The 57,671-nt window shown below is 31.4% G+C and carries 58 protein-coding genes and 3 pseudogenes (1 of these 61 only partly in view); 42 read left to right on the top strand and 19 right to left on the bottom strand.

Going from position 1 to position 57,671, the window contains the following annotated elements:
- The first annotated feature begins 71 nt into the window (after nt 1-71).
- The 4 genes from CF386_RS12275 (at nt 72) to CF386_RS12290 (ending at nt 3,215) form a co-directional block, all read left to right on the top strand.
- Entirely contained in the window at nt 72-404 is a 333-nt protein-coding gene (locus tag CF386_RS12275) for a DUF3392 domain-containing protein (RefSeq protein ID WP_089074717.1), read from the top strand.
- A 55-nt stretch (nt 405-459) separates the two neighbouring features.
- A complete protein-coding gene (lepB, locus tag CF386_RS12280) occupies nt 460-1,365 on the top strand; it encodes a signal peptidase I (protein ID WP_089074718.1) in 906 nt (301 codons plus the stop codon).
- A gap of 41 nt (nt 1,366-1,406) precedes the next feature.
- A complete protein-coding gene (gene lepB / locus CF386_RS12285; protein ID WP_089074719.1) occupies nt 1,407-2,288 on the top strand; it encodes a signal peptidase I in 882 nt (293 codons plus the stop codon).
- 459 nt (nt 2,289-2,747) lie between these two features.
- On the top strand, nt 2,748-3,215 hold the full coding sequence (locus tag CF386_RS12290) for an outer membrane lipoprotein (protein ID WP_089074720.1): 468 nt from the start codon (nt 2,748-2,750) through the stop codon (nt 3,213-3,215).
- A 302-nt stretch (nt 3,216-3,517) separates the two neighbouring features.
- Here the strand turns inward: CF386_RS12290 and CF386_RS12295 are convergent, their stop codons facing one another.
- The 3 genes from CF386_RS12295 to CF386_RS12305 all read right to left on the bottom strand — a co-directional run bounded on the left by CF386_RS12295 (nt 3,518) and on the right by CF386_RS12305 (nt 6,189).
- Nucleotides 3,518-4,399 (bottom strand): LysR family transcriptional regulator, encoded by an 882-nt coding sequence (locus CF386_RS12295; protein ID WP_089074721.1) that lies wholly within the window; start codon nt 4,397-4,399, stop codon nt 3,518-3,520.
- A 128-nt stretch (nt 4,400-4,527) separates the two neighbouring features.
- The gene (locus CF386_RS12300) at nt 4,528-5,058 is read right to left on the bottom strand and encodes an outer membrane protein (protein WP_089074722.1); all 531 of its coding nucleotides are present in this window, start codon (nt 5,056-5,058) and stop codon (nt 4,528-4,530) included.
- Nucleotides 5,059-5,241: 183 nt separating this feature from the next.
- On the bottom strand, nt 5,242-6,189 hold the full coding sequence (locus tag CF386_RS12305; RefSeq protein ID WP_089074723.1) for a lipid A biosynthesis (KDO)2-(lauroyl)-lipid IVA acyltransferase: 948 nt from the start codon (nt 6,187-6,189) through the stop codon (nt 5,242-5,244).
- A gap of 151 nt (nt 6,190-6,340) precedes the next feature.
- On the opposite strand from CF386_RS12305, the gene CF386_RS12310 reads away from it, so the two are divergent.
- The 8 genes and pseudogenes from CF386_RS12310 to CF386_RS12895 all read left to right on the top strand — a co-directional run bounded on the left by CF386_RS12310 (nt 6,341) and on the right by CF386_RS12895 (nt 12,006).
- A complete protein-coding gene (locus CF386_RS12310) occupies nt 6,341-6,838 on the top strand; it encodes a chorismate--pyruvate lyase family protein (protein ID WP_089074724.1) in 498 nt (165 codons plus the stop codon).
- 197 nt (nt 6,839-7,035) lie between these two features.
- Nucleotides 7,036-7,770: a 3-oxoacyl-ACP reductase FabG gene (gene fabG / locus CF386_RS12315; RefSeq protein ID WP_089074725.1), complete on the top strand. Its 735-nt coding sequence runs from the start codon at nt 7,036-7,038 to the stop codon at nt 7,768-7,770.
- An 83-nt stretch (nt 7,771-7,853) separates the two neighbouring features.
- Nucleotides 7,854-8,110 (top strand): annotated as a pseudogene (locus CF386_RS13770) (SgrR family transcriptional regulator); the annotation flags it as partial.
- 219 nt (nt 8,111-8,329) lie between these two features.
- Entirely contained in the window at nt 8,330-9,472 is a 1,143-nt protein-coding gene (locus CF386_RS12330; protein WP_225971808.1) for an ABC transporter substrate-binding protein, read from the top strand.
- Between the two features lie 89 nt (nt 9,473-9,561).
- Nucleotides 9,562-10,992 carry a sodium:proton antiporter NhaD gene (gene nhaD / locus CF386_RS12335; protein ID WP_089074728.1) on the top strand — a complete coding sequence of 477 codons (1,431 nt, stop codon included), beginning with the start codon at nt 9,562-9,564 and terminating at the stop codon, nt 10,990-10,992.
- A gap of 137 nt (nt 10,993-11,129) precedes the next feature.
- Nucleotides 11,130-11,417 carry a hypothetical protein gene (locus CF386_RS12340; RefSeq protein ID WP_089074729.1) on the top strand — a complete coding sequence of 96 codons (288 nt, stop codon included), beginning with the start codon at nt 11,130-11,132 and terminating at the stop codon, nt 11,415-11,417.
- A gap of 70 nt (nt 11,418-11,487) precedes the next feature.
- Complete coding sequence (locus CF386_RS12345) at nt 11,488-11,793, top strand: hypothetical protein (RefSeq protein ID WP_089074730.1); 306 nt, start codon at nt 11,488-11,490, stop codon at nt 11,791-11,793.
- A 72-nt stretch (nt 11,794-11,865) separates the two neighbouring features.
- A complete protein-coding gene (locus CF386_RS12895; RefSeq protein ID WP_158522421.1) occupies nt 11,866-12,006 on the top strand; it encodes a hypothetical protein in 141 nt (46 codons plus the stop codon).
- A gap of 96 nt (nt 12,007-12,102) precedes the next feature.
- Here CF386_RS12895 and CF386_RS12350 read toward each other — a convergent pair whose 3' ends face one another.
- The 3 genes from CF386_RS12350 to CF386_RS12360 form a co-directional block, all read right to left on the bottom strand.
- Complete coding sequence (locus CF386_RS12350; RefSeq protein ID WP_089074731.1) at nt 12,103-12,750, bottom strand: outer membrane protein; 648 nt, start codon at nt 12,748-12,750, stop codon at nt 12,103-12,105.
- 327 nt (nt 12,751-13,077) lie between these two features.
- Entirely contained in the window at nt 13,078-13,641 is a 564-nt protein-coding gene (locus CF386_RS12355; RefSeq protein ID WP_089074732.1) for a porin family protein, read from the bottom strand.
- A 197-nt stretch (nt 13,642-13,838) separates the two neighbouring features.
- Nucleotides 13,839-14,678, bottom strand: a complete 840-nt coding sequence (locus CF386_RS12360; protein WP_089074733.1) for an isopenicillin N synthase family dioxygenase — start codon at nt 14,676-14,678, stop codon at nt 13,839-13,841.
- 90 nt (nt 14,679-14,768) lie between these two features.
- On the opposite strand from CF386_RS12360, the gene CF386_RS12365 reads away from it, so the two are divergent.
- The 12 genes from CF386_RS12365 to proS all read left to right on the top strand — a co-directional run bounded on the left by CF386_RS12365 (nt 14,769) and on the right by proS (nt 27,634).
- On the top strand, nt 14,769-15,962 hold the full coding sequence (locus tag CF386_RS12365) for an MFS transporter (protein WP_158522422.1): 1,194 nt from the start codon (nt 14,769-14,771) through the stop codon (nt 15,960-15,962).
- Nucleotides 15,963-16,738: 776 nt separating this feature from the next.
- The gene (locus tag CF386_RS12370) at nt 16,739-17,095 is read left to right on the top strand and encodes a TrbC/VirB2 family protein (RefSeq protein ID WP_089074735.1); all 357 of its coding nucleotides are present in this window, start codon (nt 16,739-16,741) and stop codon (nt 17,093-17,095) included.
- 15 nt (nt 17,096-17,110) lie between these two features.
- Nucleotides 17,111-17,368, top strand: a complete 258-nt coding sequence (locus CF386_RS12375) for a VirB3 family type IV secretion system protein (RefSeq protein WP_089074736.1) — start codon at nt 17,111-17,113, stop codon at nt 17,366-17,368.
- Nucleotides 17,369-17,372: 4 nt separating this feature from the next.
- Nucleotides 17,373-19,796, top strand: coding sequence for a conjugal transfer protein TrbE (trbE, locus tag CF386_RS12380; protein WP_089074737.1), 2,424 nt, complete (start codon nt 17,373-17,375; stop codon nt 19,794-19,796).
- Nucleotides 19,789-20,427: a hypothetical protein gene (locus CF386_RS12385; RefSeq protein ID WP_089074738.1), complete on the top strand. Its 639-nt coding sequence runs from the start codon at nt 19,789-19,791 to the stop codon at nt 20,425-20,427. Before trbE ends, CF386_RS12385 begins: the two co-directional genes overlap by 8 nt.
- Nucleotides 20,420-21,064: a type IV secretion system protein gene (locus tag CF386_RS12390; RefSeq protein WP_089074739.1), complete on the top strand. Its 645-nt coding sequence runs from the start codon at nt 20,420-20,422 to the stop codon at nt 21,062-21,064. Before CF386_RS12385 ends, CF386_RS12390 begins: the two co-directional genes overlap by 8 nt.
- Before the next feature lie 3 nt (nt 21,065-21,067).
- A complete protein-coding gene (locus tag CF386_RS12395; RefSeq protein WP_089074740.1) occupies nt 21,068-22,102 on the top strand; it encodes a TrbG/VirB9 family P-type conjugative transfer protein in 1,035 nt (344 codons plus the stop codon).
- Complete coding sequence (locus CF386_RS12400; RefSeq protein ID WP_089074741.1) at nt 22,095-23,381, top strand: TrbI/VirB10 family protein; 1,287 nt, start codon at nt 22,095-22,097, stop codon at nt 23,379-23,381. The genes CF386_RS12395 and CF386_RS12400 overlap by 8 nt, the downstream gene beginning before the upstream one ends.
- A gap of 50 nt (nt 23,382-23,431) precedes the next feature.
- Entirely contained in the window at nt 23,432-24,583 is a 1,152-nt protein-coding gene (locus tag CF386_RS12405; RefSeq protein ID WP_089074742.1) for a type IV secretion system protein, read from the top strand.
- 7 nt (nt 24,584-24,590) lie between these two features.
- Nucleotides 24,591-25,094 carry a signal peptidase I gene (gene lepB, locus CF386_RS12410; RefSeq protein ID WP_225971773.1) on the top strand — a complete coding sequence of 168 codons (504 nt, stop codon included), beginning with the start codon at nt 24,591-24,593 and terminating at the stop codon, nt 25,092-25,094.
- 22 nt (nt 25,095-25,116) lie between these two features.
- Nucleotides 25,117-26,055 (top strand): P-type conjugative transfer ATPase TrbB, encoded by a 939-nt coding sequence (gene trbB / locus CF386_RS12415; RefSeq protein ID WP_089074744.1) that lies wholly within the window; start codon nt 25,117-25,119, stop codon nt 26,053-26,055.
- Between the two features lie 82 nt (nt 26,056-26,137).
- Complete coding sequence (gene proS / locus CF386_RS12420; RefSeq protein ID WP_089074745.1) at nt 26,138-27,634, top strand: proline--tRNA ligase; 1,497 nt, start codon at nt 26,138-26,140, stop codon at nt 27,632-27,634.
- Nucleotides 27,635-27,697: 63 nt separating this feature from the next.
- On the opposite strand, the gene fucP is transcribed toward proS, so the two are convergent.
- From fucP to CF386_RS12440, 4 genes are all read right to left on the bottom strand, one after another.
- Entirely contained in the window at nt 27,698-29,011 is a 1,314-nt protein-coding gene (gene fucP, locus CF386_RS12425; RefSeq protein ID WP_089074746.1) for an L-fucose:H+ symporter permease, read from the bottom strand.
- A gap of 70 nt (nt 29,012-29,081) precedes the next feature.
- Nucleotides 29,082-30,065: an aldo/keto reductase gene (locus CF386_RS12430; RefSeq protein WP_225971774.1), complete on the bottom strand. Its 984-nt coding sequence runs from the start codon at nt 30,063-30,065 to the stop codon at nt 29,082-29,084.
- A 777-nt stretch (nt 30,066-30,842) separates the two neighbouring features.
- On the bottom strand, nt 30,843-31,259 hold the full coding sequence (locus tag CF386_RS12435; RefSeq protein ID WP_089074748.1) for a hypothetical protein: 417 nt from the start codon (nt 31,257-31,259) through the stop codon (nt 30,843-30,845).
- Nucleotides 31,260-31,441: 182 nt separating this feature from the next.
- Nucleotides 31,442-33,214 carry a hypothetical protein gene (locus tag CF386_RS12440; RefSeq protein ID WP_089074749.1) on the bottom strand — a complete coding sequence of 591 codons (1,773 nt, stop codon included), beginning with the start codon at nt 33,212-33,214 and terminating at the stop codon, nt 31,442-31,444.
- Between the two features lie 675 nt (nt 33,215-33,889).
- Here CF386_RS12440 and CF386_RS12445 point away from each other — a divergent pair.
- On the top strand, nt 33,890-34,627 hold the full coding sequence (locus tag CF386_RS12445; RefSeq protein WP_158522423.1) for a lysine exporter LysO family protein: 738 nt from the start codon (nt 33,890-33,892) through the stop codon (nt 34,625-34,627).
- 38 nt (nt 34,628-34,665) lie between these two features.
- Here CF386_RS12445 and CF386_RS12450 read toward each other — a convergent pair whose 3' ends face one another.
- Together CF386_RS12450 and CF386_RS12455 are read right to left on the bottom strand one after the other, a co-directional pair.
- A complete protein-coding gene (locus CF386_RS12450; protein ID WP_089074751.1) occupies nt 34,666-35,322 on the bottom strand; it encodes a DedA family protein in 657 nt (218 codons plus the stop codon).
- A gap of 103 nt (nt 35,323-35,425) precedes the next feature.
- Nucleotides 35,426-36,549, bottom strand: a pseudogene (locus CF386_RS12455) (M14 family metallopeptidase).
- Between the two features lie 189 nt (nt 36,550-36,738).
- On the opposite strand from CF386_RS12455, the gene CF386_RS12460 reads away from it, so the two are divergent.
- The 4 genes from CF386_RS12460 (at nt 36,739) to CF386_RS12475 (ending at nt 40,207) form a co-directional block, all read left to right on the top strand.
- Nucleotides 36,739-37,503 (top strand): acetolactate decarboxylase, encoded by a 765-nt coding sequence (locus CF386_RS12460; RefSeq protein ID WP_089074752.1) that lies wholly within the window; start codon nt 36,739-36,741, stop codon nt 37,501-37,503.
- Nucleotides 37,504-37,641: 138 nt separating this feature from the next.
- Nucleotides 37,642-38,685, top strand: coding sequence for a GMP reductase (locus CF386_RS12465; protein ID WP_089074753.1), 1,044 nt, complete (start codon nt 37,642-37,644; stop codon nt 38,683-38,685).
- Between the two features lie 137 nt (nt 38,686-38,822).
- Nucleotides 38,823-39,740, top strand: coding sequence for an SPFH domain-containing protein (locus tag CF386_RS12470; RefSeq protein ID WP_404824979.1), 918 nt, complete (start codon nt 38,823-38,825; stop codon nt 39,738-39,740).
- A gap of 26 nt (nt 39,741-39,766) precedes the next feature.
- Nucleotides 39,767-40,207 (top strand): NfeD family protein, encoded by a 441-nt coding sequence (locus tag CF386_RS12475; protein ID WP_089074754.1) that lies wholly within the window; start codon nt 39,767-39,769, stop codon nt 40,205-40,207.
- A gap of 31 nt (nt 40,208-40,238) precedes the next feature.
- On the opposite strand, the gene CF386_RS12480 is transcribed toward CF386_RS12475, so the two are convergent.
- Genes CF386_RS12480 through CF386_RS12490 form a run of 3 tightly spaced genes read right to left on the bottom strand, consistent with a single transcriptional unit; the run spans nt 40,239 to nt 43,848 of the window.
- Complete coding sequence (locus CF386_RS12480) at nt 40,239-40,853, bottom strand: RraA family protein (protein WP_089074755.1); 615 nt, start codon at nt 40,851-40,853, stop codon at nt 40,239-40,241.
- Nucleotides 40,854-40,867: 14 nt separating this feature from the next.
- Nucleotides 40,868-42,826, bottom strand: coding sequence for an aconitase family protein (locus CF386_RS12485; protein ID WP_225971775.1), 1,959 nt, complete (start codon nt 42,824-42,826; stop codon nt 40,868-40,870).
- A gap of 17 nt (nt 42,827-42,843) precedes the next feature.
- Entirely contained in the window at nt 42,844-43,848 is a 1,005-nt protein-coding gene (locus CF386_RS12490; RefSeq protein WP_089074757.1) for a TauD/TfdA family dioxygenase, read from the bottom strand.
- A 146-nt stretch (nt 43,849-43,994) separates the two neighbouring features.
- Here CF386_RS12490 and CF386_RS12495 point away from each other — a divergent pair, with 146 nt between their 5' ends.
- A complete protein-coding gene (locus tag CF386_RS12495) occupies nt 43,995-44,894 on the top strand; it encodes a LysR family transcriptional regulator (protein ID WP_158522424.1) in 900 nt (299 codons plus the stop codon).
- 6 nt (nt 44,895-44,900) lie between these two features.
- Here CF386_RS12495 and CF386_RS12500 read toward each other — a convergent pair whose 3' ends face one another.
- Entirely contained in the window at nt 44,901-45,566 is a 666-nt protein-coding gene (locus CF386_RS12500) for an alpha/beta hydrolase (protein ID WP_089074759.1), read from the bottom strand.
- A gap of 149 nt (nt 45,567-45,715) precedes the next feature.
- Between CF386_RS12500 and CF386_RS12505 the strand changes: the two genes are divergently transcribed.
- The 11 genes and pseudogenes from CF386_RS12505 to CF386_RS12555 all read left to right on the top strand — a co-directional run bounded on the left by CF386_RS12505 (nt 45,716) and on the right by CF386_RS12555 (nt 55,878).
- Entirely contained in the window at nt 45,716-46,603 is an 888-nt protein-coding gene (locus CF386_RS12505; RefSeq protein ID WP_089074760.1) for a LysR family transcriptional regulator, read from the top strand.
- A gap of 156 nt (nt 46,604-46,759) precedes the next feature.
- The gene (locus tag CF386_RS12510) at nt 46,760-47,215 is read left to right on the top strand and encodes an HIT domain-containing protein (RefSeq protein WP_089074761.1); all 456 of its coding nucleotides are present in this window, start codon (nt 46,760-46,762) and stop codon (nt 47,213-47,215) included.
- A 389-nt stretch (nt 47,216-47,604) separates the two neighbouring features.
- Complete coding sequence (locus CF386_RS12515; RefSeq protein WP_089074762.1) at nt 47,605-47,955, top strand: hypothetical protein; 351 nt, start codon at nt 47,605-47,607, stop codon at nt 47,953-47,955.
- A 3-nt stretch (nt 47,956-47,958) separates the two neighbouring features.
- On the top strand, nt 47,959-48,837 hold the full coding sequence (locus CF386_RS12520) for a zinc metalloprotease (protein WP_089074763.1): 879 nt from the start codon (nt 47,959-47,961) through the stop codon (nt 48,835-48,837).
- 491 nt (nt 48,838-49,328) lie between these two features.
- Nucleotides 49,329-50,069, top strand: coding sequence for a hypothetical protein (locus CF386_RS12525; protein WP_089074764.1), 741 nt, complete (start codon nt 49,329-49,331; stop codon nt 50,067-50,069).
- A gap of 1,096 nt (nt 50,070-51,165) precedes the next feature.
- Nucleotides 51,166-51,888: a glutathione peroxidase gene (locus CF386_RS12530; RefSeq protein ID WP_089074765.1), complete on the top strand. Its 723-nt coding sequence runs from the start codon at nt 51,166-51,168 to the stop codon at nt 51,886-51,888.
- Nucleotides 51,889-51,921: 33 nt separating this feature from the next.
- A pseudogene (locus tag CF386_RS12535) lies at nt 51,922-53,375 on the top strand (dihydrolipoyl dehydrogenase).
- A 53-nt stretch (nt 53,376-53,428) separates the two neighbouring features.
- Nucleotides 53,429-54,316 (top strand): DNA-binding transcriptional regulator OxyR, encoded by an 888-nt coding sequence (oxyR, locus tag CF386_RS12540; protein WP_089074796.1) that lies wholly within the window; start codon nt 53,429-53,431, stop codon nt 54,314-54,316.
- Between the two features lie 20 nt (nt 54,317-54,336).
- Entirely contained in the window at nt 54,337-55,239 is a 903-nt protein-coding gene (locus CF386_RS12545) for a histone deacetylase family protein (RefSeq protein ID WP_089074766.1), read from the top strand.
- Nucleotides 55,240-55,414: 175 nt separating this feature from the next.
- Nucleotides 55,415-55,624 carry a hypothetical protein gene (locus tag CF386_RS12550; RefSeq protein WP_089074767.1) on the top strand — a complete coding sequence of 70 codons (210 nt, stop codon included), beginning with the start codon at nt 55,415-55,417 and terminating at the stop codon, nt 55,622-55,624.
- Between the two features lie 50 nt (nt 55,625-55,674).
- Nucleotides 55,675-55,878 carry a hypothetical protein gene (locus CF386_RS12555; protein ID WP_089074768.1) on the top strand — a complete coding sequence of 68 codons (204 nt, stop codon included), beginning with the start codon at nt 55,675-55,677 and terminating at the stop codon, nt 55,876-55,878.
- 78 nt (nt 55,879-55,956) lie between these two features.
- On the opposite strand, the gene CF386_RS12560 is transcribed toward CF386_RS12555, so the two are convergent.
- Nucleotides 55,957-56,433 carry a YaiI/YqxD family protein gene (locus CF386_RS12560; protein WP_089074769.1) on the bottom strand — a complete coding sequence of 159 codons (477 nt, stop codon included), beginning with the start codon at nt 56,431-56,433 and terminating at the stop codon, nt 55,957-55,959.
- A 6-nt stretch (nt 56,434-56,439) separates the two neighbouring features.
- Nucleotides 56,440-56,883 (bottom strand): hypothetical protein, encoded by a 444-nt coding sequence (locus tag CF386_RS12565; RefSeq protein ID WP_089074770.1) that lies wholly within the window; start codon nt 56,881-56,883, stop codon nt 56,440-56,442.
- An 83-nt stretch (nt 56,884-56,966) separates the two neighbouring features.
- On the opposite strand from CF386_RS12565, the gene CF386_RS12570 reads away from it, so the two are divergent.
- A complete protein-coding gene (locus CF386_RS12570) occupies nt 56,967-57,395 on the top strand; it encodes a DUF3429 domain-containing protein (RefSeq protein ID WP_089074771.1) in 429 nt (142 codons plus the stop codon).
- Nucleotides 57,396-57,457: 62 nt separating this feature from the next.
- On the opposite strand, the gene CF386_RS12575 is transcribed toward CF386_RS12570, so the two are convergent.
- On the bottom strand, nt 57,458-57,671 hold the end of the coding sequence (locus CF386_RS12575; RefSeq protein WP_089074772.1) for a methyltransferase. The gene runs 695 nt beyond the window's last position; the window shows 214 of its 909 coding nt (coding positions 696-909); the start codon falls outside the window, past its right edge — the gene reads right to left on this strand; the stop codon is at nt 57,458-57,460.

Genomic DNA, 57,671 nt, shown 5'->3' on the forward strand with positions numbered 1-57,671 from the left:
TTATTTATATTACACTTTAGAAAATTATTAATATAGTTTTATTTTAGCTTACAATTCAACAAGGATGTTATATGAATACAATAATATCATTTTTATCTAATATGGGCTCCTATTTAACTCCGTGGCTTCATGATATATCCGCAGGTATGGTTGCATGCCTCTTAGTTATTTTTGGTGCTGATATTAATAAATTCATTAAGAAAAAACTGGGCGCTCAAAACTTTATTTTAAGAACATTCGTTTTTATTATTGTGAATGCCTTTGTTTTTGGTCTTGTCATCATAAAACTCTCACCTTGGGTTGAATATCAATTGGGAAGTATCCCAACAGAATGGATGTTTTTAGTTGTCGTTGGTGTTTTCGTTTTCTTTGGTGTTTGGGCACAAAAAAATGGTCAAGCTTAGGTAAAACCAATCTCTTAAATCAACTCAATTTTGAAAAACCTGGAGAATAAATTTTATGTTAAACTTTAATACGGCAGATTTGTTTTCTGCTGGGTTAACAATACTTACTTTTGTCTGTTTTGTTTTTTGGCTTCGTGAGCGTAAAAAGAAAAAAATGGCTGTATTAGCTGAATCTAACGTATCGGAAGCAAAGCCTCAAAAAAAGAAACAAACAACCAGTGAGTTTTTAGCATCTCTTTTTACAGTCTTGTTCATTGTCTGGTTCATTCGAAGTTTTGTATTTGAGCCTTTCCAAATTCCCTCACGTTCTATGATGCCAACGTTACTTCCTGGTGACTTCATTCTCGTGCAAAAGTTTTCTTATGGCATATATGATCCCGTTTTTCATCATAAAATCATTCCAACTGGAGAGCCTCATCGAGGGGATATCGCTGTATTTACCGATCCAAGTAATCCTAAAATTAATCTGATTAAAAGAATTATTGGTTTGCCTGGCGACACCATTGTTTATAAAGATCATCAACTTTACATTAAAAAAGCGTGTCACTCAGCAGATAAAACCTGTAATAATAAACTTGAAGCAGTACCGAAAACATTCTTGAAGCAAAGTTCTTATATTAGTGAAATTAACAATCAACCTATGGATGAATACAAAGAGCAACTGGGTCAAGTTGCTCATCATATTTTAATTACACCCAATTTACCTCCAAATATTGCAGAGTATTACCCACCTATTTATCATCAAAAAAATGAGCCTTATGATACTTGGGTCGTTCCAAAGGGACACTATTTTGCGATGGGAGATAATCGAGACAATAGCAAAGATAGCCGATATTGGGGCTTTTTGTCTGAGCAAGATCTAATTGGTAAAGCGACCTTTATATGGATTAGCTTTGATTTCAAAAAGGACTCATGGATACCCTCTGATGTTAGATTTAACCGCATAGGGCTTTTAGACTAATATTATATATAGCCAAGGGTGCTTTAGATGAAGATTTATACATGAATATATTTCTCGTTGTTTTAACTTTAATTTCTTTAATGTGCTATATATTTACGCATATTTCCTACAGTAGATTTTATGCATTAATAAAGCGAGATAATAACGTATCACGCTTTATTTATATTCTTTATCACTCAAGGGTACTTGCTGAGTTCTCAAAATGGCTACCTTTCCTATTAGTTTTCACATTTGTAAAATTATTTATCATTGAACCCTTTATAATTGTTACCAATAGTATGAGCAAAACTTTAAATTCTGGTGACGTGACTTTAGTGAATAAAATGGCATATCGAATTAATATTCCTTTAACATCAATAAAATTAGTTTCACTGTCTAGCCCTAAACGAGGTGATGTGATTGCGTTTAAAGGGAATACTAATAATCCTATAAACCAAGTAAACCGTATTATTGGGTTGCCCGGAGATACATTAAAATATCAAGATAAAGAGCTATATATAAAGAAAAAATGTTATGAAGGCTTATGCCCAAACTGGGAAAAAATAGAGAAAAATTATACTTCAATGACTAAACAAAAAGCAGAATATATGGAAAATAACTTAATTGAGTATAAACAAAAATTAGATGGTAAAAGTTTTAAGATTCTTAACAATGATATGTTAACGAGCAATCTTGTGGGAGATACTTTCCAGCAAAAAAACACACCAGAAAATGTATGGGTTATTCCTGAAAAGCATTATTTTGTAATGGGTGATAATAGAGATAATAGTTACGATAGTCGGTTTTTTGGATTTGTACCGGAAAAAAATATTATAGGTAATGTAGCATACAACATTTTAAATATTCAATTGAATCACAATAAAAGTTGGTTGTTTTGGTTACCCCAAAGAATATCCTTTAATAATTCAGGTACTATACAGTAGATCGAATTTATTATAATGTTTTTTGATAAATGAAAAACGATGAAAATTTCGTCACATTATTAGTGCATTTAGCAATTTTAGAAACAATAAAATTATGAACCATACCAAAAATAAGACTCTTTATTTTTTTATTACAAAAAAAGAACTAGTTATACATTAATCATTTTGTAGAAAAGCTATTCAGTTATACTTTTAGTCAAGAGCATATTAACTGTGGCATTTTATTACTAAGATTGATTTTATAGTGTGAATATGTTTTTTTTTGATGCAGGTTTTAATAATATTATTTTTTTTATTTAAATGTTCTTTTTGATTTACATTACCCTTGTTGAAATTGTATATTTTATGTGTGGGACTGATTATTATTTTTTTAAGTAAAAAATTTATGTTAATAATGAAATAAGAATTTTTAAATTCTTATTTAAAGTTTTAATTTTTAATAAAGATGAAAGGATTATTATGAAAAAAGTAGGTATAGCTGTTTTAGTATGTTTGTCATTAGGAGTTACAGCTTGTGCACAAAACCCATATGGTGATGCTTATACGACATCAAGTGCTAGAAAAGTTCAAAATGTACAGTATGGTACAGTTGTTAATTTAGAGCCTGTTACAATTGATGATAAAACGGGAAATGTTATCGGTACTGTAAGTGGAGCTGTGTTAGGTGGTATTGCAGGTAGTGCGATAGGTGGCGGCACAGGAAACCTTCTTGCAACTGCAGGTGGAGCTATTCTAGGGGGCGCTGCTGGTAATGCTGTTGGTGGTGCTATTGGTAAGAGTAATGGTGTTAATATCACAATAAGATTAGATAACGGTAGAACAATTTCTGTAGTTCAAGCTGTTAATAAGAGAGTTTTATTTAAGAAAGGCGATAGAGTTCAAGTTAACAGACAAGGACAAACTGCGAGAGTTTCTTTAGCTAATTAAAAATATAGTAAATAATTAGAAAGTAAAAATAAAATAAAAAATACAGTGGCGAATGTAAGGTATTCAATTCTTTTCTCCCATTGTATTTTTTTATGATAATGTGGAACGTGAATAAAGATCATAATCACTGAAGTGACGCAAATTAGAAAAAAAAGATTTCCAAAAATAAAGATAATGGATGTAAAAAATCATTCATCTCAAAAACCAAACAAAACGACATATAATAAATTTAAATAAGAAATTTAAAAAAGCATGAATAAGATTAATTTTTTGAGAAGTATATATCTAATAGCTTTCAACTTTTAATTAGGTAAGGAATATTTACTTACGAAATCAATAAATATTTTTAGTTTTTCTGGCTGGTACTCTCTGTGGTTATATATGAGGTATTTATCCCTGATATTGGATGACCAATCTGGGAGAATATGAATTAACTCTCCATTTTTTATATAATTTCTGACAAGGATGTCTGGTATTAATGTTATACCCAGCCCAGATAAACAGGCTTTTTTGACGAGATCGATTTCATTGACCTCAAAACGAGCTTTGTCACTTATTGTCACAACCTCATTAAGTGAATTTTTAAGACTCCACCTGAGCAAAGGTTTGCCTTTTAAAAGGGCATGTTGATGGAGATCATTTGCATGTTTTGGCATAGGGTTATGTTTTAAATATTCGGGTGAAGCAACAAGAATATCTGCCAAAGTTCCCAGCTTTCTTGCAATTAAGGTTGAGTCACGAAGGCGTCCAGCTCTAAATATCACATCCCAATCCGTAGGATCCAATGTTTCTGGCTCGTTACTTGTTTCCAGTAAGACATCAATTTGAGGATATTGCTGCATGAAATCATTTAAAAGTGGTTGTAGACCATATTTAATAAAATTTGCAGGAGAAGCAATTTTCAATTGACCAGCTGCACCCATACATTCTTCTGTAATACTTTCAGCACTATTAACTATTTTTTGTAATAAAGGGCCGCATTCGTTGTAAAACTTTTCACCAGCTTCAGTTAAAGATAATTTTCTAGCATGTCTGTTGAGTAATCGAATGTTTAAAGAATCTTCTAATGCTTGTATTCGTCTTGTCATTGTCGCTACAGGCACAGTTGATTTTCTTGATGCTGCAGTATAACTTCCATTTTCTACAACTAACCTAAAAAGGTTTAAGTCATCTAGTAACTTCATATATTTTACCTTCCCAGTTTCTTCAAAATTCCATGTTAAATGAAATGGTTATATTTAAGGTAGTATTATAACGTGATTTAACTCAAAAAAAAAGCACTTGAAGTGCTTTTTTTCAGAAGTGCTCTTTATTAGAATGTATATGTTGCGCCAACTGTGAATAGATCCATACTATTCGTGTTGCTATTTGGACCGAAGCCACCATCACCAAATGTATGTGTCCAAGCAGCATTTAAAGCTATATTTTGATTTAAAGCATACTGACCACCAGCAGAGATAATTGGTTGCCAATTAGTTTTTCTTGGACCTGGATCATAGTCGTTTGTGACATAAGACATACCAGCTTTACCGATTAAGCTCCATTGTTGATCTAAATTGAACTTAGCTACACCTAATAGATTTATTTGATCAATGCTATTGTCAGTACCGCGTTTTGAAGCATCGGCTAACAGATCTGTATAACCAATTTCAGGACCAAAAGCTGCTCTATCAGAAGTTTGGAATAGATAACCACCTTTAATACCGAATGTTAATGGTGTGTTATGAGCACCACTTACACTTGCAAGACCTAGATCAGCTCCAACATATGGACCAGTTTTCGCAAATGCACTTGTTGAAACACAAACTGCGCCAATTACGAGTGGTAATAGTAGTTTTTTCATTATTTTTCCTTAAGTTTATTTTGTTAGCAAATTATAAAACATCTATTGTTCATAATGTCAGCTAATTGTAAAAAAATATTTATAATTTCCTTAATTGAATACTGTATTAAATTCTAATTATGAAGTCAATATATCTTAAGTTTAATATTAAGTTATTCAGCAAATATTAATGTAAAATTATATTTATAAATACGGATCTGGTTCACCCTCTGGCCTAGTTTTCAAAAATCTTAAAATCCACATATATTGTTCGGGATGCTCTTTTATGTATTCCTCTATACATACATTCATTTTTCTTGCATCACTGATATCAGAGGAAGGGAAATTATCAAAGATAGGAGAGAAATTGATTTCAAAAACATTTTCAGATGTATTATACCCAACCAATAAAGGTAAGACGATCGAATCTGTAATGCGTGCTAAACGACCAAGACCTGTTAATGTGGCTTTGGTTGTATCAAAAAAATCAACAAATACACTTGATTCTGGGCCTAAATCTTCATCAGGTAGGTAGTACCCTATATACTTGTCTTTTTTTATTGATTTAATAAAGGGTTTTATTCCACCACTTCTGAGATAAACTCTTCCGCCAAATTGAACTCTTTGTTTATGCATTAAGTATTCAAATACGGGATTTCTTTGTTTTTTAGCCATCGCTGATACAGGAAAACCTAAAGAAGCTAAATAAATGGCGGGAATGTCAATTGCCCAAGTATGTGGAACAAGCAAAATGATATTCTTCTTCGAAGAAAGAGCCAAATCTAGATATTTTTGGTTATGAACTTTTACATGTCGATGGAGCCAATTTTTTCCTTTAAAAGAAACGGAAGAAATAGTAAGAAAAAAGCATACTGCTGTAACATATTGTTCAAACAAGATAGATTCAATTTCTTCAGAGCTTTTTTGTGTAAAACACAATTTTAAGTTTGCTCTGGCTCTCTTATTTACCTTGTTTTTTAATTTTACCAGTCTTTTTGAAATAAATTTTGCAAACTTTAACTGTATTGAGTGAGGTAACCAAGAAATTATATTACAAAGCACTAAACTGAACCAAGTTAACCAGTGTTTAGGATACAAGAATTTAAAACTAAATTTAGGGTTATACGCATTTGGATCAAAGTGACTATTCATGAGAATTCTTATTGTTATATTTGTATTGATTATAAATGAGAAACTTTCTCTTGACTATCCGCAAAATTGTAAATTTGTTTTTAAAAGATGTTAGATTGACATCTTAGCTGTTCGGGTTTAGTATTTCAGCCAAATATTAATTTGTTTTTAGATGATGAAATACTTAGAGTTACTAGATAATGGTCATTGGACACCGATAGAATTAAATAATGTAAGCTTGTCATTGAAAACTAAAAATATATTGATAGCAAACTCCTCCTTGTCACATATTCTAAAAATGTACTGTAATGTTTTTAGCGTACAATTATTAAATTTACCTGAATCGAACATTTTTGGTATTGAAAAAGAATCAATGCTTAAACGTTCTGTTGTTTTAAAAGGTGATGGTGTTGATTGGGTTGTAGCTCAATCTTTTTTTAGAAAAGATGTTAAAGATCTTCAATACCTTCAGTTAACAAAAAGTAAAGAACCCATCGGTTTTAATATTTTTAAATCTCAAAAAACAAAACGCCAAGATTTGAGGATTTATTCTTTTAAATATCAAGAACAACATTTATTAGCTCGTAAATCAACAATAATCTTCCATGAAAATCCTATATATCTCCAAGAAATTTTTTTGAAAGAATGCCCTATATATAATTTAAGTTAAATAATTTGATATAGATCCTTGAAAATATTTGAATTTTTGATCTTTTAGTCTTGAATTTTTATTAATTTGATGAAAATATACACATATTGTTAATTTAATAAGCCGTAAATTTTTAAACAATTTACAACCCGATTAACAACAATAAAATCAGTAGTCTTAATTTATTTCAAGGATGTTTTAATTTTAAGAGGTGTTTTATGTTAAATGGTAAAGTATGTATTGTAACAGGCGGTGCTCAGGGTATTGGGAAATGTATTGCTGAAACTTTTTTAAAAAATCATGCTAAAGCAGTATATGTTTGCGATATGAATATCAGTGAATTATCTGATATGAAAGCAAAATATTCGAATCTATATCCTGTAGAGCTTAATGTAACCGATAGAAATGGAGTAGCTCAGTTTGTTCATGGCGTGATGCAAGAGCAAGGACATATTGATGTTTTGATAAATAATGCAGGTATTACAAGAGATAATCTTTTGGATAAGATGTCTGAACAAGAATGGGATTTAGTTTTAGACGTTAATCTTAAAGGTATTTTTAATATGACACAACTTGTTGCGCCAATTATGGTTGAACAAAACGCAGGCTCGATTGTTTCTATGTCTTCAATTGTGGGTACAGATGGTAACATAGGTCAAACGAATTATGCTGCTTCTAAGGGTGGGTTAATTGCAATGAGTAAAAGTTGGGCGAAGGAGTTTGCTAGAAAAGGAGCGCAGGTCAGGGTTAATTGTATTGCACCAGGATTTGTAGAAACACCAATGACAGTTAATTTGCCAGAAAAAGTAATAAGCTACATGAAAGGGAAAACCCCTTTGGGTAGAATGGGGAAACCTGAAGATATCGCAAATGGCGTCCTATTTTTGTCATCTGAACAATCAGCATTCATAACGGGACAAGTTTTAAAAATTGATGGTGGTTTAGTTATTTAAAGCAAATATTTACTGAAAAAATGCATTTTTTTTACATAAATATTAAACTAGATAATAAATAACATTTGATTAATGTGTGAGTGATGCAACTTTTAAAACAATTTGAAGTATTATTCCTAAATTATAAAGGGTTACATACTCGCACTAATGTCCATGAAATTTCTAATTTATTAAATTGCTCTTTGAGAAATGCTAGAAATGTTCTTAAAAATTAGATAATGCTGGCTGGATCAAATGGAGTCCCGCGATTGGAAGAACGCATGTTTCTGAATTAGAGTTTTTAGAAACACTTATTTCACTTCAACGCAAACAAGTACTGGATCTTCTGATTAGAAATGACTATCGTCAAATTGATAAGAGTTTTATTCTAAAAAATAAATTTAACTTTGATGAGGTTTGGTTAGAACAATATCTAGGTCAAGTTTCAATTTATCGTCTACCAATTAAATTTTCGCAGTTTCATATAACTCAATTTAAAACTAAAAGTTTATCAGATCAAAATCTCCTTGATAAATTTGTATTTAATAATTTAGTTTCTTTAGATCTAAAAAGCGGTAATATTAAGCCTCATTTATGTGATAAGTTTGAGCTTTTATCAGATCAAGTTACTTGGCGATTTTATTTAAGGAAAAATATTTTCTGTCATGATGGACGCATTCTTAATACCTTGAGTGTTTTGAAAGCATTACAACACAATCTTCATAATAATATGATTTATAAACATATTGTTGATATGAATGCCAAAAAAAACTGGATTGATTTTACTTTAAAGCACAAAGATTTAATGTTCCCTTTTCTAATGACACGTCCTGAAGCAACTATTAGAATGATAGGATTAGATGGCGAGCTAATTGGAACAGGCCCCTATGTTTATAAAGAAAGTACGAATCAAGTCATTTCTTTTCAATTATTTGAACATTTTTATAATTTATCTCCGTCTTATGATGAAATAGAATTAATTAATTTAGATAATAAGTTTTTTAATATGTTAGAAACACTTAATCATGATAGGGTTGGATTTATTCGGAAGAACTATTCTCAGTTAAATGGAAGTGGGATAATTTATATGTTTATTAATCAAAACAATCCAAATATACAATGTTTGCATGAGTTGTTAAGCCCAGAATGCTTAATTCAAACAAATCCAAACTTAATTTCGAAATACAAGCTTCAAAACTCCTTTTTCTTTGATAAAAACGATGATTTACATTCAGATATGATTGAAGTAAATGAACCTACTCTAATAAATAACAAACAAGTTATTAAAATTGGATTTTTTAAAGATCGTCTTGTTGATCATGACATTGCTGAAACTTGTCAAAAATACTTACGTTCAATGGGTTTTCATGTATCTTTAGTTAAATTAGATTATATCAAATTTTTAAATCAAAATTCTGCAGATGCCTTTGATGTTTTAATTACAAGCAGCTATTACTGTAAATTAATCGATTTAATGTATGAAATTAACCTAATATTAAGAGCACTGGATGCATCTAATAATATGGAAAATACCAAATTATTAAATGATTTTTTGCAGAATAATTCACGAGCAGAAGTAACTGCCAAACAATTAAATGATTGTTTTTATCAATTAATGGAACAAAAAATTTGTAAGCCTCTATTTCATCAGAAGAAGTTAAATTACATTTTAATTCCTGAAATAAACTTAACTTTAAGGGAAATAGATCCAACTTTTGTCTAAAAATTCTAACATTAACAACTAAAATCAATATATTTCTTATTTTAATTTCTTTATAATTAAAAAACATTAAAATTCTTGCACATCCCTTTATGAAATCAATTCTAACAATATGTTTTAGTTTACTCTTTTTACCATTTTATTCTTATGCTAGTACTCAGAACCTAAGTTATAACTTTACAAACAGTTGGGTAGGTTACATTTGTGTTGGTATTTTTGTTATCGCTTATATTTTTGTGATGTTTGAAGAAAAACTTCAATTAAAAAAATCGAAACCAGTATTGTTAGCTGCGGGGTTAATTTGGCTCATTATTGGATTTTATTTTTCATCGAAAGGATTAAGTGAAGTTGCACGTGATGTTTTAAAGCATAATTTAGAAGAATATGCAGAGCTATTACTTTTTCTGTTGGTGGCTATGACTTACATAAGTGCAATGGAAGAACGCAGGGTCTTTGATAAATTAAAAGCTTGGCTCATTGAGAAAGAATTTTCTTACACAAAACTTTTTTGGATCACTGGGATCTTATCTTTTTGTATCTCACCCATTGCTGATAACCTAACAACTGCACTCTTAATGTGTGCAGTTGTTTTGAAAGTTGGAAAAGGTAACTTAAAGTTTATTAATTTAGCTTGCATTAATATAGTATTAGCTGCTAATGCTGGTGGTGCATTTAGCCCATTTGGTGATATTACCACTCTAATGGTTTGGCAAGATAGACATGCAACCTTTTTCCAATTCTTTTATTTGTTTATTCCTGCAGTTGTAAATTATATGATTCCTGCATTAATCATGTCCTTTTTCATATCCAAAGAAACTCCATTAAAAACAATAGAAAATGTTGAGTTAAAAAGAGGTGCTAAACGCATTATTGCTTTATTTTTAGTAACTGTTTGTACATCAGTCTTTTTTCACGCAGCGCTTGATTTGCCGCCAGCAATCGGCATGATGATGGGCTTGGCATATCTTCAATTATTTGGATTTTTCTTACAGAAAACGTTACCAAAATCATTAGAAAAAAAGAAGAATTTAGCTAGATTAAATAATGATATGGATAAATTAGAAAGATTAGGATCAGTGGTTCCTTTTGATGTCTTTAAAAGGATTTCATTGGCTGAATGGGATACTTTACTCTTTTTTTATGGAGTCGTATTAAGTGTTGGCGGTTTGAGCCTTCTTGGTTATTTAAGCGTCTTATCTAATGTTATGTATACTCATTGGAATCCAATCTATGCAAATTCTTTAGTTGGGATTATTTCGGCCATAATTGATAATATCCCGGTTATGTTCGCAGTACTTTCAATGGAACCACATATGAGCTTGGGTAATTGGTTATTAATCACTTTAACAGCAGGTGTAGGGGGTAGTTTATTGTCCATTGGATCGGCAGCAGGTGTGGCCTTAATGGGAGCGGCTCATGGCAAATATACCTTCATGGGACATTTAAAGTGGACGCCCGTTATTTTCTTAGGATATGTTGCCAGCATTATTACCCATCTATTTATAAACGCCAATTTATTTTAAAATGGATCAATTTTGGAGCAGTGCCTTATTTTAGGGCATTTTTTTATTTATAATCAATTGATTTTATTGGTTTTTTTTTGGCATCAAGTTTGCATAATAATTTATGAGCTTTATTCATTTTTCTGGAGGGTTCAATTATGTTTGAAAGAAGCCAACAATATAAACTATTAAAAAATGCCAGAAGAAAAAACGTACACATTAAGATTAATCCATTAGGTTATTTAACACTTGAATTAAAAAATGGTAACAAAAGATATTTAAAAGCAAAATTTGAAGATATTCATTTCACACATGGCAAGCAGTCGACCAAGGTAAGAGTCAAGCCTCAATCTGATAAAAAAGATTGGCTCATTCATTTAGAGCATCAAGATGCACAAGATTTAAAAATAAAATCAAAGAAGCTGAAGATGACTTTGAAAGTTTGATGGATCAGTTATAAACTTATAAGTCTAGGGAAATATTGTTTGTATTTGATAAGTAGTTTTCGAGGTTTATATGATTATTAAATCACGTCGATATGTTATTCAGGGAAAAATAAAATTGCCTTCACAAGTTATGGTTAACCCAACAGGCGAGATTACCGTACTAATTCAAGATCAAAATAGAAGACTAGAAGCGAGTTTTGAAGATGTTATTTTTCAACGTAAAAAACATACCACTGCACTGAAATGTAAAAATTGCAATTCTACCTCGAAACGTTGTAAATGGGTCTTAGAGCTTAATCATGAAGATGCATACGAATTAAAATGTTTAATGGATGAAGCTGAAGAAGAGCTTGAAACGTTAATGTGTGACCTATAATTATAATGGATTTGTTTTTAAGTACTTATGGTCTAATCTTAAAAGATAATTTGTTTTATTAGAGAAATAAATATGAATATTTTTAATTTAGATGCAGATTTCAGAATTGATGAGCTTTTACATGATCCAGAGCATAAACATATTTTTGGTGTTGAAATGAAAGATAGTGAACTAGTTGACTACAATCAAAATGAACTTGTGGATAGAAAATAGTTTATTAAATGAATGTAACTAAAGATAATATTTAAAATTAACTCTTGTCTTGTAAAATAAGCACCATGTTAATTGTTAGGCATGGTGCTATAAAGTTTAAAATTTATAATTTACACCGACGAATATATTGTTTGTTTGCAATACAAGGTCTCCGTCATCAAAATCATTACCGATGTCCTTACCAGATGTGTCTCCATCTATGTAAGTATAAGTAGCTTCCAAAGAAAATTGCTCGGTTAGGTTAAAGCCAGCACCCAGACTACCGGTAAATTTCCAAGCATCCTGATTTTGTTTGAAAGATTTACCTTGAATGTTCTCTTTAGTCTCCCCATTGACATAAGCTACACCAGCTTTAGCAAATAAATAGAAATCATCATTTATGGGAAATTGAGCTCTTGCGACTAGAGGAATATAGTAATCATTTTCATATTTAACACTAGCATTAATACCAAGAGCATTAAGACTATATTTAGGTGAGTACCCAAACATACCAATACCAATTTCAGGACCAAGTAAAAAATAATCTGTTATCGGAAATAATACTCCACCATTAATTTCACCGACAAATCCATCATCATCTTTTTTGTTAAAACCATAGCTTTGCCCAGCCGCAGTAGTAATATCGGCGTCTGGTAAGTCAGTAAAAGAGTAACCCACTTGAGCACCTATATATGGTACTGGATCAGCATAAGCTACTCCGGCCATTCCAGTGCATAATGCAATGCCTAATAACGTTTTTTTCATAATGTATACCTTGTTTATTTGTGAATTTATTTCAAAAAATCAATAACAAAAAATTATCGATTTATAAAATTAAAATTAGCAAATAAAAAATAATGTGCAAATAGAAAAATTTTATTTATGCGATTTATATCGCGTAAGCTTAGATGTTTGAAATATGTCTTATGAAGATAACTAATTGAAAATAATATTTATTTTAAAGAATGAATTTCTATTCAAATATCAGTATCAACTTTGAGATTTTAAAAGAAAAAAGGCTTGTGGTATGAACTTTATTAAAGCTAACTGGAGGTGAGTATTGACTCCAGTCATAAGAAATTTCAAATATTATTAGAAGCTGTAATTTACACCAACTGAAACATTTTGGAAACGAGATGTATTATTTTTTCGTGTGTTTGAATTATCTATGTCATCACCATCTACATAATTATAAGAGGCTTCAAGCGCTAAGTTTTGAGATAGGTTATATCCAGCACCTAAACCAAAAGATGCATGCCAATCGCTATTATCATAACTCAGACCAGAATCCTTTTGAGTTTGGCTGACATACGTGATACCAGCTTTACCAAAAAAATACAGTTCATTACTAACTTGCCATTGTAGTTTAGCCATAACTGGAACATAGTAATTTGTATCTAGCTTCCAACCAGCTTCTTTAGGGCTATAAAAGTTAGTTCCTAATCCCATTTCAGGACCTAAAGATAAGCTACTTGTTAAAGGAAATAAATAGCCAGCATGGATGTCGCCACTTAAACCATTATCATGACTACTCTTATTACCTAAGTTCATCCAGGAATATCCGCCTTGAACACCGACATAAGGGCCTACTCCACTTGCAGATGCAGTTCCAACAAAGCCAGCTATCAATGCTGTAGCTAATAGAATTTTTTTCATAAAAATATCCTTGATTATTTTGTACGTTGTTTTTTATCTGTGTTTATATTAACTAAAATTAAGTAAATTTCAACGAATAAGTATAATTTATACTTCCAAAATAAGTTTGGTTAAGGAGTTATTAAGTTAAGTGTCGAATATGTTAAAGATGGGGAAAGGAATCCCGAAGGGACTTCGGGATTTTAAAAGAAATTGGATTATTTCACACCCAATTGTTGTAATCGTTCTTGTAAATATGATTGGGCGGTGTATCTTTCGGATAAAATAACATCTGGTCTTGGGTGTAAAAACAAGGGTAAAGAAATTCTAGATTTATCAGAGCCTTTACCAGTAGGATTAATGACGCGATGAGAAGTTGAAGGATAATAGCCTTGAGTTGTCTCTTGGAGCATATCGCCTATATTAACGATTAGCGTACCAAAATCAGAGGGCACGTCAATCCATTCGCCTGACTTTGTTTTGACCTGAAGTCCCGGCTCATTTGAGGCTGGGAGTATTGTAATTAAATTGATATCTTCATGTGCCGCAGCACGAATTGCACCAGGCTCTTCGTCTCCCTTCATTGGAGGGTAGTGAAGTACCCTTAAAAGAGACTGACTACTGTTTTCTATCATTTCTGTTAGAGGTTGAGAAAAATGCTGCTTGATATTTTCAGGCGTATTATCTTCAATTTTTTGAAGTAAATCTTTAGCAAATAGAATTGTTGTGTCGTAGTAATCTAAAATTTCATGTCGCAATTGATTTGGAATTTGACCCCACGGATAGATGTGAAAATATTCTTTAATATCCTTTACAGTATGATTTTTAGCAACTTCTGAAATAGAAGACGGAAAAAAACCATCTTGAGTGTCTTTATTAAAAATAAAGTTATTTTTCTCATCAGTGTTAAAAAAATTGGCCCAGTTTTGATAAATCGTTTGTACTTTATTTTTAGAAATGGGATGATTTTTAATTACACCAAAACCTGTTTCTTTTAAAGACTCAGCAAAATCTTTGCCGAAATTTTCAGAATTATAATCTATTGCTTGTAGTATCATTTTAAAATTGTATGTGTTATAAAGATGTCTTAAATGATATCACAAATAATAAAAAAACGCTTTCTTAAAATAAAAATACAAGATTTGAAAATGAAAAAAAAATTAAATTTGGTTTTAACATTACTACCAGCATTTTTCTTGATAGGTTCATTTAGTACTTTTATTGAAATATTTCTGCCTATTCTTAAGCATCATTTTAACATCAATTATGCAACATTATCCCTATTTGATACCGCTTTCTTCATTACTTATGCCTTTATGTCGGTAATTATTGCATTTGTCGTAGATAAAGTCGGCTTAAAAAAAGGGTTTCTTATGGCTCTTGGTATTTTAATTTTAAGTTGTGTGAATTGGGGTATATTATTTAGATTGAACAATGCCAGTATATATTACTTTTTAATAAATACTTTCATCATGGCAGTCGGTGTGGTGGTTTTATTTATAATTTGTGAGTATGTAGGACTCTTTTATTCTGATAAAAAAGATACTGGAAAATTATCTATGTTTCAGTCAATGCATTCTCTGGGTGCATTTCTCACGCCTTTTGTGATCAGTACAATTATCTATTCGAAAAGTGAAATTAATCATAAATCTTTTGAAAACTTATCAAATCTATCTTTTATTTTCATCATATTTATAATATTAAGTATTGTTTTAATGACCCGTGTAAAGTATATCAATGCACCTCACCTAAGCAGCAAATTTGATAAGAGTTCAAGTTCCAACTGGAATGCAGAGCGATTTTATAAATGGTTGGCATTATTTCTTTATGTAGGAGTAGAGGTAACACTTGCTACATTTTTAATGAACCAAGCAATTTCTAAGTTTGAGGTTTCGCCTTCCTTTGGTGCTAAGTTATTTACCACTTATTGGCTTTTAATGATTGTAGGTAGATTTATCGGTGGTTTCTTGATTGCTCCTAACAATGAAAAGAAACTAGTTTTTATAATGTGCAGCATCAATATTATATTGGTTGGATTTTCTGTATTTTCGTATTCAATCTGGGGATTGTTAGCATTAACTGCAACTGGCTTATTGAATGCTATTTTATTTCCATTGTTATTTAGTTTAGGTTTCCAAAACAAGGAATCTTTGAACATCAAGCAGTCAGGTGTTATGGCAACGGCTATTTCTGGAGGCGCTATTGTTCCTTTATTTACTGGCCTTTTAGCAGATACATTTAGTTTAAATTCTAGTTTATTTTTGAGTATTATTTGCTATCTATTAATTATATTCTTACAACGTTCATTACCTAAGAAAGTTAATTCAGTTACCAATTGTTAATGAATAGCCCAGAGATAATATTTACAGAATAGACTTAATATATTTCTATATGCGCACATTTAATTGATGAGAATCAAGTGTTTTTAGATAAAACTTTGTTATTAATTTATGTGATTTTTCTTTTAATTGGTGTCTTCAAAGAGTTTTATATAAAATTTTTCTTTTAAAATATATTTATTTTGGAAGGGATGAAAAAATTAGAAAGTATTATTTTTATCATAGAGTTACAAAAAAATTGTGATGAATTTTGGCATATATTTTGTGTTTAAATCAAGATTAAATTTCATCAAATCCATGCATATACATTTCGTTTACTCAACACATTTTAGGTACATTAATCCCAAAGTTATCGACTTTTTTATCTATTTAAGAAAAAATAAAAATTTGAAAAACTTAAAAGTAAAGATATAAATTACTGTTTTTAATTTAAATTTGGAATATCTTTATTCTATTTATAAATTCGATTCTAACAATACAATTTAACTAATAAGATAGATAAAATAATAAGTTTATATCCTGGAAGGTATTTAAATTTGTATTTAAATAAGTTAATTTATGTAAGATTTTGTCATCTTTAATATTTTTGAAATAAAAGTGACATAAACTCTTAGGGAATAATTCAAAACTTTTGATATGGACATTTAAAGGTAATTAAAATCCTAGTAAGTTTCAGTTCTAAATGTCTTTATTCTTTTTGTTTTAGGACAATTGTCCTATTCATGTTGTTTTGAGTTTGTTATTCTCATTTTAAATTATTTGAACAGGAAATACTTTTCATGAAAAAATTGAAATTTATAAAAAATATTTTTACATATGGACAAAATAAAATTTTAAGTTTTAGTATTTTATTTTTTTTAGGTTGTAACCAAGCTTTTGCAATGGGTATGGATCAAGGTGGAGACATGCCATGGGAAGGACCTTTACAAAAAATTATGGACTCATTAACTGGACCTGTCGCAAGAATATTAGCTGTATTAGTCATTGTTATGGCTGGATTTGGTATTGCTTTTGGTGAGTCAGGCTCTGGAGTAAGAAGATTACTACAAATTGTAATGGGCTTAGCTATCGTATTTGGAGCAGCAAGTATTGTTGCAAGTTTATTTGGCGGCGATTCAAGCGGAATAGCTATCTAATTTACGAGGTTTATCATGAACTCAGTTCCAGGGTTTCAGATTTCGGTTCACAGTGCACTTACGAAACCTATTTTGATGATGGGAGCTTCAAGAAGTTTTACGCTTCTTAATGCTTTTACATGTCTTGCATTATTATTTGGCTTTCATTCTTTGATAGTCATTCCAGTATCCATTTTAATCCAAATAATTGCAGGACAAATCACCAAAAAAGATCCAAATGGGTTTGAGATTTTATTAAGGCATATCAAACAAAAAAATTATTATAAAGTGTGAGTTTATGTTTAATTTAACTGAATTTAGAAAAAAAGCGGATCGAATGACGGATCTTTTACCTTGGGCAGCACTTGTTCATCCTGGGGTAATGCTGAATAAAGATGGTTCTTTAATGCAAGTCATGCAATATAGAGGACCAGATATTGAGTCTTCGACCCCATCACAGTTGGTTTCAGCTACAGCTAGACTTAATAATGCATTGAAAAGATTAAATGCTGGATGGGCATTATTTATAGAAGCTAGAAGAGAGCAGGCGGTAGCCTACCCTAAAGAACAACATTTTCCAGATCCAGTTAGCTTATTAGTAGACTCTGAAAGAAGTGCACTTTTTCAAAGCGAACAAGAGCACTTTGAAAGTCATTATTATATTACTTTCGTTTATTTACCGCCCAAAGATATCGTTTCAAATCAATCAAAATTTTTTATTTCTGAAACTGGCAACAGAAAACAACAGAATTCATATAAAAATGAATTAGACTATTTTTTGACGACGACAAGAAAAATTTTAGATATTTTGCAAGATTTTATGTTTGAATCTAACGTTTTGGATGATGAGTCTTTATTAACCTATTTGCATTCATGCGTATCATTAAAAAAACAAAAGCTGTTAGTTCCAGAAACACCGATGTACTTAGATGCCTTTATTGCAGATACTCCTTTAACAGGAGGATTATCTCCAATGTTAGGAGATGTTTATCTGAAAACTATATCTATCATGGGTTTTCCAGGTACTTCAACTCCAGCGATTTTAGATCAGCTCAACCATTTGCCTATTGAATATCGTTGGGTCTCTAGATATTTACCTCTTGATAAGCTTGATGCTGAAAAAATGCTTAAAACATATCGAAGGCAATGGTTTTCAAAGAGAAAAGGGATGCTTTCAATGTTAACTGAAGTATTTTCCAAAAGTGAAAGTCCGCTGCAAGATAGTGCTGCAATGAGAAATGCTCAAGATGCTGATATTGCAATGGAGGAGTTGGCTGATGACCATGTGTCTTTTGGTTATTCTACTTTTACTGTGACTGTATGGGATAAAGATCAAAATCATGCAATTGAAAAAGCAAGAGAAATAGAGCGAGTGATTAATGGTTTGGGCTTCACGACAATCTGTGAGTCGATGAATGCTGTTGAGGCTTGGCTATCATCCATTCCTGGTAACACTGTTGCAAATGTTAGAATGCCATTAATACATAGTCTTAATTTATCTCATTTAATTCCTTTTTCTGCTTTATGGGCTGGACCTGAAAAAAATAAACATTTGAATGCTCCTCCGTTATTATATGCTCGAACAAGTGGAAATACGCCATTTAGACTTTCAAATCATATCAATGATGTCGGACATCAGATGATTATTGGACCAACTGGCGCAGGTAAATCTGTTTTATTATCGACTATGGCACTTCAATTTCTTCGATATAAAGACGCACAAGTTTTTGTATTTGATAAAGGTGGCAGTTTCCTTTCTTCAACATTTGCTGTTGATGGTCATTATTATAATGTGGGAAGTCCTGACCCTTCAGGTTTAGTTTTTCAACCTCTTGCTCATATTAATGAAGAGTCTGAGAGAATTTGGGCTAATGATTGGATTTTAGGGATTATATCAAATGAAAATATTGAAATTACACCAGAAATTAAAGAAGTCGTTTGGAATGCACTCAATAACTTAGCCAATTTTGAGGCTCATCAAAGAACAATGACAGGTCTAAAGGCGCTGATTCAAAATCAACAAGTGAGGTTGGCGCTTGATTCATATGTCATTGGAGGAGCTTATGGTCATATTCTAGATAGTGATACGGAAGTTTTTTATAAAAAGAATTGGCAATGTTTTGAAATGGAAGAATTAATGGATATGCCAGATGTTATTCCACCCGTTCTTTCATATCTTTTTCATGTACTAGAAAAAAGATTTGATGGCCGTCCAACTATGATGATATTGGATGAGGCTTGGTTATTTTTGGATAACCCAATTTTTGCCAATAAGATTAGAGGATGGTTGAAGACTTTAAGAAAATTTAACGTATCTGTAATTTTTGCAACTCAATCAGTTGAAGATACGATTGATAGTGATATTGCATCCGCTTTAATAGAGTCTTGTCCTTCTCGAATATTTCTTCCAAATGATAGGGCACTAGAGCCTAATGTAAAAAAACATTATATCGACTTAGGACTTAATGAAACCCAGGTTAATATTCTGGCCAATGCTATTCCGAAAAGACAATATTATTTTGAGTCTCCAGAAGGAAATGCTCTATTTGATCTAGCTCTTGGGCCCATAACACTGGCGATTGTTGCTTCATCAAAATCAGAAGACAAAAAGAAGATTAAAGAATTGCATCTTGAATCTGATCATAATGCATATTTGAAGAATTTTTTTAATTATAAAAATTTAAATTGGGTATCAAGCTTGATGGAAACTTCTGATGACTGAATTTAAATCAAAGCAACCACAAAATTATAATTATGGCGAAGTCACTACTCCTTTTAATCAAAATAACCAAAGATGGGATCATCCCATTGGTGAAAAATTAGAAAAGGCAAGTAAATGGAGAGTTTATACAATCACACTTCTTTCCATAGCATTAATTTTAGTTTTTCTGATATTGGTTACAGCTAATACATTTAAAATTAATGTATTGACAAGCCAAGTGAGCAAATCTGGCTTTGTGATCTCAAAAGGGGTATTAACAAAGCCTGAGAATATACAAAATGATTTTCAAATTTTAAAAATAACCTTTATTAAAAATATTTTAGAGTCTTTTTTTAAGTCTCAAAATAATCATAAGTTTATGTCAGAAGATAGTTTTCAAAAACTAAACTTTTTAAAAAAAGAAAACCTGAAATTTGTGAAAATAGCAAATGTTAAGCCTCTTGGTAGCAACATATTCATCATTAATTATGATGTTAAACAAAAGGGTGTCATATTGAAGCGAAGTATTAAGGCTATAGTTGCCACAAAGAAAGTAACTGATAATAAAGACCTTAATATCAACCCATTACAGTTATTTTTGCAACGTGTTGAATTAAAAGCTTATAAGCAAGAGAAAGATAAAAATGAATAACAAATATATCAAAGCTCAAAATGAGTGGAATGATCGATTGGGCTCTGCTGATAAGCAGATCAAAAACTGGAAGCTTGCCTTTTTTTCAAGTTTGATCATTGTAATACTTTTATCAATTGCGTTTATTATAACATTGATGAGACAGCAAAATTTTGTTTATGTTGCTGAAGTAAAACCAAATGAGCAAATTGCAAATATTCACCCTATTTTAAATAGAGTCACTGCGACTAAGGTTCAAGAGGAAGCTTTCGTTTCAGATTTTATTAAGGATATAATGAATATTCCTTTAGATCCTGTCGTTCTTCAAAAACAATGGGTCAATGCTTTTTCTTCTTCCGAAGGACGAGCAAAAGATCAATTAAATCAAATTATTCGAAAAGATCGACCATTTAAAAATGTTGGCCAGATAACAAGGGAAATTAAGCTTATTAATTTTAATGCGTTAAGTGATCATACTTATGAGTTTAATTGGGAAGCAAAAACTTATGCTCGATCTGGCAAAGAAATTTCATCTGAATTGTTTCATGGCAGCTTTACCGTTCAAACGTCACAAGAAAAGCCGGCTTCAAGCTTTGAGGCATTACAGAATCCATTTAATTTAAAAATCGCTTATTTTGACTTTAGTAAAAAGGGGTAAAAGATGAGAGTCTATTTACAAAAAAAATTTTTGTTTTCATGTTTAAGTTTAGTTCTCGTTGGTTGTTCAACAGCTGGTCCCTGGCAAACAAACAGTCAGAATGATCCTGATTTAAAAGCGCCTGAAGTGGTTAACTATATCCCTGCAAGCGATGTCAAAAAAACAAAAGTGGTTGTCGATCATTACATACCTGTTGCTGTACCAGGTCAAATGATGCCGGTTCCGACAAAATCTCAACTAAAACCTAAAGCTTTTTTAACTAAAGAAAAAGCAGTCGCTTATGCAAACAAAAAAGCGACGAGAACGCCCAAATCATCTGATTTTTTTAATTCGATGATGCGATACAATTATATGCCTGATGCCTTGTATACCGTTTATACAGCGCCAATGCATATAACAGATGTTGTTTTAGAACAAGGTGAAGTGATTAATTCAATAGCAGCCGGTGATGTGCCTGATTGGCAAATATCGAGTACTTTTAGTGGAGAAGGCTCATCTAAACAATATCATGTTTTAATTAAACCAAATTCATCAGGTCTTGAAAATACGGTTTTAATTACAACAAATAAACGTACCTATCACCTAATTTTGAAATCTACGAACAATAATGTTTATATGGTATCAGTGGAATTTAATTATCCTCATGATATGGTGCAAACCTTCCAAACATCAAATACGCCAGTATCTAAAGCCTTAAGTAACTCTGGATTACCAACATTAGATCCAAATACATTAAATGTTGATTATCGTTATCGAGTTTTAAAAGGAAAAAAACCAACTTGGTTCCCGACTAAAGTGTATAGTAGTGGACATCAAACATTTATAAAATTTAATAATAAATTTTATAATTCTAGTACTCCAGTGTTAATGGTAGCTAATGACCAAGGTAAATTTGGTACGATGACTGCAAATTATAGAGTTAAAGGTCAATATATGATCGTTGATGGTATCTATGATCATATGCGTCTTCAAACTGGAAACAAAACGAATGGGAAAGAAACCATTGTTGAAATTGAATCGGTAGGTCAGCATGTCTAATTTACTTAATAATGTGCCAAAAGGAATTACGCTTATCAATAAAAAGCTTGTGATTGTATTGGCAGCAAGCTTAGTTTCGATTATTGTAATTGCAGTCACTTTATCTTTTTCTGATCAGAAAAAAATAAATCCAAATACTCAAGTGAGTACAATGGGAAGTACTTCAGAATCAGAAGATCTTTCTCAATTACCTTCGAGCTATGGTGATGCAAATAAAATAAATCGATATTTGGATCAAGCTGCAGCCCCTTCAGATGATTCTCAGTTAAAAAAAGCTTTGGATGACATGAAGGCACAACAACAGGCTTTAAGAGCAGAAATGGATCGACTTAAAAATCAAAAGCCTGAGCAGCCAGCTCCAGTGACTACTCAAGTCGATAGCGAAATTTTAAAGTATCCTATGTTTGTCAATAATATGGCGCCTCATGACAAACGAAATAGAAATAACCCAAATCAGCAGAAAGCGGGTAACTCAAAAGCTACCGGTCAAAACCATGCGTCATCTTCTGAAAATAAAGAAACGGATTATGAAAAGGCCAACGGTCAGGATCAAAAAGAAAGTTTTTTTAAACAAAAAGTATCTAAAGATGTCATTAATCAGAATATGTTGATGCACCCGATTTCTAAATATACAGTAAATGCTGGATCCGTGATTAATGCCGTTTTAGATACGACCATAAATACAGACCAACCTGGGATGATTCGAGCAACAGTGAGTAGACCTATTTATGATACGGTTAATGGTACAACGCTTTTAATCCCTCAGGGCACAAAAGTACTTGGAAAATATAATTCTAAAATAACATATGGCCAAGAAAGAGTTCAGGTGTCTTTTCAAAGATTAGTTTTTCCAAATGGAAATTCGATCGTCTTACCTAATGAAGCCGGTATGACTGAAGAAGGAACGACTGGGTTAACAGGAGATGTTCACAATCATTGGGGACAGATTATTGGTGCGGGTCTTTTATCAGCAGTATTTAATGTTCCGGCTTTAATTGCTATGAATAGTGATGATAGTAATGATGAAGTCTGTTTGGAATATGTTAATGGTGTTTGTAATAGATGGTCTAGTGGTAATAACACAGCTAATGCAGCCAAGCAGGGTGCGCTTGAAGCTATGGGTCAATCTGCATCTAATATTGGTAATAAAATCACTGAGCGAAGTTTGAATATTCAACCAACGATTATTGCCGGAAGTGGGACTCAATTTTCCATTATGGTTAATAAAGACTTAATTTTGGAACCATATACTTTGGCAGGAAACTATCAAATCCCTTAGTCAATGACAAGAAGACATACAAAATGGTATGTCTCAATTAGGATCTTTGAATGAATACAATTTTATTAAATCATGTCTTAGAAAAATTTCAAAGTGTTGTGACTGGCGGTTTTACAGCACTTCATACTGTCGCTTTAAATTTATTTTACAGCTTTTCAGTTTTAGAATTGGTTTTTGTAGGGCTGTTATGGGCTTTTGGCTCTAATCAAGATGTAGGTAAACTGTTATTTAAGATTATCAAAATTGCCTTAATTTTTTATCTTGCGACTAATTTTTTTGAAATTGTAAAAATGTTACTCAATACTTTCCAGTATTTGGGAGGGAAAATCACACCTGATGCACAGCTATATATTGCAAATCCAAGCAAAATACTCAACTTAGGTTGGAATACAGGTGTGAATGCGATGTCCCACAGCAGTGGTTCTTCAGGATCAGGCTTATCATCCCAAAACTTATTAGGTTTGGGTATTTTAACCTCATTTTCAATCATTGGCGCTCAAATTATAGTGATTGTTGGGGGGTTTTATCTCTCTTCGTTAACCGCACTTATATTAATACCTTTTGGGGCTTTAACTATCTTTAAAAATTTATTTAATAGAGCTATTCAAGGGGTGTTTCAAACAGGTATTAGTATTTTTATTGCATTTATTTTGGTAGGTATTATGACGGTTGTTTGGAAAGACAATAATCTAGAGCAGGTTTCATCATCAGGTGTCTCTTCTCTCAGTATTGTTTTTTTGGGCAGTATTGTGTTTATGCTCGTTTTTTGGAAAATTCCTAAATTAGTTGCTGGTTTTGTCGGAGAGCTTGGGAGCTCTATGTTTGAAGATAATACTAAAAGTAATATGACAGTTGTAAATAATGTACCCAATCATACATCAGGTAATGCAACTATAAATACCGCAATGCCTCAGTCTCGAGAAGCACAAGTGAGTAATATGAGAGCTGCTACAACGATAGTGTCAAGTGGAACAAATAACCAAAACGCACAAAATCCTTTAAGTTCTTCAGCGAATGTTAATGTAGCAACAAATGTGAACCAAAATCCAACCACGTCATCTGTTGCACAACAAATGGGGCTCAATCAGATGATGAATAAAAATGAATCAAAGGTAGATAAAGGATCGAGTGTTGAGGGTCTTTCGAAAGAGAATATGAAAGAGTTAAAAAAGACCATTCAAAAATCATTAAAAAATAAATAGATAACTAGTGAAAAAATATAAGTTAATCATTATATCATTGAGTTTTTTAGTCATTTTGGGACTTTTGGTGTATTTTATTAAAATGCTGGGTTTTGGTGTGACGCATCAGTTTACAGATAGTATGAAAAAGGGCGTCTTTATATATGCTCCTTTACCACAAAAAATAAAACAAAATGATGTAGTGCTCTTTAATTTAAGTTCTAAGTGGCTAAAATTTTTATTGAATAAAGGATACCTTAAAAAATCAATTCCTGTGATGAAAAAGGTTTTTGCAACACAAGGAGATCTTGTATGCATAAAGCGAGGTAAAGTTTATATTAATCATAGGTTTATTTCTAAAGTTTTACAATTTGACCATAAAAATAATAGATTGCCTAAAGTTAAAATTTGTAGAATATTAAAAAATGGTGAGTTTTTTTTGATGAGTACGAAAATACCTAATTCTTTTGATAGTCGATACATGGGTATTATTAAAAGAGCGCAAATTTTTGCAAGGGTTATTAATTATTAACTTTTCATGAGGATTAAAAAAGATGGCAGAAATTATTGAATCAAGATTTCATCAGATGCTTCAAACAGCATTTGGCCCAGATATGATGCGTTATTTTGATGATCCAGATGTTATTGAAATTATGCTTAATCCGGATGGGAAAATTTTCATAGAAACCCTTCATAATGGTAAGGTTTTAACGCCCATACAAATTAGTTCGATTCAATCAGAAAGTATTATTAAGCTTGTTGCATCATTTAAAAATCAAATCTCAGATAAGAACTCTCCAATCGTTTCTTCTGAAATACCTTTTAATGGGGCAAGATTTCAAGGTTGGTTACCTCCTATTGTTGAAAATCCGTGTTTTTCAATACGTAAAAGAGCATTAAAAATTTTTTCGCTACAGGACTATCTGAATCAAGGTATTTTAAAACCAGATCATTATCATGCACTAAAAAAATCGGTATTAAATCGAAAAAATATACTCGTGGTTGGAGGTACTGGAAGTGGTAAAACAACTTTTTCAAATGCTTTGCTCGCTGAATTGCAAAATACCCAAGATAGAATTTTGGTTTTAGAGGACCTACCTGAACTACAAGTCAATGCATCTGATGTTGTTAATCTGATTACAAGCGATAACGTGACTATGAGAGATCTTGTAAAAGGCTCACTCAGAATGCGCCCTGATCGAATTATTATTGGTGAGGTCAGAGATGGTTGTGCTCTTGATTTATTAAAAAGCTGGAATACGGGTCACCCAGGTGGAATTTGCACTTTACATGCAAATAGTGCACAAAGTGCTCCGAGTCGTTTAGAAGATCTGATCCAAGAAGTTGTCGCCAATGCGCCCATTAATTTAATTGTAGAAGCAATTGACTTGATTGTTTTTATTGAGCGAGTTCCTAAATTGGGAAGAAAAATTGAGAACATATATAAGTTAGAGGGTTATAGCAACGGTAAATATCAATTATCTGAAATTTAATTTTTAAGTTAATTTAAAATTTACAAGCTGATGACATATATGTAGAATTGATTGAATTTAAAGTTTCTATGAGTAAAAGTGGATGAATAAAAAACAAAATGCTATCTCACCAACAAGAGAAGAAAACTTTCCTGAATGGTATCAACAAGTCGTAAAAGCTGCCGATCTAGCAGAAAACTCTGTTACTAGAGGTTGTATGGTTATGAAACCTTGGGGCTATGGAATTTGGGAAAATGTTCAAAAAAACCTTGATGAGCTTTTAAAAGAGACTAATCATGTAAATGCTTATTTTCCTTTATTAATTCCCCTAAGTTTTCTTCAAAAAGAAGCTGATCATGTTGATGGTTTTGCTACTGAAACAGCTGTTGTTACTCATCATCGTTTAGAGGCAGATGAAAACGGTAAATTAATTCCTGCTGGAAAATTAGAAGAACCCTATGTTATTCGTCCAACATCTGAAACTATTATAGGCGATAGTTTTTCTAGGTGGGTCCAATCTTATAGAGATTTACCATTGTTAATTAATCAATGGGCAAATGTGATGAGATGGGAAATGCGTACACGTTTGTTTTTAAGAACCTCAGAGTTTTTGTGGCAAGAAGGTCATACGGTTCACGCTACTGAAAAAGAAGCAATAGATGAGACATTTACCATTTTAGAATTATATAAAACTTTTGTTGAAGAATATCTTGCGCTTCCAGTTATTTCAGGTACAAAAACACCAGATGAACGTTTCCCAGGTGCGGTAGAAACTTATTCAATTGAAGCAATGATGCAAGATTTTAAAGCAGTCCAAGCAGGGACAAGTCACTTTTTAGGTCAAAATTTTTCTAAAGCATCCAATATCAAATTTCAAAATGAACATGGAAATGAAGAGTTTGCATGGACGACTTCTTGGGGTGTTTCAACACGTTTAATTGGGTGCATGATTATGGCTCATAGTGATGATGATGGATTGGTTCTTCCTCCCAAAATTGCTACTCAACAAGTTGTGATTCAACCAATATACAAAGGGATGGAACAAAGAGATAAAGTTCTCTCTTTTTGTCAGAAACTTTGTAAAGATATAAAAGCAACAAGATTTAATGATCAAAAAATACGCTGCATCATTGATGATCGAGATATGCAAGGTGGAGCAAAAACTTGGGATAATATCAAAAAAGGATATCCAATACGGATTGAAGTAGGGATGCGAGATATCGATAAAAATCATTTATGTATCAAGCAAAGAGATCAATCACCAAAAGAAAAAGAGTTTGTGGATTCAACTGTCTTTGTTGAGACTTTGCCAGAACGTCTTCAAAGTATTCAAGATAATATTTATAAAAAAGCTTTGTCATTTCAGCAAGAAAATACGAAAAAAATTGTATCTTTAGATGAGTTTATTGATTACTTTAAAAATAAAAATGGTGGTTTCGCTATTTCTCCATGGTGTGAAGCTGCGATTGACAATGAGGTTTTAAAAGAATTAAAAGTGACTCCAAGAAATATTCCATTTGATCAGGACACACCTAATGAAAAATGTATTTTTACAGGAAAAGACGCATCTCATTATGTGATTTTTGCAAAAGCTTATTAAGAAATGATTTTTTTTAAGTTTTCAACAAAGCCTCTTTAATCTGAGGCTTTTTTATTTAAGACGTTACTCAACTGCTTTTTTAAAGCCATAATATCCTATAATTAACCACCCCAGAGCAGGGATTAATTCTATGGCTGAAAAGTTGGTTACATGATCGGCAATAAACCCCATTATAGGTACCATAAAAGAACTTCCAACAATCATCATTACCATGAAAGTAGATCCTATCTTAGTATCTCTTCCAAGACCTGCAATCCCGAGTGAAAAAATAGTTGGATATAAGGTTGCGGCAAAAAAACTTGCCAAAAATAAACTATAGATTGCCATCATACCTGGCAAAAATACAGAGAAGATAGCTAACAAACCAGCAATGCTAGAAAGTGTTCCTAAAACAGTATGTGCCTTATATTTATGTAATAAATAAGAGCCAAATACTCTTCCAAATAATGCACCTAAAATCACATAAGTGTAAAAGTATGAAGCAGAGCTCATGCTAATGTTTAATTTCATGGATGAAAAACGGATCATCCATCCCCATAGTCCATTTTGACAACCATTCATTAAAAACATTGCAAAAAGAGCCCATCGAAAGTGACTTATTTGGATGACTCTTTTAAAAGTTTTAATATAACCATCCGATGATTGGCCAGCATCGCCCAATTCAGATTCTTTTGGAAATTTCACAAATATGATACAGATGGTGGCAATTAATAAAATGACGGCAATAATTAAATAAGGCGTAGTTAAAGATGAAACTAAGTGATAAAAATAACTGTGAGTTGCTTCATCGGATAATTGTGCTAGCTGATCTTTTGACAAAAATGAAGAAGGATTTAAAATCAAGATCCCTCCGATTAATGCTGTAAGAACAGTCGCGAGCGCATTGAATATTTGTGCGAAATTCAATCTAAAGCTAGCAAAATCTTTCGGACCCAATAAAGTGGCGATTGGGTTTGCAGAAGATTCTAAAAAACCACATCCACCAGCCATTACAAACAAACCAATTAAAAAAGGTAGAAAAACATACCAATCTGATGAAATGGCACATATAAATGAACCAAATGTGAGGGCTAAAAGACCAAAAATGATGGTTATTTTAAATCCAAATTTATTAGCAATAAAGGCTGCTATTATAGGTGCAAAGAAATATCCAAAATAAAATGAACTATCGATAATGCCTGTTTGCAAATTGGTTAAATGAAAACCAAGTTGCAATTTAGGCATAATGATACCGTTGAGAACATTCGGAAGACCCCATAAAAAAAACATAGAACAAAGAACTGAAAAAACCATTGGATAGGTGATTTTTTTCAAGTGCTTATTATTACTTTCGGTAACTGAGTTATGATTACTTACAGTTATTGACTCTGTTGACATTAAAAACTCCTTAAAACTTATTTATGAGCCCTAAAGTAAAAATTGAAGGGCTACAATTATTTGATACTATTTATTTAATAGGGCTTAAAGGGTGAATCAGATCTTGTTCAAGGAGCTCTACCCAAAATTCATGTGGTATTTTTGCGTTAAATAACTCAAGATCAGCTTTAAGGTTTTTTGCTTTACGAACTCCAATAGCTGTTGAGCAAACGACGGGATGAAAATGAGGGAATTGAATGGCAGCAGCTATTGGGTTTACGCCAAATGCATCGCAGATTTTATATATTTTAGCTACCTTGTTTTTGATTTCATCCGATGCAGGAGCATAGTTATACATCGCATTTTCTGTAGGACCTGTTGCCATAATACCAGAATTAAAGATGCCGACATCAATAATTGAAATATTTCTCTTTAAACATTCAGGGAAAAATCTCTCAATGGGGCTTTGCTCCAAAAGAGTATAACGGCCAGCAAGCATAAAGACATCAAAATCAGCATATTTGAAAGTTTCTTCCATGATTTCCCATTCATTACAACCTAATCCAATTGCATCGACTACACCAGCGCTTTTTAGCTCACCTAAAGCTTTAAATCCACTACTCATTGCATCTTTAAAATGTTGGTTATATTCATTTCCAAGTGTTTCTTTGCCAACATCATGAATATTTAATATATTAATTTTATTGGTACCTAATCGTTGAAGACTATCTTCAACGGAACGCATAATACCGTCATAAGTATAATCTAGGACTCTATTAAATGGAGCTGCATTCACAAAACCATCAGCAGTTATAGGAGAAAGGTTTTTGGGATCATTGGGCTTTAACAGGCGACCAACTTTTGTAGAAATCACAATATCTTCTCTAGGTAAGTCACTTATATCCACACCAAGTCTTCTTTCACTTAATCCAGCGCCATAGTGTGGGGCGGTATCAAAATATTTAATCCCATTATTATAAGCTGTATTGATAATTTCCTTTGTTTCAGAGATATCGATCTCACTATATAAATTACCAAATCCGGAACAGCCAAGACCAATTTCACTTATTTTCAAGTTAGTATTACCTACTTTATTTTTTTCATATTTATATCCTACAGGGTTATATGTAAATTTTATTTTCGTATATCTGTTTTAAGCATCTTCATGTTTAGATGTATTGACAAATAATGTTGACAATAAGATAAAAAACTAAATCATTTTCAAATTGTATGTTTGTATCCTTTTTTAATATTAATATCTGCTTTTTAAAAAATAATTCAAGGCACAGTTACCAATGATAATAATGGGCACAAATCATCTATTGTAAAATCATTTTATAAACAACTTACTTTTAAAATAAGAACTGAAAGAGACATAATTACGTCATATCAAGACAACTAGACGGAGTTAAATAGCTTGTCTTCAAATTTCTGGTTACCTTGCGGAAAATAATATTAACGTGTAGAAGGTTATTGCATATTTATAAAAAAAATATTATGTAATTTTTTCTTACAATAGAGGCCGGTTAATTCCTATTTGCTAATATTAATTTGAGTGAGTTGAGTAATTTTTTGATTATTAATATGCATATATAAAATTTTTCAAAATTTTAAAGATTTATCAGGAAAGTTTTTATATTTAAATCAATTTATCAGCATAAATAATCAGGCAGTTATAGAAATGTTCTTTTTAGGTAAGGGTAAATAAATCAAATTTGTATAGCAAATATTACTAAGTTTTTTCTTTATGTTTAATTAAGTATCAGATCTACAAAATTAATCTTACCTATAGCTTTGTATAGGTAAGATTTGATATTATTGAAAAATTTTTAATTTTTATTAGTTTTTTTTATCATTTGATTGTTATTATCTTTGCGGCATCAAGTGTTGATAATTTCTTCCATTTGTTATTATTATCAGAACCCAAGGCATTATCTGTAGTGTTCATAGCCCATGGTTGACCATCTTCATTTAATTGACTAAAGTGAGTCATATTTATAACTTCATCTGTCGCAGGTTTATAAAACATCATAAAATTTGATGGGTAAACTTGCAGATCAAGCCCATCAATCGTGAAGTCACTCGATGATGCGCTATTTGCCACAACTACAGGTGAGGCAACATAATTAAATAATGACTTGCCTGTTCCATTACTTTTCTTAGTCCCCACTTGATCAACAACAACTTTGTTAATATGAACATGACGGATGGTGTTGCCATCGAAAGAAATTAGTCCTCTATTTCTATTCCAAATAAACGAATCAGGCACTTCATCTACATTAATGTCATCGTTTGCTGTTTGTCTAATGTATGGTATATAAACGTTATTAATGCTTGTGTTTGCAGCCTCAAATTCATGACTACCTAAAGCAATTGGATCTCCAGTTCCACCTTGTATAATTGTAACCTGATTTGCTTTATAGATTTCATTGTTTACATTTGTAGGAGTTTTTAAAGTATCATCTGCAGATTGTAGATAGAGGTTTCTGACATCTGTGGTTCCAGTACCTTGTGCATCCAGTGCATCACCAGTCCAAAATAATTACCAATTACCTTAACGTCATTCACCTGAGTATTTTTTCCTTGTATATGAGAGCCCCATGGTGAATTAATCGCAAAAGACGATCTTCCTTTTGGCATGCCATACAATTGTATAATACCCCGCACATTAGCATCATCAGCATTAAATACAATATTATCGGTTCCCATTTTCCATATTGCTAAATTAGGTGAAGCTGAATTATCTGCTAAAGAGTCGTTGTTGGAACTATATGTTCTATCAGGATAGTGACTCCCGTTCCAAGCATGTTGGAATTGAGCTTGCTCAATGCCGTTCACTATTCCAAATCCATCTATAGTAACCTTTTTTATTTTAAGGTTATCACTCGTTGACTTCAAATTAAATTCGTCCTCTGTTTTGGACGCGTACTTTTTAAAACAACTCGAAGACTTATTAAATCCTAATTCAGATAAGGGCGATTTGTCTTGATTTTGCATTGCTTTACTATGCCCCACAAAAGCTTGTACCTGATGGATAAGATTATTTTTTAAACGTTGATTAACTTTATTTAGTTCAGCCTGACAAGAAGCAATATCTTGTGTGTCAATACCTTTTTTATATACAACTAATAAAGTATTTAATGGTATTTTAACCTCTGAATTTTGGTCAATTCTTAAATGAAGATTACCATTAGGATGATTATGCGCCCAATCTGTTAAAGTACCTCTAAACTCAACTTTATTTTCATTAATGACAAAATGTGGAAATTTTATGGGAAAATCTTTATAGTTCTTGGCGAATGAATCTAAATTTGCAAAGCTTAAGTTATCATTGATTTCAATGATGTTAGCTTTATTATCGTTATTTAATTCCTGATTAGAAGATATAAATATTGATGTGATTAAACTATTGTCTATGCTGCCTTTTGTTGATTTAGATAAGCTGAGATCACCATTTTGACAATTTTTAGCATTAAACTTTATTCCTGTTATTTGAATAGGATGCTGTGTATCTATTTTTAAATTTGTAGGCGTACTTTTATGATTGGTTAAATAAATCTTTTGATTATCACCATTTTTATCCATATACATAAGTTTCATACAGTTATAGGATGAGGGGGAGTCAAAATATATACTTGAAATTTTTGTTCCTGAGTTACCCGTAATTTGATAAATTTGGTTGCCTTTGAGACCCTGCCATTGAGGTACTTCTTTATTGCCCCCTTCAGAAGCCGAATAGCAATCCCCCCTCTGACACACTTTATCTATAGATGTCGAAGCACTGGATACCTCTATAGAATTTGAGTTTGTTACAAAATTAAATGTAGTTTTATCTTCTTTAATTTTACCCAATGCATCTAAATGAATATTTAATTTATTTGTCGTTGCGCCATTTTGGGTAGCCCAAATTTTAACATCAGTATCTGTTTTACCTTTCCACTTAGATGTTATCTCTCCATCAGAGCTAATGGACAATTTATTAGAATCGCTTGAAAAATATTTAAAGGATTTAGTTTGATTGTTAGATAATCCTAAGGAACTAGTAGTGACACTAGTATTTGCTTTTTGATTATATGCTAATTCTTTTTTATCAGCATCAATCTGTCCAGATTTATGATTTGGGTTGGGGTGGTCACTGCCTCCACCACCACCTCCGCATGCAGTAAGTGATGCGATTAGTCCCATTGCTAAAGTAGATAAAACTAAATTTTTGGTATTAATCATATTTTTTTCATTTCCTATTATTTTTTAATAAGAATGTATCATAAATACTCTTTACTCCCCCAAAAAGGACTTAAGTACCATGTTTTAGAGATTTAAATAAAATTTAGTTATCAAGTACAATAACATATAATTATTATGATTTACTCTTTGGTATCTTTTGAATGTGTATTGGTTGACTAAATTATCTAATATAAGTAATAAAATTTAGTAATTTTTTGGAGTTTTTTAGAATCTGCTGATTCAGAATATTATATACTGAATATCTTGAAAAATGATATTTGATTAATTTGATTAATTTGATTAATTTGATTAATTTGATTAATTTGTTTAATTTTTTGACTAATTTTGAATTTTTATCTAAAAAGAATTACACTTCAATCATTACTGATAATTTTTAATTAGCCATGTGCTTTTAGATCCTCATCTTTAATAGATAGGGAAATGTTATTATTTTGAACTAAAATTTAAATATATTTAAAGGTGCTGCTATTGATACAGCTGTTTCTCGTTATATTTTCCTTATGTTTAGGTTATTACTTCAAATCTAATTTTTTTAATATTGAAAAAATTAATAAGTTTTTAAGTTTCCTCATTTTTTTTATTCTCCTCGCAATAGGGTATGAAACTGGAGCGGTAACCAAAAATTTGTTTTCCAACCTAATTGAGAGTTTATATTTGGTTTTTGTTTTTACCATAATCTTATTTATTTTTAATGTGACTGGTTGTTGTCTTATTTTTAGAAAGTCACCTGGTAATACAGAACTTTCAAATTCACAGAGTAACCCAAAAAACAAGGTTTTTGAATTACTGAGAACCTATATATTTGATAGTTTAAAATACATTCTGTGCATTTTTTTTGGTATTTTAATAGGAGATTTTTTAAAGTTAGCTATTCCTATGTTTGACATAATGGTCGATGGGATTCTTGTTTGCATTTTATTTATTATAGGTTATCAATTAAAACAGCAAAACATTACTTTAAGAAGTGTGTTGATGAATAAACAAGGGATTTTAATTGCTCTTTCTATTATATTATCATCGATAGTAGCTGCAATTATTATAAGTTTTATTGTAAAGCTTCCAATTAAAAACTGTTTGTTATTGAGTTCGGGTTTTGGCTGGTATACGCTATCTCCTATAATCGTTAACCAGTATCTTAATCAGACAATGGGGACTACTGTTTTTTTTATTGATTTTATCAGGGAAATACTAGCTATCATTTTAATTCCCTTTTTGGGTAGGATTCATAAAGAGAGTGCCGTTGGGTATGCAGCAGCAACATCAGCTGATTTTACGTTGCCTATTTTGAAAGTTAATTTGGGAAGTGCTATTGTTCCCATAGCCATATCTAGTGGTTTATTTTTAACTTTGTTAACCCCAATACTGTTAAATATATGGGGTATATTATTATAACCTGTTTATTTTATTTCATTTTGTTTTGTTTTGCGGTTTTATTTTTTTCTATTTTTAATGGCTATATAAACAGCACTGATAATGCCAAAGGTTAAGCCAATCAAAGGGATAAGTAGTAATATGGTGGTTAATTGATGTTTATATTTTTCATAGCCAGGTAAGTACTGAATCATAAAACCGCCACCAATCAAAATAGTTGACCAAATGAGAGCACTAAGCAAATTAGCGATGAAAAATTTACGTTTAGAGTTTGCTTTTAAGCCCATAATTAAAGGGATTAAATTTCTAGCAACAGGTATAAATCTTGAAATAAAAAATGATGCTAAACCATATTTGTTGAGTAAACTCTCAACTTGTTGGTTTCTTTTTTCTGGAACAGAATCAACCCATCTATGGATAAGAGGGATCTTGTATAACCACTTTCCTTGTAAATAAGCTAACCAACTCCCGATTACTGCAAAGATAGTAATATCAATAATTAAAATTGGAAGGTTTAAGATGCCTTGTATGGCAAGGATGCCCGAAACAACTAAAAGACTGTCACATGGAAGAGGAGCCGCAGGTAAAAAGCCACTTTCTAGCATAATAATTATGCCGATTATAAAATATAAATAAGTTGCTGTGTGTGGCGAAGATAATAAAGCAAAATCTTGATGCCATAAACCTACAATAAGTTGTTGGATTGTATCTATCATTAAAACTTCCAAGTAGTGAATCAAAACAATGTTAAACAGCTTAACTTAATGGATTTTTTATAAAAGCAAGCTTTTTATTACGATTTAACAATAAAAATGAACCTTAAAGGTCTTTAATTACTGTATTGATAGCTGTTAACATATCTTGGCCATAGTTTTTGCTGCGTTCAGGAGACCAACCAAACTGAGGTTGAGCCTGGCTATCATGATCTTTAAATGGCATCTCAACAGTAAGCGACAAACATTTGAAATTTTCACCAACCCATTTTGATCCAACAGTTAAATTCGCTTCTCCATATTGATCAACTTCATATCCATATTGAGTTTGAAAATCTGGCGTAATAATTTTTAAGTTTTCCTTAAATGTATTCTCTAGATCAGCCATTTTGGCGTCATAAGAAGGGGTCCCTTCGCAACCATCAATAAAATTGAAAGGAATCGCTTCATCACCATGAATGTCTAAGAACATATCAACACCTGTTTCTAGCATTTTTTGTCTTACAAAATAAACTTCTGGGCTTTTATCTATAGATGGTTCTTGCCATTCACGGTTTAAGTTAATCCCTTTCGCATTTGTGCGCAAATGTCCTCTGACACTCCCATCAGGATTCATATTCGGAACAACAAAAATATTTGCTTCTTTGAGTAAATTTAAACTAACTGATGAATGTGGATTAAATAATTTTTCTAATAATCCTTCTATAAACCATTCTGCCATAGTTTCACCTGGGTGCTGACGTGCAATAATCCAAATATTTTTTTATTAGAATCATATCTACCGATATTTAAAAGAGAAATATCTCTACCATCAAAAGTTTTGCCTAATGTTTCAAGTCGAACGTTGTCTTTAGATTGATATTGAGCTAGAAGTTCTAAATGGCGGTCATAACTATAAGGAGCAAAGTAAGATAAGTAAATAGTTGAATGTTTGGGTTTTAAAGAAAATGATAATTGACCGTTATTATAGCATGATGGAATTCTAAAATAATCTTTTTTATCATATGTAGCAACAACATTATAATTTTCCCAGCCAAGTGGGTATGCCGATGTTTCAAGATTATTGATTGAAAAAGATAATGCTTCAAGTTGTTTCAATTCAACTTTAAAATGAAACCACTGAAAAAAATCAGACATGTTATCTTTTTTTATTTCAAGTTGTATATTGTTTCTATCTGTTTGCGAAATGACCTTGATATTTCCACTATCAAAATTATCATCAATAAGCATTTTTTTGTCCTTGAGGGTATTAAAAATTTAAAACATTATACAAAAATATTTGAATTTCGCCATCCTAAAAAAAACTCTGAAGAGCTTAATTTTTATTTTTTGAAGGGGTTCAAAGCATTGTTGAATGGATTTGTTTAATTTCAAAACGTATCTTATATTGTACAGTGTACATTACTTTGAGGGACCGTCATGACTAAATTAATTCGTTTATTTTTTATAATGCTATCTTTTCTTTCTTTTTATTCTTTGGCACAAGGAACATTAAATCAATGGAGTACAGTTTCATCGCTTGTCGATGGTCAATTAGGAGTATCTGTTTCATCACAAAAAGTTATCTCTCGTAACAACTTTGGAATTGGATATGGTATTGGTCTTCAGCCAGTATTACTCATCCATAAAAAAATGTTTGTAGCCGATCAAGATGGTTATGTCACTCCATTTAGAGGCCCTTTGACATTTATGAACTCCACAAATTTTAATCAACCAGATTTTGTGTTTAATGTAAGAAATATAAACTCTAAGCAACTTCAAAAAATGATTAGTTCAAAAATTAATAATCCAAAATTAATTTATGCTATTAAAATTAATGGCAAATTTAGAGTGATTCGTGGAAGCAGTCAATCAAGATCTGATTTACCTTTTATTCCAGCAAGTTCATGGATGAAGCAAGCTCAACATGAATTTAAAGTGAAACATTCCCGCAGTTTAGTTTTAGGTTTTAGACTTCCAGAATCTATGCGAGGGATAAATATTCCTGGTTATTCATTTCAATTTATAGATCAAGAGCAGATCAGAGGCGGGCAAATTAAATCCTTTTTTATTAAAAAAGCTAAAGTAAAAGTACAAGTTTTAAATAGCTTATCGCTAGATTTAGAAAAATTGTCTCAACCAACAAGGCCGACAAACCGATATGACAACGTCGAACATTTCGATCATTATGTCATGAGTTATTAAATAGTTGCTTTTTAAAAATTTCCTCTTATAATAATGAAAAACGGAGCTATCTTTAAATTAGATACTCCGTTTTTTTTGTGCCTGCTATTTGTGGCTTTAAAGAGAGACTACCCATAGCACTTAAATAGGAAATGAAATATGCGTATTGAACAAGATTTAAAGTTAGGTTTTAAGGATGTATTATTTAGACCCAAACGTTCGACCCTTAAAAGTCGTTCACAAGTTGAATTAAAACGAAGTTTTATCTTTAAAAATAGTCAAGTTAAGTGGGAAGGGGTCCCTGTTATCGCTGCAAATATGGATTCAGTTGGCACATTTGAAATGGCAAAAGTCTTAAGTCAACATCAAGTTTTGACTGCGATTCACAAACATTATACTGTAGATGAATGGAAGTCCTTTATTAAGTCTTATCCTGAAACTCTTAACAATGTCTTGGTTTCAACGGGTACTTCAGAAAGTGATTTTGTTAAAACTCAACAAATTATGAGCTTAAGTGAAAAGCTTCAATTTATTTGTATTGATATTGCAAATGGTTATTCAGAACATTTAGTTGAATTTGTGTCTAAAATGAGAGAAACTTTTCCGAATAAAGCAATCATTGCTGGAAATGTAGTGACCGGAGATATGGTCGAAGAGTTAATATTAGCTGGTGCTGACATTGTTAAAGTGGGTATTGGACCAGGTTCAGTTTGTACCACTCGTGTAAAAACTGGTGTTGGATATCCTCAATTATCTGCAATTATTGAATGTGCAGATGCAGCTCATGGTTTGGGTGGAAGCATTATCGGAGATGGGGGATGTTCCTGTGCCGGCGATGTATCGAAAGCTTTTGGTGGAGGTGCAGACTTTGTTATGCTTGGTGGTATGTTGGCAGGACATACTGAAAGTGGAGGAGAAATTATCTTCCAAAATGATAAAAAGTTTATGCAGTTTTATGGTATGTCTTCTCAGAGTGCAATGGATAAGCATGCAGGTGGTGTAGCAAATTACCGCGCATCAGAAGGAAAAACAGTACTTTTACCCTATAGAGGCCCAGTTGAAAACACGATTCAAGATATTTTAGGTGGAGTAAGATCAACTTGTACTTATGTAGGAGCGGCTCGTTTGAAAGAATTAACTAAAAGAACAACTTTTATACGTGTCCAAGAACAAGAAAATAATGTTTATGGTAAAGAAATTTAGTCAGAATTTCACATAGAGATCACGGAGTAATTTAATCTTTGTGATATACTATATAAGTATAAAGATTGTTAAAAAGGATAGTTTATATGTCCTTTTTTTTATGGAATGAGAGTTAGATAAAAAAGGAGTTTTCAAAAATGACTGATGTTATGCCATTGATTACAAGCGGAATTTTTATATTTATCGTTGTAATCATTATATATTCTGGAATTAAAACAGTTCCCCAAGGCTTTAACTGGACCGTTGAGCGATTTGGTCGCTACACAAAAACATTGAACCCAGGTCTTAACCTGCTAATCCCTTTTATTGACCGTGTTGGTAATAGAGTCAATATGATGGAGCGAGTTTTAGATGTTCCATCGCAAGAAGTTATCTCTAAAGATAATGCCAATGTAACCATCGATGCTGTTTGTTTTATACAAGTAGTGGATGCAGCTCGAGCAGCATATCAAGTCAATGATATTGAACATGCTATTAGAAACTTAATGTTAACAAATATTAGAACGGTTCTGGGTGCGATGGAGCTTGATGAAATGCTATCAAAACGTGATTCTATCAATAATAAGTTGCTAGCAATTGTTGATGAAGCTACTAACCCCTGGGGCATAAAAATAACACGGATTGAAATAAAAGATGTGCAACCTCCTAAAGATCTCTCTGATGCGATGAATGCTCAAATGAAAGCCGAGAGGAATAAGCGTGCTGCAATTCTTGAAGCAGAAGGAATTAGAGAAGCTGCTATTAAAGAAGCTGAGGGTCATAAGCAGTCAGAAATTTTAAGAGCGGAAGGGGAAAAGCAAGCAGCCTTTTTACAAGCAGAAGCACGAGAAAGACAAGCAGCTGCGGAAGCAAAAGCGACAGATCTAGTTTCGAATGCTATTGCAAGTGGTGATATGAAGGCGATTAATTATTTCATTGCCCAAGAATATACGAAAGCAATTCAAACGATAGGTAGTGCTGAAAATAGTAAACTAATCATGATGCCGCTTGATTCTACTAATATAATGGGTTCAGTGGCTGGAATTGCTGAGATTTTAAATCAAGTTAAGAATTAAGGTTTATTTTATAGGGGCATTATATAATGTTACTTTTAAGTTGGCACTGGTTCATATTGGGATTTGTTTTATTGGCCTGTGAAATATTGGGAACAGCCGGATATTTACTTTGGTTAGGTTTATCAGCCATCCTTGTAGGTATCATTGTGACGCTGATAGTACCATCAACAACCGTCCAATTTGTATTATATGCAGTTTTTTGCATCATCACGACAGTGTTTTGGTGGAGATACCAACACCAAAAAGATAAGAAAAGCGATAAAAAAAGAACACTTAATAATAAAGAAAATCAATTAGTCGGTAAAGAGGTTTATTTAGAAAACGTCATAAATAAAGGTTCCAATCGACTCAAATTAGGCGATACAACATGGACAGCTTACAGTGATGAAAATATCGATTTAGGTGCTAAAATTATCATTACTAAACTTGAAGGTAATGTGGTATATATTAAAAAAATTGAAGAGTAATTAATTACTCTTCAATTTAAGTTGATTTTTTTTAATCATGTTTTGTACTTTTTAAAGACTGGATCATTTGCTTATGCTTAACTTTCCAATCTTTAAAGCTTGTTTTTTGGTCTTTGCTGTTATGTTCTTGAGCCATCTTTAAATAATCATTTTTTTTATCATAAGGTATAACAACTATACCTTCAAAATCAGCAACGACAATATCACCTTTATTAACTATTACCCCGCCACAATTAATACTTAAGACATCATCGATTAATTTCTTTCGTTTTCCTGCAACTGGAATATTTCCTTTAGCAAAAACACATAATCCCGACTCCTCAATTTCTTTCAAATCGCGAACCAAACCATCGACAACTATACCTTTAATCATCAATTCACTGATAAGTTGTGCTACATTGCCACCTATAACTGCATGCTTATTGCTATTTGTCTCGACCATAATAATAGATTGGTCATTTGCCTCATAAATAGCTTTGTGGACCATGGAGATATCGTCAGGAGAGCATTTAACAGGAAGTGCAATTCCTGCTACTCTTTTTTTGAAAGGATAGATAGGTTTTATTTGATATGATAATGATTGATGCTCTGGTAAAATGTCTGCCCATATAGTAGGACAAATTTTCTCATATTCTTCAAGATTCAAGTTCTACACTCCTTTTATTCAACATACATCTGTTTCAATTTTTCAAACGATGTAATTTTCCCTGCTATAGCACTTGCAACTACTGTTTTAGGACTCGCTAACCATACAGAGCCTGGACCGGAGCGACCTGGAAAATTACGATTAATTGAACTAATAGTTACTTCTTCCTTTTTTGTTGAAGAGCCTGGTCCACAATTACAACAAGCACCACACTGAGGATTTAAAAGCTCGATGTTCATTTCTTTTAAAATTTTCAGATAACCTTTCTGATCGCAATATTTTTTTACATCTAAAGAGCCAACTTGAAGAAAAAACTTTATTGATTCATGGATATTTAGTTTTTTTTCTTGAGCCCAAATTAAAACTTCTAGATATTGATCAAAATCAGATCTCTTTCCTGCTGTACAAGAACCACCATAAGCGATATCGATCTTAACTTCATGTTCAAGTGAATTAAATGCGATTCCATTACTTGGGTCTCCTGGACTAGATAACATTGAATCAATTGTTGAAGCGTCAATGATTAAGCTATCAGAATACTTTGCACCAGCATCAGCTTTCATCCAATCTTCCAATTGAAAATTATAGTTTCTCCTTTCTTTAATAAAATCTATAGTTTTTGTATCTGGTGCAACAATACCGCAAAATCCGCCCATCTCAAGAGCCATATTAGTTAGAGTCGTTCTTTCATCAATTGACATGGATCTTATAACTTCGCCACAAAATTCAATGATTTTTCCAACAAAGTTTCCATTTTTTATTTTGGGCTCTTTTAAAATAGAGAGAGCCAAATCTTTTGATGAAACATGAGATGCTAATTTACCTTTGACTTCAATTTTTACAACGTCAGGTATATTATATCGAACAACTCCAGTTACTAATGCATTAGCTAGGTTTGTTGTACCCACGCCAAAGGCTAAGCAACCTAATGCTCCTGAGTGTGTGGTGTGAGAGTCTGTTCCAACAACCACTTCACCTGGCAAAGCATATTTTTCCGCCATTAAGGAATGGCTAATGCCTTCCGAGCCATCTTCATTGCTTAATTGACCATGTGAACGTATGTTATATTTTTTTGAAAATTGTGTATGTGCACCTGATAAAGTATCAAATGATTCTATTAAATTATGCTCAATGTGATATTTGCTTCTATGTCGATAACCAAAATGCTCTTCAAAGGCTATAATTTTTTCGGGGTTATATAGAGTCGTCAGTTCAGGGTACTCTTTATGTAGCATTGACATAGCCATACCCGTATAGGCTTCATGAATAAATCTCCAGTCAGCCTTTATAAAACCACCAAGTCCGGATTTCAATGGATAAGGTGAGTTTGGCTGGAATTCATGATGACGGTATAAAATTTTTTCAGCAAATGTCATAGGTGTATTGGGTAATTCTACCTCAGGTTTATGATGAAGACGATTATCATCACCCTTATATACTTTTTTACCCAATCCAAGAAGTCCTTTACTAGTTAAGATTTTCTTTGTAAGAGTATCTCTATCTTTCAATATATCTTCCAAATCAATTGGTTCATTGTTTTTGATTTTATTCAATAAAGAAAAGTCTGTAGATGTGTAAAGTCCGATATTATCTGCATTTTGTCGATAAATGTATTCAAAACTTTCAGCAATTATTAAGCGGACGCCTGCATGAAATTCTGCAACTGGACTATGTTCTCTTGAAGAACCTTTTCCATACCTTTTCCCAGCGACAATAACGCTAAACTTTTGTTTAGCAATTTCACCAAATTTTATAGGTAAATCTCCTTCGACTTTTAAACCTGTGTGTGGATAATCTTTTAAACGTTCATCAAAATTATACATAATTGGTACAGGTGAAATTTCATCCGTGGAGATGTTATCTCTTAAATCTGATATATTTTTAAGGGTATACGCTTCCCCATTAAGCTGAGAATAAAGTGAAGCTTTATCCTTTGTTAAATAGAGAACTTTGTTATTTAAATTGAGTTTCATAATATTAATTTATTCCTTTAATCATTAACACAGCCGAACTTATCAATAACATATCTATTTGAAAACTTTTTAGCTGTTTGCATGGACTCAAAACTATAAGTTTTAAGTAACCATCTTTTTTTTGCTTCCAATGGGTTATTAATTTCCATATGTGTTCTTGAATGAAGACCCTGTTGGTTAGCAAATACAAATAGATCTCCTTTTAAAAGTCTATGGTACTGTTTTTCAGCTCTAGAAAGCGCTCTTATAAATGCTATGAAAGCATCTTTCACAATTGGATCATTTGTTTTTCCTACACTAGTCCAACCATCACGGTATCGGATACAATGACTTTCCTCAATAAGTGGGTGTTGTTTTGACTGTACTAAATTTTTTGTGGTTTGCTTAGAGTGAATATCAAATTCAGTATAAAATAATGGCTGACGAAGGATTTCTTCCTCTTCTGAGGTTAAATGTTTTAAAATATCTCTACCATCTATAAAGGATGTAAAAATCAACTCTTTTTCAGGACAGTTTATGCCTAATAAAGTTGTGAAGTCGGCCCTCACATCATGAGCAGTTCGATCATTGTGAAGAGCTAATTCTGTATCACCAAACTGACTATCATGTCCGTTAAATTGATTCCATGAAAAAACATCAGCAAAAAAACTCCCATCAAACCTATTATTGTAGCTTAGCAAAGGGTTATCTAGTAATTTTGAGAAAACCGAAAGAAGACTTTCACCAATGAATGTATTTTTATTATTTAGTTTTTGTTGATAGGGATTATTATGATCTGTCAATTTAAAATCTAAATCAATCGGACAGTTTTTAAGAACATGAGCGGCTTGTCCTTTTGCTCTATCTTCAATAATATTTTGACAAGTTTCTTTAAAGAAATAAGGAATTTTTTCCTGTTCAATGAGGTTATTGATTTGATTTTCAAAGGACAAATAATTCAAATAAGGGTTTGCAGTGACACTTGATAAAACATCGAATAATTCAATTTTTTCTTGTTCTGATAAAACTTTGATATAATCCATCTTCTTATAATCCATCTAATGATTTTAGTCATAAGATCATCATATTAAATTCCACAATTATTTCAATAAGATTCATATAAACATATTGTTTTTATTGAGAAACAATTTATATTAAATAATACTAATTGTATTTTATGGGAGTGTATGTGCAATATTATCTTTTTTTTAAAGCAATGCTTTCTTTTCATATGGTTGTAAAACACAGAAGCTTTACTCAAGCAGCTCAAAAACTCCAAACATCAAAATCTTCGATAAGTAAAGATGTGGTTTGGTTAGAGAATGAACTTGGTGTGAAACTATTGTTTAGAACAACTAGACAGGTTAATCCTACAAAAGTTGGGCTCGAGTTTTTTCAGTTTTGTGAGAAAATTTTATTAGAAGCATCGAATGCTAAATCAATGACAAGTAGATTTCAATCTGAACCATTTGGTAAAATTAGAATTTCTGCTCCCTATACTTTTGGTAGTCATAAACTATTACCTATTTTACAAGATTTCTTAAAACAATATCCCAAAATGGAATTAGATTTTTATTTAAATACTGAAAATCAGGAACATGCATTATCAAAAGATGAAATTGATGTGTCGATCATTATTGCCCGAACTCCACCAGAAAATTTTGCCGCAACAAAGTTAATGGATATTAGCTGGAAATTTTGTGCTTCTCCTCAGTATTTAATATCACACCCTGAAATAACTCACCCCAAAGATATTCAGAATCATCAATGTTTAACATATAGGCATAGGCATACAGAGCAGTATATTTTAAAATTACAATCCATTAATGGTGAAGAGTTTAATGCTAATATTAATAGTCGAATTGTTTGTAATTCATCTGAGGTTTTAATTAAATGCGCAGTAGATGATTTTGGACTGGCATATTTACCAGAATATTTAATTAGTGAGCAATTAAAAACGAATAAACTTGTCACTATATTAGACTCTTGGTTTTTAGAAAAAGAAATAGCTTATGCTATTTATAAACCAAATCTTTTTCTTTTGCCTAAAGTGAAAATGTTACTTAAAAATTTGAAGACAAATTTTTAATAAATATCATTTAGTAGTGAGAATATCATTAAGCCATTTACCTATGAGACTTATTTGCTCTGGACATACTGAATGTTCCATATTAAAAACTTTAAATTCAGGCTCAAAACCTTCTTTATTGAATTCATGCATTGCTTCTTCACCCAATTGCAGAGGAACAATAGGATCACGATTACCATGCATGATAAGTATGGGAGTGGTCTTATTAACATGTGTATCATGTTGCAAGTGTGCAGTAGGATAATAGGTGGAAAGGCCCATTAAACCACCAAGCTTCTTAGAATAATTAGAAAAAGTTTCATATACAACGGCACCGCCCTGAGAAAAACCTGCAAGAATAATACGCTCACTTGGTATTCCTTTTTCAATTTCTCTGTCAATTAAAGTACATATTTTATCCGCAGAGATCAAAAGTTGTTCTTCGTTAATATTCTTCATAGCAGAGAAGTCTAAAATATCATACCATGCTGGCATGACAACACCGCCATTAATAGTAACTGGGATAGAGGGGGAGTGAGGAAAAATGAAACGAATACCAATAGAGCTCGGAAGATTTAATTCAGGAACGATTGGTTCGAAATCATGACCATTTGCACCAAGTCCATGAAGCCAGATTATACTTGCTGTTATATTACTTCCTATCTCAATTTCTTGTGTATTTAATACTGTCATATTTGCGCTTAACTGATTACAAAGATTTTTATCATAACATAGGATAGTTTGAAGGCATTAATTTATTTTGATTTTTTAATTAATGTATGAATCTCTCAAACGAGGTATACTAATTATAACGATGTCATTAAATATTCTTAAGGTGCTTAGTGGATTTAATTCAATGTATAGAAACATATGTCCAAGTTGTTCAAGAAGGAAGTTTTAATGCTGCAGCAAGAAAATTAAAAACTACAAGCTCTGCTGTAAGTAAGAGAATACAATGGTTAGAAGATAAAATAGGTATACAATTACTTAAAAGGACAACGCGTTCTTTAAGTATCACTGAAGCTGGTTCTTTATTTTATGATAGATCGATAAAACAATTAGATTCATTGCAGCTTTTATTTGATGAAACACGTTCTATGAATGATACCCCTATGGGTAAGTTGAGAATTGGGGCATCAGCTGTTATTGGTTCAAAATTTATTGTTCGTTATGTTAAACAATTTATCCAAAACTATCCAAAAGTAAGATTGCAATTAATCACAACCCCATCATGGAAATTACCAGAAGTTAGTTATGATATTTTTATTTCAAGAGAACATGAGCAACTTAACTCGCTAAGCTTAAAAGCAACTCCACTTTTTGAATATAGTGCAAAATTTTATGCCTCACAAAAATATATTGATCAATATGGTGAGCCCAGCTCTTTCGAGGATCTTGTGAATCATAATGTTTTAATTTGTGGTGAAGGCTCTACTCGGGATATTACTGATATAAATGGAAAAACTATTACTGTGTCAGGCAACTTTTCATCAACTAATGCAGAATCTCTTTTATATTGTGCAAGAGATGGAGTCGGTATTATTTTTGCTAGTAACATAGGCGTTCAAAGTGATTTAAAAAAAGGTATGCTTTTGCCTATTTTAAAACACGTAACTGTAGATCGTTCTCAAGTATTTGCCTATTATCCAAAACTTGAATTCGAGCATCAATTATCGAGGCTTTTTTTAAATTACTTAAAAAAACAAATTGCTCTAGAAAACAGTTTTTAATTAGTAAAACTCTTATGTTTTGAGAAAAATAGTTTCATTAATTTTGCAGCTTTTTTGATTTTCACTTAAAAATGAGGAAATACTGAAAAAATATTGAAAAAATGTTAAAATAATATAAATATAATTCAATCAGTTACTTATATTTATGTAACTGTTATGCTTGAGACAAATATTATGAGTGTAAAGTTAGATTCTGTTTTAAAAAGTGACTCACATTTGCTAGGTTATTTTCCTAATAGTTATATCCTTCTCATGAAGGAAAAGATTGGGCCATGGGTAGTGCTTGTTCCAAGACAACAAGAAAATCTAACAGAATGGTATGAACTAACTGAATCACAACAAAACTCTTTGAATAAAGAAATTAATTGTATTTCTCATTGCCTAAAAAATGAATTTTCAACTGATAAATTAAATATTAGTATTATAGGCAATATAGTGTCACAACTTCATATCCATATTGTCAGCCGACAAAAAAACGACTATATTTGGCCAAAACCTATTTGGGGAAATACAAAAAATGTTCAATTTTCAACTAGTGAAATTATGCCCATAAAAAATAAAATTGTTAATTATTTAACAAAAAATTTTGTTAGCTTTAAAACAACCAAATGAAAATTAGCAACTTAATCGTTATTAATTTTTCTGTTTGCTTTATGTTTTAAATTAATTTATTTTTGTTTTGTAGTTTCAACTATTAAGTTTTAAATCCTTAAACATAGATACAAAAAAAATTTTTTAAATCATTTTAAATCAGATCCATATTTAGCTGTACTTTTCAACTCAACCACTTGTGACTGTAGATAAAAATAAATTTCATTTTTATAAATTTTTCTGGATATTACAAATATTAGGGGTCCAACGAATTATTATTCTATTCAACACTCAATTCATTCCTTTCATAAATTTTGAGTAGCCATAAAAACGAATGCTGGATATTTTAATAAAATATTAATGCATAAAAGAAACATGTATCAAAACATAAAAATTTATAGGTTTAAGTTATGAAAAAAATCAAATTATTATTTGTATTAATTGTTTTTATATCATCCACGGTTATATTAGCATCGGTTCCAAATAATTCAAAATATCCGGGAACTTCTAATAATTCCAAGTTACAGAGAAACTCTGATTATGGTTGTGGATATATAACTAAACTAGATTACCGTAATAATGGTGGGTTATATTTTAAAGGTGTAATGGATAACCCTAAGCAATCAAATGATAGCTTTTGGGCTGACGATCAAACAGTTATAGATTTAGTTAAAATTGCTTATTTAACAAAAGCTAGAGCATGCTTTGGATATTATAATTACTCTGATTATTGGTATGTACAAGGAATAACAGTGGAGTAATAAATGTTAACAATCAGATTTGCTTGTTTAATTTTCTTTTTAATCTTTGTTGATAACATAAATACAGCTTCGGCTTTTGATATTAAAGGAGAGCTAACAGCTACTGCTTTTATGCCAAGAGACTTTGGAAATCCATTTAATGGGTTATTCCAAGCGAGTAGAACATACACTCAATCTGAAATTCGTGTTTATGTAAGAGATCGAAATTTAACAATTAACTTTCACGGATCGCCGTATACTTTAAATATAAGGAGTTTCTTGAATGACTCAATTTTCCCACGATGGTTATCATTTGTTAAATTTGTCATTGTTGATTCAATTGATGATGCCGATATTGTTGTACGAGTTATTCCAGCACCTACTAGCGGATTTGGAGCTGGTGGAATGGCCGCATCATATCCTAGGGGCTATCCTGAAGTTGCTGGGACAAGTTCATCTCATGGGGTTATTGAAATTCATCCAGAACAGATTGAGCAAAGTTTAAATAACTTAAATGAGGTGGATTTAAGTTTTATTTATTATCAAAATGATGCCGATTTGGTAAGAATGACTATGGTGTATGTCTTGACCCATGAGTTGGGACATACTCTAGGTTTTTTACATAGCGAAAAAGCTAATTCAGGTTGTGATAGTTCACCTAGTTTAACAACACAAGCCCCGCTGATGACAGGGAATATGATGAATTTTTTTAGAATTCAATATCATTTAAATGGTCAAATACCAGTTCATATAGACCAGATTAAACCGTCAGAAAAAGAGTTGAGAGCTTTTCGTAATGTTAATGATAATTTAAATGAGCAAGACATTTCGCCTATTTGCTCGCCTCTAAGAACCACAGAACTACATTTTGTATCTGTTATGTATGCTCTATCTTTGTTTTAGTTTAATTATAGAGTTCTTGTTATGTTCTGGATATTCTCATATTGGTTGTGACGTATATATGATATGGTTAATTCTAATGTGGTTTTTAATTTATATCAATCAACTTGTGGCGTAAATATCAACTAATTGATGTCAGTACTTCTTTATTACCATGCACCTAATACTCTTAAGCTAACTATATAATTGTTAGCTTAAGAGTGTTTTTCCAAACTTATACTTTAAATAGAGTATTTATGTCCTTTAGTTAATAGAAACTCAAATAAAAAAAATTATGATTTTTATACTTGGAATGTTTTAAAATCATGACATAGAATAATCTTTGTTTTAAAGCCATTAGTTTGATTTGAAATGAATAATTATTCCAATTATCATTAAATTTATTCACACTACGTATAAGCAATAGTCATAATCAGTTTACTTAGGGTATATTTTTTAAGCTTAATGCAAAAGCTATATGTTTTTTAAAATTAATCAAAGGAGTAAACGTAAATATGAAAATACAAAAAAAATTAATATTAATACCTTTAATGGGATTAGCATGCTCAGCAGCTCATGCAAAACCGGTATGGTGGGGTACAGCAACTGAAAAAGCTTGTGTTTTATTTACACAACCCACAACAGAGGCATTAGATATACATTTTTCTCAAAGTATTAAAGATACTTCAATAAAGACTACTTTAACACAAGATGCGCATGTGAAAGCAAATTTCACGGGAAAAGTTTGTGCTCCAGCACCAATTTCACATGATATTAATGGATATGGAGAAGTATTGTCGAGTTGGGAAATAAAACATGATGATAAAGTCAGGAGTTCACTGTCTACTGCCTCTACTTTCTGGGGAAATGGAGCAAGAAATGACTGGGATATTGATGAAAAAGGTAAATGCGGTCTCGATTTCACACCTGGAGGAGTATATCTATCAGCACCTGGGCACGCTTCAACTTGCGGTAAATTAGCAAATGTCGAGGATGAAGATACTGTAATAGCAACATATGTTTTTGATTCAAGTAATCAACCTAATCCACCAGAACCAGGTATCCCTAGATATAATCATGATGATGTTAATTCTGGTAAACAAGTATTTAAAACGGGTGATAAAGCCTATGGTGAATATAATGCTATTCTTTATGAATGTAAGAATGGCAAATTGTGTAGTCAGGATCCAAATTCCTTTGCACCAGGGACGGGATCAGTTTGGCGTGAAGCATGGAAAGAGGACTTTGTAGGTTAATAAGCCTTGATCTAAATTTAAAGCCCTACACATGTTATATTGGCGGTTAAGAAGCCGCCATTATTTGTAGGAATTAGAAAATTACTTTTATAAAAAAGTTGAAAAAACAAATGTATATTACTAAATTTTTATGGGCTATAAGTATTTACCAAAATAGAATTAGATTTGGCAAATATGCAAGTTTTGTATGAACCTAAAGCTAAAATTGCTCTTATGTATTAACAAATTAATCTCCTTAATCCAAAATTATCAATATTCATTAAATCTTATCTCTTTATCTTAATTGAGTCACAATTAATCATCATTTATGTTAGATTTTTTTATCGTTCGCATTAATTTGTTTTCTAGATGTTCTGTCAGCTTCTACTTAGGATATTTAGTTGATCTAAATATTTGATTTAGATAGAACGTCAACATGAAAGATTGAATGTTCATTATGCTATATTTAAATCATGTATGAATTTTTATAGAAAACTTATTGCAATAACGCATCACATAAGTTGATTTAATAAATAAAATTTATTAAATCAGAAGCCTTTTTGCTTCAAATTAGGCTAAATATAGATATTTTTAAAGGTTATTTTCTTTTTGTGATAATTAAAATGAATTTAAGGTGTAATCTATAATGATTTTACTTCAGTTCTTTTGTTATTCTTTCGCTTCAAAATAATAATAATTTTATATATTTTTTTATAGACAAATTAAAAAGCAAAAATTTTCATCATAATTATAAAAATATCCCATAATTAATATTTTAAATGACAGTTAAGATAGGTCTTATAAAGGCTTAATATTGATCCTTATTACGAATGTTAAAAATAACATTTTAGTATAAGACTAATTGGCTTTATTTGTCCTTACCATGTCATTTAACATTCTTAAAATTTAATTTAATATTGATTAAAATTACTGTAATGAATTATAAAATTGCAAAATTGTAAGATGAAATATAATATGAACAATGATATTGTTTAAATCAATCGATAATATGTTTTCGATAGGTTTTGCAAATATAATTTATTGAAAAAAACAATCTGATTTTTATTTTAATTAAAGTTAATATGAATTAATTATTAAACATAATGGAGTAAGACTTATGTCACAACAGTATCCAAAAGAAATCCCTAACGTAACAATTAAAATTCATGAAAATGATAATTGGCAAGACTTTAATACTAAAGACTTTTTTGCTAACAAAAATGTAATATTATTTGGTTTACCAGGAGCTTTTACTCCTACTTGTTCTAACAGCCATGTACCTCGATTTAATGAACTTTACCCAGTATTCAAAGAGTTTGGTATAGATGAAATCCTTTGTCTTTCAGTTAATGATACATTTGTAATGAATGCTTGGAAGAAAGATCAGCATGCAGAGAAGATTTTTTTCTTGCCTGATGGAAATGCTGACTTTACAAAAGCTATGAATTTAGTTGTTGACGATAGACATTTAGGTTTTGGAGACCGTTCTAGAAGATATAGCATGTTAGTCAGAAATGGACAAATAGAAAAGATGTTTGTTGAAGAGGATGTACCTGGAGATCCCTACAAAGTTTCTGATGCTGATACTATGCTTAAATATATTGCTCCAGAATATAAGTTATCAGATATAAATGTTTTAACGAGAGAAGGTTGTCCATATTGTGCTAAGGCAAAAAAATTATTGAAGGATAATAAAATGTTATTTAGTGAATTAGTTTTAAATAAAGATATATCCTTATCCCAATTAAAAGCAATGTCTGGACGTACTTCTGTTCCACAGGTATTTATTGATGGTAAGCATATCGGTGGAAGTGATGATTTAGAAAAATATTTAAAATAAAATTGAATTAATATATAGAGGAAATACATGTCAATGAAAGTAATTAATGTTGAAAATGCAGTGATTGGAGCAGGTACAGCTGGTCTAAAAGCTTACCGTGAACTCAAAAAAATGAACAAGCAGGTTCTATTAATTGAGGGTGATAAATATGGTACAACATGTGCAAGAGTTGGCTGTATGCCCTCTAAGTTACTAATTGCAGCTGCTGAAAAGGCTAGTGAATATGAAAATTCTAAAGATTTTGGTGTAACTTACTCAAAACCTACTATTGATGGTAAAGCTGTAATGAATCGTATCAGATCAGAGCGAGACCGATTTGTTAATTTTATTACTGAAGATGTCGATAACTTTCCAGCCGAAGATAAGATAAAGGGACATGCTTCTTTTGTAAATGACACGACTCTTCAAATAGATAATCATACTCAAATTCATGCAAAAAAAATTATTATTGCTACAGGATCTAGCCCTATATCCATACCTTCTTGGAAAAGTTTAGGAAATAAATTAGTTACCAACGATGATATTTTTGATTGGGAAGATTTGCCGAAATCCGTAGTTATAATGGGTCCTGGTGTTATTGGTTTAGAAATTGGACAAGCACTATCCAAGCTGGGAGTGCAAGTATATATGTTTGGTTTAGGTGGCAAGGTTGGGCCTTTAACCGATCCAGATATAATGAGTTATGCCTCAAAATTTTTTAAGAAAGAGTTTTATCTTGATGAAGATGCAAAAATTAATGAAATTGAAAAACTGAATGATTCTGTGAGGGTGAATTTTTTGATCCGAACATTAATGATAACAGAACAATAGAAGTTGATTATTTAATTTCTGCAGTGGGACGCAAACCAAATGTGGATAAGCTAGGACTTCAAAATACAACTCTAAAATTAGATGATAGAGGTGTACCTAAATTTAATCGTTTTACTATGCAAACAAATGTACCTGAAATTTTTATTGCAGGAGATGCATCAAATGAAATTCCATTATTGCATGAAGCAGCAGATCAAGGAGAAATAGCAGGTCATAATGCAGCTATTTATCCGGAGGTAAGGGCAGGTCTTCGTCGAACGCCAATAAGTGTTGTATTTACGCACCCTCAGATTGCAATGGTGGGTGAGTCTTTTGACTCGGTCAAAAAGAAATGGGGTGATTGTGAATATTGTTTTAAAACAGGCTCAGTAAGTTTCGAAGATCAGGGAAGAGCAAGAGTTATGTTAAAAAATATTGGTCTTTTGCATGTTTATGGAGAGCAAGGAACTGGTCGCTTTTTAGGAGCAGAAATGATTGGACCGGCAGCGGAACACTTAGCTCACTTATTAGCTTGGGCACACCAAAATAAAATGACGGTAAGTGATATGCTCAAAATGCCATTTTATCATCCTGTTATTGAGGAAGGTTTAAGAACAGCTTTAAGGGAATTAAATGCTCAATTGGATCTTGGGCCACAAGTAATTGACCACTGCCTTGACTGTGGTCCTGGTTGCTAGAAAATGTTTACAATATTCGTTACAATACTTTAAAAGAAAAAATTTGTGTTGTAATGAATATTAAAGATCTCAAATATTTGGTAGCTTTGGAAGAATGTAAGCATTTTGGAAAGGCTGCTGAAAAATGTTTTGTAAGCCAACCCACTCTTAGTGGTCAAATTAAAAAGCTAGAAAATGAATTAAATCTTCAATTGATTGAACGTAATAATAGAAGAATTTTGTTCACACCATCGGGTATCAAATTAGTCAATCAGGCAAAAAGTATCCTAAAAGAAATAGAAACTTTTCATAAAATTGCAAATAATGAAATACATGGAGTCAGTGGTCCCATTTCTATTGGTGTAATTCCTACTGTAGGACCTTATCTCTTTCCTCATATTATTCAAGAAATAAAACAGGATAAAGTTGATATTTTTTTACATGAAGATCACTCCAAAAATCTTGTAAAAAATTTAGAAGAAGGCAAACTGGATTGTATTATTGTTGCATCAGTTGATGACATTCAAAATTTTAATCGGATAGATTTATATCGTGAGCCAATGATTTTAGCCGTTTCAGAGCACGATGTTTTGTGTGGGAAAAAAGGATTATCAATGTCAGATTTAAGTGATGAAACGTTTTTAATGCTTGATGATGGTCACTGTCTTCAAGATCAAGCTATTGGTTCTTGCTTTCTGATTGGTAAGGAAGATGAACGATTTAAATCAACCAGTCTAGAAACCTTAAGGTATATGGTTGCAGCGGGAACAGGTAAAACTTTTATGCCCAAATTAGCAACACCAAAAGAAAAAATAAGAGATGGTGTTTGTTATATAGATTTAGAACAACCAAGTCCCTCTAGAGATATTGTGCTTGTATATAGAAAAAATAGCCCGCTTGAACAATATTTTGAAGACTGTGCTAAGATTATTCAAAATAAAATTAATGGTCTAAATTTATAATTGGAAAAAAGGAATTAGATTTGGTATTACCTGTCATTTATCATGAGATATATTCTCAACTCGAACTGCCAGAAAAACACCGCTATCCAATACTGAAATATAAATTTTTATATGAATCATTGTTAAGTCAATTTAGTCAAAATATTAAAATATTTCATCCTAATTCGGTATCGTTAAAAAAAGTATTTAGAGTTCATGACTTGGAATACATTAATCAATTAATTAATAATAAGTTGTCTTTAAGTAAGATGAGACGAATCGGCTTTCCATGGAGCGAACAATTAATTAAACGTACTTTATTGTCAACAGGAGGGACATGTTTAACTGCTGAAATTGCGATAAATCATGGCGTTGGTATTCATTGTAGCGGCGGTTATCACCATGCACATTCAAGCTTTGGTAGTGGGTTTTGCTTGATAAATGATCTGGCTATTGCAGCACAATCAATAATAGATCAAAGCCTTGCAACCAAAATATTAATAATAGACTGTGATGTTCATCAGGGTGATGGAACAGCAACCATTTTTGAAAAAAATCCAGATATTTTGACCTTATCCATTCATTGTGAGAAAAACTTTCCTTCAAGAAAACCCAACTCAGACTATGATATTCCTCTTGAAAGGGAGATGAAAGATTATGAATACTTAGATTATTTAAAAAGTATCATTCCTATCATCATAAAGCAAAACAATGTTGACTTTGTTCTTTATGATGCAGGGGTAGATGTTCACCAAGATGACGAGTTGGGTTATTTGAAGCTGACAAATCAAGGAATATATGAACGGGACTTTTTTATATTAAACCTTTGTAAAAACTTATCTTTACCAGTTGCCTGTGTCATTGGTGGTGGTTATAGAAACAACCACCAAGATTTAGTGCCAGCTCATATGCAACTTTTCAAGGCAGCTATAGAAGTATTTTAATCAAGTTTATGTTAACTTTTTTACTAAAATATAGACGTTATGATTAAAAAAAAACGTTGTTTCCTTTCTAGGTCAATTGAATGTCAATATTAATGTTGAGTGATTGATTTGTCTTTTTATTTTGTGAATAATCAATTTTCCAAACATTTTTATTCACACACTTTGGGAAATTTTTATGAAAAAAGCAATTATTTTAGCAGTTTGTTCATTAACTTTAATAGGTTCTACTTTTGCAAATGCTGAAGTGGTAAAAAAAGTTACAACACATAAAACGCAAACTGGCCATGTCAAAAAAGTTGTTAAACACAATCGATATGGTGATAAAATTGTGAAGAAAACTAAATGTTCTTACGGTAATTGTAAGACAGTAAAAAAAGTAAAATAACTAAAAACTAAAAACTAAAATTAAAAATTAAAATAGGACTAGATATAAATATGAAAAAGACATTAATATTAGCTGTATGCTCAATTGCTCTAATTGGTTCAACAGTTTCAAATGCAGAAGTAGTTAAGAAAGTAGTAACTTCACATCACGGGCATGTAAAAAAAGTAGTTAAACATAATCGTTGGGGTGAGAAAGTTGTGAAAAAGACCAAATGTTATCATGGTCATTGTAAAACAGTAAAAAAAATAAAATAATTTAGATTTTATCATTATGAAAAAAAGGCAATAAATATTGCCTTTTTGTTATTTTTTAATAATTAATAAAAGGCAAATTCACGTATTAAACTTTTTAGATATCTTGGAAATGATATTATTTAAGTTATTAGTGAATTGACTTGTTTCTCTTTGTTCAATTTTTTTATTTCTAGTTTCAATTAATCCTGCTTCTCTCATTTCTGTCATGAAATCTCTATTAGCAAGAATAGGCTTTATATTAAATTTATCTATAAGTTGTCCTTTAAAAGTCAGAACATGCCCACCTTTTTCAATAACTTTATCAGCCAATGGAATATCTGAGGTGATAACTAAAGACATAGGATTTGATAACTCAATGATTTGATTATCAGCTTCATCAAAACCTTTAGATACAACCAAAGAAAACAGATATGTAGAATTTGGAAGGGTTAAAAATTGATTTGCTATGAATGTGGTTTTTATTTTTACCCTTTGTGCAAACCGATAAATAATTTCTTTTAAAACTCTGGGACATGCATCAGCATCCACTAAAATTTGGAGTTTGGTTGTGTTCATAAAATTTTAAATTTTCTTTGAAAGTCTATATTTAATTATATTTAAAGTTTTTAAAGCGTCTTCGTTTGAGTTGCTCTGTACTAATGTAAGTAATTTTTTATGTTTTCTGTATAAGGATGAAACATTACTTAACCCAATAAGATTGCTACTTATATAATGCATTGTTTTTAGTTGATTCGAATCTCTATTATCTTCTCTTAGTATAAAAAATTCAGCTTGCTCGATATTTTTTAACATTTGGATATATTCATACTTATTTCTATCTTTACCAAAGTCAAATAATGCAATAATAATTACAAATAAAAGTATAATTATTAGTGGCCAGTAAATATCAAATTGTTGAGGATATTGCGTCATTAATGAAATAATCAGTTTATTGATTGGTGGAATAAACCAAATACACAAAGAAAATATTAGGCCTACAAGAAAGGCAATTGCAAATTTTGCCATAAAATGTACCAAAAGTTGAATTAAATTAATAATATAGTATATATGAGTTATAAAAAAATGAAACCTGGAGAGGTAAGTTTATCATGAAAATATATCAATACTTGACTTACGGCGGGATCATCCCCTTTGCCTTTCTATCTGCTCTAAACCTTTTGGGTTGTAATAGAGTTTATTTGTTGAGTGTGGATGATGCTTTAAAAAGCTATTCCTTAGTCATATCCGTTTTTATGTCAGCTATCTATTGGGGGATACAACTTAAAAACCCACAAAAAAATAAAAAATATTTTTATTTATACAGTAATTTTTGGACATTATTAGTGTGGTTTGCGTTCTTATGTGCTGTTGTAAAAGTGTTTTACATAATCGTTGTACTTTCTTTTTTAAGTTATTTATATACTGATTATAAACTTTATCAATCACAAGAAATTTCGAAAACATATTTACAAATGAGGGTGATCACAACATCAATTGTTGTACCACTATTGTTACTAATTACTTTTTTGGGCAATTAATATTTCCATTGTACCAAAGGGAGTATTCAGTTTTTTTTGATAAGAAATTTTTTCAAAAATATTTAGAATATTTTTTTAAATGCTTCATTATCCAGTGACAAAGGTCCATTTCTTAACTCAATAGGTAGTCGACCAACAACATGAAATTGTGGTTTTGTTCGATCTTTGGATATACATTCATGAAAGCTTACAAAATATCCATCAGGCAGTAAAGCATTTTTGATTTTTTGGAGTGTGTCACTTATATTTTTAGAAAAATATAAACACATTGATGTT

The sequence above is a fragment of the Paraphotobacterium marinum genome, from assembly GCF_002216855.1.
Lineage (GTDB): Bacteria > Pseudomonadota > Gammaproteobacteria > Enterobacterales > Vibrionaceae > Paraphotobacterium > Paraphotobacterium marinum.

Excerpts from the sequence above, each read along its gene's own strand:
- CF386_RS12275 (WP_089074717.1), top strand. The coding sequence starts at position 72 with ATGAATACAATAATATCATTTTTATCTAATATGGGCTCCTATTTAACT.
- lepB (WP_089074718.1), top strand. The coding sequence starts at position 460 with ATGTTAAACTTTAATACGGCAGATTTGTTTTCTGCTGGGTTAACAATA.
- lepB (WP_089074719.1), top strand. The coding sequence starts at position 1,407 with ATGAATATATTTCTCGTTGTTTTAACTTTAATTTCTTTAATGTGCTAT.
- CF386_RS12290 (WP_089074720.1), top strand. The coding sequence starts at position 2,748 with ATGAAAAAAGTAGGTATAGCTGTTTTAGTATGTTTGTCATTAGGAGTT.
- CF386_RS12295 (WP_089074721.1), bottom strand. The coding sequence starts at position 4,399 with ATGAAGTTACTAGATGACTTAAACCTTTTTAGGTTAGTTGTAGAAAAT.
- CF386_RS12300 (WP_089074722.1), bottom strand. The coding sequence starts at position 5,058 with ATGAAAAAACTACTATTACCACTCGTAATTGGCGCAGTTTGTGTTTCA.
- CF386_RS12305 (WP_089074723.1), bottom strand. The coding sequence starts at position 6,189 with ATGAATAGTCACTTTGATCCAAATGCGTATAACCCTAAATTTAGTTTT.
- CF386_RS12310 (WP_089074724.1), top strand. The coding sequence starts at position 6,341 with ATGATGAAATACTTAGAGTTACTAGATAATGGTCATTGGACACCGATA.
- fabG (WP_089074725.1), top strand. The coding sequence starts at position 7,036 with ATGTTAAATGGTAAAGTATGTATTGTAACAGGCGGTGCTCAGGGTATT.
- nhaD (WP_089074728.1), top strand. The coding sequence starts at position 9,562 with ATGAAATCAATTCTAACAATATGTTTTAGTTTACTCTTTTTACCATTT.
- CF386_RS12340 (WP_089074729.1), top strand. The coding sequence starts at position 11,130 with ATGTTTGAAAGAAGCCAACAATATAAACTATTAAAAAATGCCAGAAGA.
- CF386_RS12345 (WP_089074730.1), top strand. The coding sequence starts at position 11,488 with ATGATTATTAAATCACGTCGATATGTTATTCAGGGAAAAATAAAATTG.
- CF386_RS12895 (WP_158522421.1), top strand. The coding sequence starts at position 11,866 with ATGAATATTTTTAATTTAGATGCAGATTTCAGAATTGATGAGCTTTTA.
- CF386_RS12350 (WP_089074731.1), bottom strand. The coding sequence starts at position 12,750 with ATGAAAAAAACGTTATTAGGCATTGCATTATGCACTGGAATGGCCGGA.
- CF386_RS12355 (WP_089074732.1), bottom strand. The coding sequence starts at position 13,641 with ATGAAAAAAATTCTATTAGCTACAGCATTGATAGCTGGCTTTGTTGGA.
- CF386_RS12360 (WP_089074733.1), bottom strand. The coding sequence starts at position 14,678 with ATGATACTACAAGCAATAGATTATAATTCTGAAAATTTCGGCAAAGAT.
- CF386_RS12365 (WP_158522422.1), top strand. The coding sequence starts at position 14,769 with ATGAAAAAAAAATTAAATTTGGTTTTAACATTACTACCAGCATTTTTC.
- CF386_RS12370 (WP_089074735.1), top strand. The coding sequence starts at position 16,739 with ATGAAAAAATTGAAATTTATAAAAAATATTTTTACATATGGACAAAAT.
- CF386_RS12375 (WP_089074736.1), top strand. The coding sequence starts at position 17,111 with ATGAACTCAGTTCCAGGGTTTCAGATTTCGGTTCACAGTGCACTTACG.
- trbE (WP_089074737.1), top strand. The coding sequence starts at position 17,373 with ATGTTTAATTTAACTGAATTTAGAAAAAAAGCGGATCGAATGACGGAT.
- CF386_RS12385 (WP_089074738.1), top strand. The coding sequence starts at position 19,789 with ATGACTGAATTTAAATCAAAGCAACCACAAAATTATAATTATGGCGAA.
- CF386_RS12390 (WP_089074739.1), top strand. The coding sequence starts at position 20,420 with ATGAATAACAAATATATCAAAGCTCAAAATGAGTGGAATGATCGATTG.
- CF386_RS12395 (WP_089074740.1), top strand. The coding sequence starts at position 21,068 with ATGAGAGTCTATTTACAAAAAAAATTTTTGTTTTCATGTTTAAGTTTA.
- CF386_RS12400 (WP_089074741.1), top strand. The coding sequence starts at position 22,095 with ATGTCTAATTTACTTAATAATGTGCCAAAAGGAATTACGCTTATCAAT.
- CF386_RS12405 (WP_089074742.1), top strand. The coding sequence starts at position 23,432 with ATGAATACAATTTTATTAAATCATGTCTTAGAAAAATTTCAAAGTGTT.
- trbB (WP_089074744.1), top strand. The coding sequence starts at position 25,117 with ATGGCAGAAATTATTGAATCAAGATTTCATCAGATGCTTCAAACAGCA.
- proS (WP_089074745.1), top strand. The coding sequence starts at position 26,138 with ATGAATAAAAAACAAAATGCTATCTCACCAACAAGAGAAGAAAACTTT.
- fucP (WP_089074746.1), bottom strand. The coding sequence starts at position 29,011 with ATGTCAACAGAGTCAATAACTGTAAGTAATCATAACTCAGTTACCGAA.
- CF386_RS12440 (WP_089074749.1), bottom strand. The coding sequence starts at position 33,214 with ATGATTAATACCAAAAATTTAGTTTTATCTACTTTAGCAATGGGACTA.
- CF386_RS12450 (WP_089074751.1), bottom strand. The coding sequence starts at position 35,322 with ATGATAGATACAATCCAACAACTTATTGTAGGTTTATGGCATCAAGAT.
- CF386_RS12460 (WP_089074752.1), top strand. The coding sequence starts at position 36,739 with ATGACTAAATTAATTCGTTTATTTTTTATAATGCTATCTTTTCTTTCT.
- CF386_RS12465 (WP_089074753.1), top strand. The coding sequence starts at position 37,642 with ATGCGTATTGAACAAGATTTAAAGTTAGGTTTTAAGGATGTATTATTT.
- CF386_RS12470 (WP_404824979.1), top strand. The coding sequence starts at position 38,823 with ATGACTGATGTTATGCCATTGATTACAAGCGGAATTTTTATATTTATC.
- CF386_RS12475 (WP_089074754.1), top strand. The coding sequence starts at position 39,767 with ATGTTACTTTTAAGTTGGCACTGGTTCATATTGGGATTTGTTTTATTG.
- CF386_RS12485 (WP_225971775.1), bottom strand. The coding sequence starts at position 42,826 with ATGAAACTCAATTTAAATAACAAAGTTCTCTATTTAACAAAGGATAAA.
- CF386_RS12490 (WP_089074757.1), bottom strand. The coding sequence starts at position 43,848 with ATGGATTATATCAAAGTTTTATCAGAACAAGAAAAAATTGAATTATTC.
- CF386_RS12500 (WP_089074759.1), bottom strand. The coding sequence starts at position 45,566 with ATGACAGTATTAAATACACAAGAAATTGAGATAGGAAGTAATATAACA.
- CF386_RS12510 (WP_089074761.1), top strand. The coding sequence starts at position 46,760 with ATGCTTGAGACAAATATTATGAGTGTAAAGTTAGATTCTGTTTTAAAA.
- CF386_RS12515 (WP_089074762.1), top strand. The coding sequence starts at position 47,605 with ATGAAAAAAATCAAATTATTATTTGTATTAATTGTTTTTATATCATCC.
- CF386_RS12520 (WP_089074763.1), top strand. The coding sequence starts at position 47,959 with ATGTTAACAATCAGATTTGCTTGTTTAATTTTCTTTTTAATCTTTGTT.
- CF386_RS12525 (WP_089074764.1), top strand. The coding sequence starts at position 49,329 with ATGAAAATACAAAAAAAATTAATATTAATACCTTTAATGGGATTAGCA.
- CF386_RS12530 (WP_089074765.1), top strand. The coding sequence starts at position 51,166 with ATGTCACAACAGTATCCAAAAGAAATCCCTAACGTAACAATTAAAATT.
- oxyR (WP_089074796.1), top strand. The coding sequence starts at position 53,429 with ATGAATATTAAAGATCTCAAATATTTGGTAGCTTTGGAAGAATGTAAG.
- CF386_RS12550 (WP_089074767.1), top strand. The coding sequence starts at position 55,415 with ATGAAAAAAGCAATTATTTTAGCAGTTTGTTCATTAACTTTAATAGGT.
- CF386_RS12555 (WP_089074768.1), top strand. The coding sequence starts at position 55,675 with ATGAAAAAGACATTAATATTAGCTGTATGCTCAATTGCTCTAATTGGT.
- CF386_RS12560 (WP_089074769.1), bottom strand. The coding sequence starts at position 56,433 with ATGAACACAACCAAACTCCAAATTTTAGTGGATGCTGATGCATGTCCC.
- CF386_RS12565 (WP_089074770.1), bottom strand. The coding sequence starts at position 56,883 with ATGGCAAAATTTGCAATTGCCTTTCTTGTAGGCCTAATATTTTCTTTG.
- CF386_RS12570 (WP_089074771.1), top strand. The coding sequence starts at position 56,967 with ATGAAAATATATCAATACTTGACTTACGGCGGGATCATCCCCTTTGCC.